Below are 40,975 nucleotides of genomic sequence, written 5' to 3'. Positions count from 1 at the left end.
TAGTTATGATGAACGAAAGGCAGCCCCTGTTCGCACACCGTAGGTTAAAATGGAAGTGGGTACCACCATTTCAGAGCTACATGCGAAAGGAGCTGTTACTATGAAGAATACCATAAAATACGTCGGTTTGGATGTGTCTAAAGAAAAAATTGCGGTGGCGATTGCAGATGAGGGCCGGGAGCCTGCACGGTATCATGGCGCAATTGCCCACACGCCAGATGCTGTAGGGCGACTGATTCGGAAACTTCAAAGCTCAGCGGTCACACTGGAAGTCTGCTACGAAGCCGGACCGACGGGGTATGACTTGTATCACTGGCTGACGAAAATGGGGGTTTCATGCACTGTAATCGCACCTTCCCGTATTCCTCAGCGTCCTGGGGATGCCATAAAAACCGATCGCCGGGATGCCGAAAGACTAGCCCAACTGCACCGCGCAGGGGAATTGACCGCCATTCATGTGCCTACCCCGGAAATAGAGGCCCTTCGCGACCTTGTCAGAGCCAGAGAGGATGCCCGGGAAGAGTTGCATCGAGCGCGGCAACGGCTGATTCATTTCTTATTACGGCACCAGATTCACGCCCCGGAAGGGATGAAAAGACGCTGGACCCAAAGATACCGGCAGTGGTTATCTACCCTGACGTTTGAGCATGCTGCCCAGGCTCGGGTATTCAGCGAGTTACTACAACATCTACGCGAAGTGGAAGAGCGAATCAAGCGGTTTGAAGCCACCCTGCGAGAAGAAGCAGGTATCTGTACGTATGCGCCTGTCATTCAGGCCCTGCAGGGCCTGCGAGGCATTGCTCTGCTAACCGCTGTGACGCTAGTGGTCGAGATTGGTAACTTTGAGCGATTCCGCTCACCGGCCCAGCTCATGAGCTACCTCGGACTGGTCCCGCGGGAATACTCATCTGGAGCCAGCACAAAACGCGGACGTTTAACCAAAACAGGAAATGCAGCCGTCCGGCGTACACTCGTAGAATCCGCATGGAGTTACCGTCACCGCCCAGCGGTTAAAGGGGACTTAGAGAAACGCCTAGAAGGGCAGTGCGCTCATGTCCAAGAAACGTCGTGGAAGGCCCAAGAACGGCTACACGGCAAGTATTTAAAGATGGTCAGACGAGGAAAACACCGAAACTTGGCCATGGCCGCAGTCGGACGTGAGTTAATCGGATTTATCTGGTCTATTGCGGTAGATGCAGAGCGAAGAATAGCGTAGTACAGAGAAAGCATGCAGAAAAGCAGGTTCCAAAAAGTGAATCTTTTGGGCATGGAGACAAAGAGAAAGGTTCGAGGAGAATCCGTGATTTCCAACTGCACAAAATCGATGGATCTGACGTGCGATATTAGTTTACGGAAGCTCCTTCGACGTAGGCATAACATGTGGTAACCAACCCACGGATAGCAGTGTGCCAGCCGACGACTCGCATTTTGTCTCTATGCCCAAGGGATTGAAAACACCTTGGTTAAAAGGGTGAAAAACAGGGAATTGACAAATTCGTTCATAGCAGTTGGAGAAACGACAGCTATTTAAACGGATCTGCCCGAATATCAGAAGTTAGTTGGCAAATTTAGAGCCCCCACGCAGCATGTAAGTGGATTCATTCCATTAAATACTTACTTACGAAAAATGAACGGCCTCTAGCAGCTTACTCCAACGCAACGGATGCTAGCTATTCAGCTGACAGTCCGCGGGCGCTCCATCCGGCCGATTCCGGGCAGATGCAGGCTGGACCACTGCGGATGATAGTGATCCAGACGGCTGACTACAATCGTCATATCATCATGAATCTCATTACCCTGGTAGCGGATTACCTTCTCCAGCAGCTCGTCGGCCATATCCTGGGGATCATCTCCTTCAAGCTCCTGGATCAGCCTCTTCATCCATATCTCTTTATTAACGGCATATCCGGGCGCATCATAAATACCGTCTGTCATCATAATGAGAATATCACCCGGGCACAGCTGCATACTGATCAGATCCACCTCGATATCCTTAATAATTCCGATAGGCAGGTTGCTTGAGGTAATCGGAATCACCTCACTGCCCCGGCGGATAAAGCTGGGTGCGGAGGCGATTTTCATAAAGGTGGTCTGTGCAGAGTACTGGTCAATCAGTGCCATATCGACCGTCGCATAGAATTCCTCGGGTGAACGGAGCAGTAAAATGGAATTTACCGATTTGACTGCCAGCTTCTCGTCCATACCTGACTGCAGCAGCTTCTCCAGCATCGACAGCGCAGCACTGCTCTCCATCCGCGCGCGCTCCCCGTTACCCATCCCGTCACTAATTGAGACTGCAAAGGTTCCGTTCCCCAGCTCCACTGTACTAAAGCTGTCTCCCGAGAGCATATCTCCGCCCTTGGCTGCGCCTGCCACACCGGTACTGACCTCATATGCTTTAGCTGAGCCGAAGGTAACCATGGACAGGCCCTCCCGCGGATGAACTGCCGTTTCATTGACGACAGCGATATTCTCCTCCAGTATGTCCGAGAGCAGCGGTGCAATCATTTTACGGCATTCGTCGAAGCCTCTGGTGTACGCATGGACAATCTCGATCTCAACCCGCCCCGGGTCCAGACTGAGAATTTCAATGCTGTGGATGGACAAGCCCAGCTTCTCCAGCGCCTCACGGATCTGCCCTTCCTGACGGTACATGGCTTGTCCCTCCCGTTTAATTTCCCGGGCCAGATCCTCCATGACCTGGGAGACGCCGGACAGCTGCTCGGCAACAAATTGGCGGCTGTCGTATATTTGCCGCTTCCAGCGCATATCATGCTGGTATAGCTCATATTGGCCTTTCATAACATCCAGCACCTCAGCCGTTTTTCCGCAGATCCGGTTCCATTCCGGAGGAAGCTGGGCTGCTGTGATATCCGGGCATTCTTCCACCGTAGTCATCATATCGGTCATATACCGGTAGGTCTGATAGAATTTCGCATCCCAGCAGTGTGTCCGCCGGATGCAGCCCGCGCAAGCGCCTTCAGTTACAGTGCTCATGAAATTCTCCATTTCCCGGTCACTCTTTCCTGCCTCTGCGGCGCGGGGAATCTGTCCAAAGCTGCTGGACAGCTGCTGAAAAATCTGAGAGAACTGCGTAACCCGTTCTGCTGTAATATCCCGGACCCTCCGCGCATATTCATGCTGGGTACGGCTGTGATCGGCAGTGCCAGGTACATACTTTGCTATAGCTGTAATCATTCCTTTCGGTGTTAGAAGAAATATCAGTACAGCAGCACAGGTTTCCCAGGTGGATGACATGACATCGCCGGGCCCCAGAAAGTACACGGATAGAATCGTTGAGCCGAGCAGCATCCCCATCGATACGGCCCCTTTGCGTCCGGCTTGCATCATACCTGCCAGCATACCGGAGAAAGCAAGCAGGCTCATTTGATAGATGGCTCCGATATCCGCAAGGCTGAGGATCAGGCCGGTGACTACTCCGACTGCAGCACCAAGCGGAGCTCCTCCCGCTAGGGCAAACAGCAAAATCAGATAGCGGGACAGGATATGCTCGAGCGATAGCCCTCCTACTGTCCAGCCTACAAGTCCTGTCATAACCGAGGCAAGCAGAATAATCAGGCAGAGAACCTCATCGCTGCGCAGTGCCCGGCTTTTCATTTTGAATGTAAACAACGGGAGAGCCTGAAGAAATACGAGTGTCAGTACAAAGCCAAGCAGGGCATCAACAGCAGCCATCATCAGCGGGTACCAGGCAATCGAGGGGCCAATCACGACCCGGAACAGGCCGACCATAAACGAAGATACAAATACCATAAGCGGAGCATAGGATAAGTCTATCCGCTGAAAGTTCTCCATACCCTTATAGATCAGGAAGAGGACGATCAGCTCTGAGGCGACTACAGCGGCTCCGGGAAACGGTGTAAACAGGCTGCCGAGAATAATAGCACCGGCCACGGGCAGCACGGAATCTTTTCTCATAAAAAGAATTACAGCAAAGTAAGCTACAGCAAAGGGTGAGAGCTCGTCTAAAATCATGGCCCGTCCCAGCAGAAAGCCCATCAGACTAAGCAGCAGGGTCCATTTCTTCACCGCTATCAGCTGGATTAGCGGCAGCTTCATGCCCCAGTTCTTTACACGCGTGCTCCAGGCCTCTTCCTTCTGTCCCTTGCCCTTGCTTCCGGCTCTGGTCCACTCCGGCAAATTCACCACATTGCTTTTATTCATTCCTTCGCACCACCCGTTAGAGAATTTATGGTTCTCATTATAAGCGCACGATTCTATGAAAGTTTGTCAGAAACAGAGAGCAGACTTGAAGAAATTTCCGACAAAAAAGCCCGGACCGGCATTTTATGGAAATTAACTCCTAACCCTTGCGGGCCACCGGATTAGCTTCGCTGGTAGCAGCATACATGACTTACGGATTATAACCTGACAGCAGATATTCGTCAGCGATTGCCCCGGAGATATGTGAAATCGGCAAGGATGCTGTCGGCAATTTATTCTGCTGCGACAAATTAATTCGCAGCAGAGCCTTCACATGGAACCTGGCTCAGATCTTTTGCGGGGAGATTCCAGGAATATAATAAAAAAACCGCAGCGGCATGATGCCCCTGCGGTTATTTATACTGTACAAGTATCGGATTACACGCGTTTGGCTCCACGGCCGCCGCGTTTTCCTTCTGTGTTCTTCTTGATCGAAGATATCCGTTCTTCGCTATCTTTCAGGAAGCGTGACATTTTATCCTCGAATGAAGGTTTACCGGCTGCAGGCTTGAATGGACGCCCACCCCGTTCACGATTAAAACTACCGCCTCCACCACCGCCGCCTCCGCTACCTCCGCCGAAACGGTCTCCGCCGCTTGGACGTTCTGGTCTTGGGGCTCTAGGGGGACGTACTTCTGATGCCGGCTTATCAACAGCCTGCTTAATGGAAAGCCCGATCTTGCCGTCCTTGTCAACATTGATCACCTTGACGGTTACTACATCAGCAATCTTCAAATGATCGTTAACATCCTTGACGTAGTTATCAGCGATTTCCGAAATGTGAACGAGACCTGTGACACCTCCTGACAGATCCACAAATGCTCCGAAATGCGTGATGCCTGTCACCTTGCCTTCTAACTTGGTGCCCACTTCAATTGCCATAGAATAAAATGATCCTCCCTTAAAAATATACAGACGAATATAAACTCCATCCAGTCTGCGGTGATTTGATTATACAGTAAAGAGCAAATCAAGGCAACACAGCTAAAGCCTGATTTGGCCAGCTTTATTGCCCTGATTGCTCTGTACGGATTGGCAGTTCGCCCGGAAGATACATATTGTACCATTTCCGCGCCAGTTGTCCGATATACTCATCATCATTAAGCCTGGAGACCTCGTATTTCAGCTGGTTAAGCGAGGCAGTGACATTCTCACTGCTTGCCTGTTTCTTGGCAAGCACCTCACTCTTGTCCGCAATCGAAGCGCTCTGGGCAAAGAAAATGTAACCGGACCAGCTGAAGAATACAGTCATTACCGCAAGCCATATGAACTTTCTTCTCTTCGCACCTGCGGCCACAGCCTTGCTTGCCGTTCCCTTATCTTCCGCAGTAAATCTGTTCATGCGTCGTACCCCCATTGTAAGGTCAGCGTTTCCGCCATGCGGTTATCCATTCAATTGATCTCTTAATCCAGGCCGATTGACCGAGCCGGGATACATACGGAGAGATCCATCTTACGGGAATTACCCAAATTGGCTTCGTTAGACGCAAGAGCAGCTTCAAAATAAATAACAGGATGCGCCCAAGCAGCAATAGCGTCCCTTTACAAAGCCGCCAAAGCCAGCGCAGCGGTACACCTATTAAGATTTCCAGTGCTCTCCATAGCAATCTGCACGTATACTGGACCGACTGAATTAACATTACCACAAAACGCCGGACCGTAACACTGAAGATCAAAAAATAGATCCATACGCCTAGAAAGAGCCCTAAAAAGACATAAAACCTCAATTGACCCTGATTTCCGGCATACAGCATGCGAAACACAAGCAGCGCAGCCCATATCCAATACAGCAGATCCAGCAGCGCATTGAGCCATTTAGGAAAGCTCAGCTTCAGCGACAGCACCCGGTAGCTGTCATAAGCCACGCCCATAGCTGAACCGGCCAGTATCATATAAATCAGGGTCATCCACTGAACTGCGGGGTTCATTTAAACAGCTTGCCCAGTATGCCTTTGTTTTTCCCCTGTGTTCCGGGATCAAGATAAATCAGGGAATGGACATTGCCTTCCAGCGACAAAATGCCGTTCTCGAGGCTGAGGTTTTTGATATGTAAATGATTCCCCCGGATGGTGAGATGGCCAAGCTCCGTACGGAGCAAAAATTCCTCGCTGTCGAAGCTCTCTACATTCTGAACACCCGTCAGCTCCAGCTGCTTGCGGCTGCGCATGTGCAGATCATGCTGCTTATTGACTTTTACTGGCTCGATCATAGCATGTACCCCTCCTTCTTGATTCTAATCTATGGTGGGGGAGCGGGTTATAGAACTGGCTGAATCTGCTGAACATATAAAAAAGCACAGCTTTACATAAAGTAAGGCTGTACTTGTGATTATTACTATTTGCTTCTACCAGTCCAGTCCGCTGCTTTTGGCAACAGGCTCCTCACGGAGCAGTGTGTACATCCCGGCTGCCTCATCCTTACGGGTGGTTTCAACCAGCTTCTCCACTTTGACCGTTACAAGCTTCTGCCCGAACTGCACTGTAATCTCGTCACCGATCTTTACTGTGCTGCTTGGCTTGGATTCCTTACCGTTAATCAGCACCCGGCCTTGCTCGGACACATCCTTGGCCACTGTGCGGCGCTTGATTAAACGGGACACCTTCAGATACTTGTCCAGACGCATTAATTAACGGCTTCTTTTAGCTTGTTGCCAGCCTTGAAGGCCGGTACAGTCGATTCAGGAATTTCAATAGGTGTGCCCGATTGCGGGTTGCGGCCGGTACGGCCGGAACGTTTGCGTGTTTCAAAAGTACCGAAGCCGATCAGCTGTACTTTATCACCCTTGGACAAAGCATCGGTAATTTCGCTAAGTACACCGTTCAATACGGCTTCTACATCTTTTTTTGCCAATCCGCTTTTTTCGGAAATGTTGTTTACCAGATCTGTCTTGTTCATAATTAGAAGTTCCTCCTAGGATACAAAAAAATAAATGAAACGCGATCAGCTGCCAAAATCTGCCTCAAATCGTCATTTCGTCTTTATGATATTCTTGATGCCGCCCGGAAATCCTGCCGCAAACCGCCGTTTTTTTGAAAAATCGTCTATTCCGGCTCCAGGCACTACTACATTATAAACCTCTTGCGGCATTTGAAACCAGAGAATGAAGCCTCATTCACAGCATTGCCGCTTCCTGCAGCAGCTATACTGCTGGAGTAACGGTTTATGCAAAAGTCTGCTGCCATTAATTCCGCTCCTGCAGCTTGGCTTCCTGCCATAGCAGCTCCATGTCATCCAGACTGCTCTCCTTCACACTGGTGCCACGGGCAAGCAGCTGCTGCTCAATGTAGGCAAAGCGGGACACAAACTTACGGTTAGTGCGGGTTAGCGCCTCCTCCGGGTCTGCTCCAATGAAACGGGCGGCATTCGTAGCCGCGAACAGCAGGTCACCAAGCTCCAGCATTTGTTCCTCAGGCGTTGCGCCGCTCTCAACAGCCTCCTGCAGCTCATCTGCCTCCTCACGGATTTTGGCCAGTACATCGGTAATGTTGTCCCAGTCAAAGCCTACTTTGGAGGCCTTCTTCTGCAGCTTGTAGGCTTTCATGAGGGCAGGCAGATCACGGGGAACTCCGCTGAGCGCCGATTCTGTCTCCGGCTTCACGCCTTTGAGCCGCTTCTCTTCGGCTTTCATGCCGTCCCAGTTCTTCAGCGCCTCATCGGCATCAGCCGCACTCATATCACCAAACACATGCGGATGGCGGAATATGAGCTTGTCATTTAGTCCCTCAATAACATCATAGACACTAAATGTGCCAAGCTCCTCTTCAATCTGCGAATGGAGCATAATCTGCAGCAGCAGATCGCCCAGCTCCTCCTTCATGTGATCGGGATCATCCTCATCGATCGTTTCCAGCACCTCATAGGTTTCTTCGATCAGATTTTTGCGCAGCGACTCGTGTGTCTGCTCACGGTCCCACGGGCAGCCTTCCGGGCTTCTCAGCGTATCAACAATTTCATGGAGACGGGCAAAGGAGCGTCTGCGTGCACTCTCTTCCCGGTTAGCCGGCACATAAATCAGAGACAGGTTGCCATATCCGTCAATCCGGTCCAGCTCATACAGCGGCACGCGGAGAATCTGCTCCTCTTGCTCCACGCCAAGCGCATGTCCGACAATCACTTCGTACTCCGGCGGGTACAGCTCCATCAGGCACAGCTTGGTCTCTGATGCTGTAAAGCTGTCATAGACCTGCCCGATTAGCGTGTGCAGCTCAGGCTGGAGCTGTGAGCTGCGGATCCCCGAGGCGTCCAGCAGCTGAAAGCCTTCGATCGGATCAAAGCCTAGCCGCACGAAGGCTTCGTCCAGGAAGCTCTCGCCGCCGAGAATCTGCAGCTCAATGCCGGCTTCCGGGCAGCGGTGCCGCAGCTGGGATACCGCTGATTCGGCCACCATCGGATGTCCGGGAACTGCGTAGACCATTTCAGTACCCTCCGGTGCGGCCAGCGCTTCTTCAATTAGTCTTGCGGTGATCGCTTCATACACCTCCGGAAACGAGTCCAGCGACTCGTACAGTCCGTCAAAGGACTGCGAATTAATCTTAAGCTCTGTCAAAGCTGCCATTGCCGGATGCTCTGCCGTCCGCACATAGACGGCCGCAGCCGCCTGCAGCTTTTTGATAATCCCCAGCGTCAGACGGTCCGGGTTGCCTGAGCCCAGGCCGACCACCGTTAATTTTGCACTCATGGCTTTCACTCCTTCTTCGCCTGCCCTTGTGGCCGGTTGATCCGGGGGCAGGCCTGTCTTGCCTGTTATTGTTATAACGCTCTAATATCAGCTATGCATAAGTGGGCGGTACAGGTTATTGACTGTACTCTTAAGGAAAGAGGCGCAGCTGCTTAAGCTTGTCCGCCAGCTTCGGGCCGAAGCCCGGCAGCTGGCGCAGCTCGCTCTCGCTGAGCAGCCGAAGCCTGACCGCGCCCAGCGCAAAGACCGCGCAGCCCGCCAGAACGCCCAGCAGCGTCTGCGCAAGGCTGGCCATCCGCCCGCCGCCAAAGCCCGCGGCGGTAAGCGTCAGAGCCGCGCCGCTGCTCACGGCGGCGGCGGCAAGCCCCAGGCCCGCGAGCAGCAGCGCGGGCCGCAGCAGGGCATCTGCGAAGCGCAGCCGCAGATAGCCCTGCCGGTACAGCAGCAGCACGTTCAGCGCTGCTGCAAGCCCGTGCGCCGCCACGCTGGCGATGGCGGCGCCGGTAATGCCCTGCTGCGGCACCAGCAGCAGGTTAAGGGCCGCCTTAAGCACAGCGGCGGCCAGAAGATGCAGCGCCGGCGCGCGCACGGCGCCAAGGCCCTGCAGCAGCGCGGCGGAGATGATGCTGACGGTACCGCCCGCGGCGGTGAAGGCCAGCCAGATCATCGTGCCGCTGCCTGCGGCATCGCCGTACAGAGCCACGTTGACCGGCTCTGCCAGAACCGCCAGGCCGACCGAAGCGGCCAGGCCCAGCAGCCAGAACCAGCGCAGCGACAGGCTGCAGCGGGTTCGGATTAAGGCGTCATCGCCGCGGTACTTCGCCTCCGCCAGGGCGGGGATGAAGACAACTGACAGCGAGGTCGCCAGCATGGTCACAATCTGCACGAGCGGCAGGCCGCGGTTATAAATACCGAACTGGGCCATGGAAGCTGCTTCACCGACGGCAGCTGACAGCAGCCTCGGGACGGTGAATACATCGACCAGCCCGATCAACGGCACAGCCAGCGCTCCCAGCATCACCGGCAGGCCGTAAGCCAGGAGCCGGCCTCGGGTCGCCGGTTTGGTTCGGCCCGCAGCTGCGGTATGTAGCTTAGGCTCTGCACCGGCAACTGCAGACACGGCAGCTCCGGCCTGACCAGACTGCCGCCTGTGCCGTCCCCAAAAGAGCAGCATAACGATCAGCCCGGCAGCTCCGCCGGCAGCCGAGCCGAGCATGGCTCCAGCAGCAATTTCTGCCGCGCCTGCTCCGCTTCCGGTCAGATACAGCAGCAGCGCAATCATGACAATGACACGCACAGACTGCTCTGTTACCTGTGATACGGCTGTGGGCAGCATATTATGCAGTCCCTGAAAATAACCGCGCAATGCAGCCATAAGCGGAACAACAGCCAGTCCGAAGGCACTGGTATGCAGAGCAGGTATGATGTGTGAATTGCCGACTATGCGGGCAATCACCGGAGCACCTGCATAGGTAAGCATACCGATCATAATCCCGCAGACCGCTGTGAGAACTGCTGACAGACGGAGAATCCGTCTTCCCTCAGCCTCATTGCCGCCGGCTGAGGCTTCAGCGACAAACTTCGAAATCGCCGACGGCAGGCCCAGCATTGCCACCGTAATCAGCATTGTATAAAGCGGGTTAACCGTGTTATAAATACCGAATACCGCGTCACCGCCCAGGTTCTGCAGCGGGATCTTTTGCAGCGTACCGATAAGCTTGGATACAATGGCTGCCGCGCTGAGAATAAATGCCCCTTGCAGCAGCTTGGAGCCTGATGTGCCTGGTTTCATAATTTACCTGCTTCTGCAGCAATAACCGCTATAATAGGATGAATTTCTATATTATACCGCAAGCAGGCAGACGACAAAACCCCGCCCCCTCTTTGATTATTCATCAAAGGGTGAGCGGGGCCAGCGGCACCAAGGCTTCTACTGCTCCATTTGCTTGCCCAGGAAAGCGGCAGCGGTCTCGGCCATCTTTATTTCCATCTGTGACATTTTTACGGAGTCATCCTTGTTCATCAGTACGACACAGCCAATCGGATCACCGCCTGAAATGATTGGGGCAGCAACATAACTGGACAGCAGTTCGGAATGCTCTTTGCTGATGTCGTAAGTTCCGCCGTTCGTCTCAAGCGAGGTCTTACGGCTCTCCATAACCTTTTCGAGCAGCACACCCACCTGCTTGTCCAAATATTCCTTCTTGGAGCCGCCGGCCAAAGCGATAAAGGTGTCTCTGTCTGCAATCATTGTAATATGTCCGGTACCCTCATACAGCGATTCCGCATATTCCTTGGCAAAGTCGCCAAGTTCCCCAATCGGGGAATACTTTTTCAGTATGACTTCACCGTCGCGATCAACGAATATCTCCAGCGGATCGCCTTCACGGATACGCAGTGTGCGTCTAATTTCTTTAGGAATAACAACACGGCCCAGATCATCAATACGGCGAACAATACCAGTAGCTTTCATTTCACATGTTGCCCCGCTTTCTTAAGAAGTATGGTCCAACTACTGTCCATTATGGGAAAGGATAATCCCAGTGATTTATCGTAATATCTGACCATAGTATTCATCTCTTCCCAGTTCCTTATACATCTCAGTCGCTTAATTAAAACACAAAAAAGCCACCCCTCGCCTGGAAGCGTCAGGATGGCTTTTCTTTTGATTATTGGGCTGCTTCTGTAGCAGCCGGTGTCGCGCTTGGTGCAGCTGTAGCCGCAGTACCGGACTCGTCTGCAGCAGCAGTGCTCTTCGGCAGATTAATTTCAATTTCTAGCGAGTCCAGCTCCTCATCAAGGAACTTCTCAAGGTTCTTTGAAGCAAGCGTACTCTTCACCGTTTCCTTCTGCTCATCAGTCAGCTTATCAAAAGCCGTCTCTGTCCGGGACTCCACTTCGATGATGTGATACCCGAAGCTGGTCTTCACCGGTTCACTGATGGTATTCAGCGCCAGCGTCTGTGCAGCCTGCTTGAACTCTTCTACGTAAGAGCCCAGTGCCTTGTCCTTATATTCACCGCCGCTTTCTACAGACCCGGTATCATCGGAATACTCCTTGGCAACTGCAGCGAAATCTCCGCCGGCGTCAAGCTTGGCTTTAGCCTCGTTAGCCCGCTTCAGCGCATCCTCATCGGTCCGTTCCTTACCGTCAGCATCAGTGAGGCCGACCAGTACATGACGCAGTGTAGCCACTGTGTAATCGCCTTTGGTCGCTTCATATTCAGCCTTCAGATCCTCATCGGTAATTTTCAGCAGCATATCCTGGTACACAGTAAGCACGCGTACCATATACGAGCGAATTTCGGCTTCGGTCAAATTCTGCTCCTTCAGCGTACTTTCATAGGTATCGCCGAGTGCCTCTTTCATTGAGCTTACCTGTACATCCGCTTCTTTCTCAGCCTGCTTCTTGGCATCGTCCGAAGCTTGTCCGGCCAGATACTCAAAAGCAACCTCCTGCTTCAGAATGGATTCCTTAAAGGCATCAATCTCCAGATATGCCGCCTGTTGCGGGGACAGGAATTTCATGACCCGGGTATCCAGATCAAATTCCTTTTCTGTAATTGTACCGTCCTTGTAGGTTGCTACAGCCTGGCTGGTGTCCTCAGCCGTATTGGCGGCATTGTTATTGCTGCTGCATGCAGACAGCATAGTGAAGGAAACCGCTGCGGCTAATGAAACCAGCAGCACTTTCCAGGATTTTGTTTTATTTACTGACATTGTGTAGTTCTCCCTTCAATTTTAACGACTCTTTCGCTGCAGCCAGAAATTGCTCCAGAGAATCAAGCAGTTCCTTGTCACTGAGATCCTTGACTTTAATGCGGATGCCGGCTTTGGCCTCCCTATCAAATTGTACACGTCTTTCGAATTGATTACCAACTTTAGCGAGCTTTGCGGTATCAAAGGCAGCTGCGCCGCCTTCATGGAAATTAAGGGATACCTCATCACCGCGCCGGATTATCGATTCCATGCCGTACAGCTTGCCGTACACCTTCAGCCGGGCAACTGACAGCAGGTTAATTACGGCCTCCGGCAATTCGCCGAACCGGTCAAGCAGCTCATCCTCCAGCTCGTTAGCGTCCTCAAAAGCAGACACTGCGGCAACCTTTTTGTAAATTTCAATTTTCTGGATGCTGTCGTAAATATACTCGGACGGAAGATAAGCGTCAATCGACAAATCAATGACTGTATTCCCCTGCTTCAGGGATGTATCCTCTTCTCCGAGCACTGTAACCTTCCGCTTCCGTATTTCCTCGGCAAGCATCTGCGAATACAGGTCAAATCCGACCGAGGCAATGAAGCCGTGCTGTTCTGCACCAAGCAGATTCCCCGCTCCGCGGATGGAAAGATCGCGCATCGCTATTTTGAAGCCGGAACCAAGCTCTGTGAATTCCTTGATCGATTGCAATCGCTTCTCGGCAACCTCTGTCAGCACTTTATCCCGCTGGTAAGTGAAGTAGGCATAGGCAATCCGGTTGGAACGTCCGACGCGTCCGCGCAGCTGGTAGAGCTGGGACAGGCCCATCTTATCGGCATCATGCACAATGAGCGTGTTGACATTCGGGATATCAACGCCAGTCTCAATAATACTGGTGCTTACGAGTACATCGTACTCCCCGTCCAGGAAGTCCAGTATCGTCTTTTCCAGCTCCGATTCCGACATTTGCCCGTGTCCCACACCCACCCGTGCTTCAGGCACCAGCATAGAAATCTGTGCTGCCATCTCATGAATACCCTGCACCCGGTTATACAGATAGTACACCTGGCCTCCGCGGGCAAGCTCACGCTCTACAGCCTCGCGGGTAAGCGTCTGGCTATGCTCAACCACATACGTCTGTACGGGAAAGCGGTTCTCCGGTGGCGTCTCAATGACTGACAAATCCCGTACACCCAGCATGGACATATGCAGCGTACGCGGTATCGGCGTTGCGGTCAGCGTCAGGACGTCGACATTTGTTTTCAGCTTTTTGAGCTTCTCCTTATGGGTTACCCCGAATCTCTGCTCTTCATCGACAATCAGCAGGCCCAGATCTTTGAACACCATGTCCTGGGATAGCAGCCGGTGTGTCCCGATTACGACATCGACGGTTCCCTGCTTCACGCCTTTTAAGGTTTCATTCTGCTCCTTGCGGCTGCGGAACCGGCTGAGTACCTGTATATTAATCGGATAATTGCCGAAGCGCTCACGGAATGTCTCGTAATGCTGCTGGGCCAAAATAGTCGTCGGCACAAGCACCGCTACCTGCTTGCCCTCAATGGCTGATTTGAACGCGGCACGAATCGCCACTTCAGTCTTTCCGTAGCCTACGTCGCCGCACAGCAGCCGGTCCATCGGACGGTTCTGCTCCATATCCTTCTTGATTTCTTCTATTGCCCGGAGCTGGTCACGCGTCTCCTCATAAGGGAACATTTCCTCGAATTCATGCTGCTCCTGCGTGTCCTTCTCGAATCCGTAGCCGAGCGCGCTCTGACGTTCTGCATACAGCTTGATCAGATCATCGGCAATATCCTGAACGGAGGAACGCACCTTGCTGGTGACTCTCGTCCACTCGTTGCCGCCCAGCTTGTAGACCTTTGGCTCCTTGTCTTCCGAACCGACATATTTCTGGATTAGATCGATCTGGTCAATCGGCACGGACAGCTTGTCACCGCCGGCATACATGATGTGCATATAATCCCGGTGAATCCCGCTGACCTCGAGCGTACCGATTCCCATATATTTGCCGATACCGTGATTCTGGTGGACGACATAATCCCCGATTTTAAGCTCGGTATAGCTCTTGATCCGTTCAGCGTTATCGATTCCCTTGTTCAGCTTGCGTGCTTTACGCTGCTTCTGCGAGAACATTTCGCCTTCGGTAATAACCGCCAGATGAATGGACGGCAGCTCAAAGCCTGAGCCCAGATTGCCCTGCAGCAGCGTCGGCTCCTCAATTCCGTAATCGTCGAGCACACGGCGGATGCGTTCCATCCGCTCTTCGCTGCTTGCCAGCATTACAACCTTAACGCCGGATTTTTGCCAGCGCTCCATTTCTGATTTTAATACGTTCATCTGCCCGTGGAAATCCTGCATTCCGCGGCTGATGAAGCCCAGAATATTCTGCGGCTGGATATGCGGAACCTGGCGCAGAAAAATGGACATGAACAGGCTCTGGAACGGCCGCCGGTACATAATGGCATCATTATCTACCGAAAGATGCAGATCCGGCAGATTTTTGCCGTTCTGAAGCAGATGCAGATTCCATTCCGACTCGTCACGTTCCAGCTGCTTTGCCGTTTCCAGCAGTCTGGCCGGCTCATCCAGCACCAGCAGAGTGTCCTCCGCCATGTAATCATACAGATGTGTCCGCTCCGGATATAAGAGACTGATATATTTATAGATTTCAGGGAAATAGGTGCCTTCCCGCAGCATTTCAAGCTCCCGGCCCATTTCTTCGCGCAGGCGAAGCTTGGCCTGACGGTCAGTCATCTTCTCAAGCTGACGCTCCAGCAGCCCGGCAGCTGCTGAAGCAGCCGCTTCAAGCCGGGACTGATCGGCAATGATCTCTTTGGCAGGAGTGACTGTAACACTCCGCACCTTATCAATGGACCGCTGATCGGCAGGATCAAAAGTCCGGATTGAATCGACCTCATCATCAAACAGCTCCACCCGGTAAGCAAACGGAGAGATCATAGGATAGAAGTCGATGATGCCTCCGCGTACACTCAGTTCACCGCGGTTCTCTACGCGTTCTACCCGCTCATAACCCATCTCAATCATCGACATCAGGAATTCATCAAGGGAGAGCGTCCCGTCTTGTGATACAGTCAGTTGTGCCGCTGCCATTACATGCGGCGCCGGCAGCAGCCGGCGTACGCCTGAATACGGAACAACAATAACCCCGCGGAAGCCCCGCGCACACCGGGTAAGCACATCAATCCGCTGCGCAAGCGTCTCCGGGCTGGATACAGCCGCTTCAGCAGCAACCAGTTCGTTGGCAGGATACAACAGCACGCGTTCTGTGGAAAGCGCTTCCTGTAAATCCTCAGCCATCTTCTGGGCAGAGAACATATTATGGGTCACTACAAGCAGCGGGCGTTCGAGCTCTTCATGGAGCGCTGCCAGCATGATTTGTCTGGCTGAGCCTGACAGGCCCGAGATCAGCTGCTCCTTCATACCGGCAGCTACGCCGCGGGTAACCGATTGAAAATCAGGATCTTTGGAAAAAGCCTCTATAAGACCATGTAACAACTAAAGACACCTCTCTTACTGAACAGGCCGGGCAGCGACTGCTAGATCACTGCCGCCCGTTATGATGGGAATTGAAAACAAGCCTTAGCATTAAGGCCAAGGCTTACGGTTGACGACAGAGACAGCCGCTTTACCTTACTGAAGCGGACTGGCCAGCAGGCTGAGTTCGGGATTGTTATCCAAGGCCTCCTTGCAATAATTGCAAGTAACCTTCACCGTGATTTCGCCGTCTGAATCATACGCTATGATCTCTCTGCGTTCCGCAGGGGTCAAGGAATGCAAGCCCAGTTGAATTTCTGTGGCCGTACTTCTATCAATGCTCCCCAGAAAAGTGCGGCAGTGCCTGCACACGTAGTGTATTGCCATCTATATGCCTCCTGAAGGTAGTATATACCCTTCAGTATGCCCCGCCCCCCGTGTATTTAGCCCGGAGCCGGTGCGGGGCCGCTGTTTCAATCAGCCGTTGAATTTGGCCATTGTCTGTTCAAAGGTGTGCTGGAGACTGAACTCCAGTGCATCACAGGTATCCAGAATCATCGTCTTCAGCTTATCCGCATCTTTCTTTGGAAAGCCGGACAGCACATAATCCACGATGGCATAACCCGGCTCCGGACGGGAAATACCCATCCTTACCCGGTTGAAGCTCTGGGTGCCGCTATGCTGGATAATGGATTTGATTCCATTGTGGCCGCCGGCGCTGCCCTGATAGCGCAGCCTGATTTTTCCGATTTCGGTGTCCAGGTCATCATACACTACGATCAGGTCCTCAAGCGCTACCTTATAATATTCCATATAGGCACGGACCGCTTCTCCGGACAGGTTCATAAAAGTCATGGGCTTAATCAAAACGGTTTTTACTCCGCCGATAACCCCTTCACCTATTACCGATTTGCACTTGTTCTGGTTAAAGGTTATTCCGTTTCTGGCTGCAAGCTCGTCCAGCGCCATAAATCCGACATTGTGCCTGGTCTTCGCATACTGTGTTCCCGGATTTCCGAGTCCAACAATCCATTTCATGATTCCGGCCTATCCTTTCTATCCTCTTGTAAGCAGAAGAGTTCCGTTTTTGGTACAATAAGCTTTATACACTCCAGAGACAGGTGATGAACGATGCCACATCAGGGCGAAATCTTAACGCTTCAGCGCCATTTCCAGTATCACATTCAATACGCTGTCCCCGTAGAGATCTACAGGGATGGTATATTCGTGGCAATGGGTGTAGTGACGGCCGTTGACGAGGGCTTTGCAGAGCTCGAAGGCACTCTTTACAACCGCGGCATCTTCACCTTTATTTCCCGTCCGGGGTACTAGGGGCGTGTATACGCCGATAAGGGTTACATCTTCCGTCATCGGAGGTGTAACCCTTTTTTTAATTATTTATCGCCGTTCCGGCTTGTCCTACTCGATCTCAAACAACTTACTGATCGACAATTCCTCATGAACGCGGATAATGGCTTCGCCCATCAATGGAGCGACGGACAGTACCTTCAGCTTGGAAGTTGGATTAGCGCTGCGGATCGGAATAGTATCGGTCACGATGATTTCTTTAATCGGTGAATTCTCCAGCCGCTCATGGGCCGGACCAGACAATACTGGATGGGTACAGCAAGCATAGACTTCCTTCACGCCGCCTTCCATCAGGGCATTTGCCCCCAGTACAATCGTTCCGGCTGTATCGATGATATCATCGATCAGAATCGCTGTCTTTCCTTCAATGTTTCCGATAATGTTCATAACCTCGCTGACATTCGGCTCCGGACGGCGCTTGTCAATAATTGCCAGAGGTGCATTAAGGAAGTCAGCAAGCTTTCTGGCCCGTACTACACCGCCATGGTCAGGAGATACAACAACCGGATTCTCGATTTGTTTGGAGCGGAAGTACTGGGCCAGAATCGGAACGCCCAGCAGGTGATCTACCGGAATATCGAAGAAGCCTTGAATCTGCATGGCATGAAGGTCCATAGTAATGACACGGTGCGCGCCGGCCTTCTCGATCAGATTCGCTACGAGCTTGGCCGTAATCGGATCACGGGAACGTGCTTTGCGGTCCTGGCGCGCATAGCCGTAGTAAGGTATAACCACGTTGATGCTCTTGGCTGAGGCGCGTTTGAGCGCATCCACCATAACGAGCAGCTCCATCAGGTTATCATTGACCGGGCCGCAGGTGGACTGGACAATGTAGACATGGCAGCCCCGGACACTTTCCGAAAGCTTAACCTGGATTTCTCCGTCACTGAAGCTTGTAGTGTGTGACTCCCCCATCGGAATGCCGATGTAGTCGGCAATCTGGCTGGCCAGCTTAGGATTGGAGTTACAAGTAAAGATCTTTAATTTGGAATCGCAATAAGTCATAAAATATAAACCCTCCGTGACGGAATTTAACTTCCAAGCTGCGCCGGGACGAGCCTATAAGCTTCGTCCCGCGCTTTGGCTTTGGCCTTTATGATGGACTGGACTGGTCTTTCTTGGCTTTGGCACGGGCGCGGATTTTGTCTGCATATCCCGGCTTGTTCTCCTGCCTTGCTCTGGCTACAGCCAGATCACTATCCGAAACAGAGCGCGTAATTGTCGACCCTGCTACAACAAACGCTCCTTTGCCTACTGTAACAGGAGCAATCAGATTGACGTTGCTGCCGATAAAGGCATCATCCTCAATCGTTGTCTTTGCTTTATTATATCCGTCGTAGTTGACGGTAATGGCACCGCAGCCGATATTGACGTTCTTGCCGACCGAAGCATCACCTACATAGCTTAAATGGGATACCTTGGAGCCGTCGCCGATTGTAGCATTCTTGACCTCAACAAAATCGCCGATTTTTACTTCTTCGCCGAGTACAGTACCCGGACGCAGATAAGCGAAAGGTCCGACAGAAGTCCGGGCTCCTACAATGGCCTGGCTCAGCACTGACTGCTTTACCGAAGCGCCTTCCCCGATTTCCGAATCCTCAATATCACTGGACGGTCCGATCACACAGTTTTCGCCGATTACAGTCTTGCCCTTGAGCAGCGTTCCGGGATACAGAATGGTATCTGCACCAATGGCTACCTCTGCTCCGATATAAGTCGAAGCCGGATCAATGATTGTAACGCCGTTCAGCATATGCTCCTTGTTAATCCGCTGGCGCATATGTCCTTCTACCTCAGACAGGGCAAGCCGGTCATTAACGCCAATAGACTCCGCAGCATCATGAGCCTGATATCCCAAAACGATATCCCCCTGTGCCCGGAGTATGCCGATACAATCGGTTAGATAGTATTCCTGTTGATTATTGTTGTTCGTCACCTGCTCCAGCGCAGCGAACAGCTTAGCATTATCAAAACAGTAGGTGCCTGTATTAATCTCCTTAACAGCCGCCTCTTCCGCGTTGCAGTCCTTCTGTTCAACAATCTTCAGGACACCGCCGTCTTCCCCGCGGATAATTCGTCCATAGCCGGCAGGCTGATCCATTACAGCAGTCAAAATCGTTGCTGCCGCCTGCTGTCCTTCATGCAGCGCCATTAATCCTTCCAGCGTTTCAGATGTGATAAGCGGCGTATCCCCGCAAATAACAATCGTCGTGCCCTCTTCACCGCCCAGCAGCTCCTTAGCCTGCTTTACAGCATGCCCGGTTCCCAGCTGGGTTTCCTGCAGCACATATTCCGCATCCTGACCCAGATAAGCTTTTACTGTTTCTGCGCCATGTCCGACTACTACAATATTACGTTCGCATCCGGTCGCCTTTACCGTATCAAGCACATGCCCTACCATCGGTTTACCGCAGACAGGGTGCAAGACTTTATATAATTTAGATTTCATGCGCTTGCCTTGACCTGCAGCAAGTACAACAGCCATTCTTTTCAAGAATGCCAACCTCCTACTTCTTGAGCTCACTACTGAATATATCTCATTCCGGGCAAAAAGAAAAGAGAACCATGCTGCCATGGTTCCCTTTTCTTCGAACCCCAATTGAAAACGGCTTGACCTTACGCCATCCCTTACGGGCAGGCGTTCTTCAGAGACAGCGCTTTACGCTTAAGCTCCCTCTTCGATAACTTCCTCTTCTTCCGTAGCGGCGCGATCGTACTCAGCCAATACCGCGGATTGAATCTTCTCGCGTGTTCCCGAAGAAATCGGGTGTGCGATGTCGCGGAATTCACCGTCTGGTGTACGCTTGCTGGGCATCGCAACGAACATCCCGTTGTTACCGTCGATGACGCGTATGTCATGAACAACAAACTCGTTATCGATGGTAATGGATGCGATTGCTTTCATTCTCCCCTCAGAGTTGACGCGGCGGAGTCTGACATCCGTAATTTGCATGTGTGTGTTCACCACCTTTTTCCATCAGAGACTTGGTGTATAATTCCACACAGCAAGGCAAATTCCTTCTTTTTGATTCCAAAAAATGACTGCTAAAGAAGATTATTTTTCGGATACCATTGTTTTCGACATGTTTCGTGCTGTTTTCTAATGGTTCCTCATGCTTTCGACACTATACTGCAAAATGCTAAATGGAGCCTTGACCCTGTTCTAAGTGGAGAAATAGTTGCCGGGATGCGCAGAAATTCTCCGCCCCTTGGAATCCACCTCGGTCAGCTTCACAAGCGATACGTAGTCATGCAGCAGCCGTTCTTCGGTCTCCACTGCGCCTGACTCAACCAGCACACCCACTCCGGCAACCTCTGCGTTGAATTCGCCGAGCAGATCCACCATACCGCGTACGGTGCCGCCGGCCTTCATAAAGTCGTCCACTATCAGTACCCTTGACTTCTCACGCAGCGCACGTCTCGACAGGGACATAGTGTGAATGCTCTTATGCGAACCGGACACATAGTTAATGCTCACTGCCGAGCCTTCCGTCACCTGATGGTCACGGCGTACCAGTACTACGGGCAGGCCAAGCTGGGCTGCTGTAGCATAAGCAAGCGGAATCCCTTTTGTTTCGACTGTCATTACGACGTCGATCTCTACACCGTAGAAGGCTGTTGCAATAATTTTGCCGGCCTGCTCCATCACTGAAGGCAGACCCAGCAGGTCGGACATATACAGATAACCGCCGGGCAGAATCCGGTCGCTCTGCTCCAGCTCCCCGCACAGGCGGTTCACAAATTCCAGGGCCAGATTCGCCGGTATACGCGGAATATAACGCACCCCTCCGGCTGCACCGGCCAGTGTCTGCAGCTCACCTATGCCTTCACCTTCAAATACCTCTTTTATAATAGCCAGGTCTTCGCTGATGGATGACTTCGCCGCGCCATACAAGTCCGAAAAGGTGGACAATGGCAGCAGATCATGCGGTTTCTCAAGTAAAAATTGGGTCATGTCAACCAAACGCTGGCTTCTTTTAAGTTTTTTCACAGAATACTCCTCGCCAAAACCGAATATTATTAAAAATAATATCATTTTTGTACGGAATTACACAAGAAGAAACGGTTAAGCCGTCCTTTGGAGGAGGATAACCGTTTCGTCATGCACTAAGTCAGGGAGCGTACAGCGTACACTTCCTTGCAGAAGCCGCGCAGCCCGTTGTAAATTCTCGCTACCTTAGACTGCTTCGACACAAGGCCGAACACAGTCGGTCCGCTTCCGGACATCAGCACTCCATCTGCCCCCAGCCTCACCATAGCTTCCTTGAGCTGCTGGACCTCCGGATGCAGCTTCAGGGTCACATCCTCCAGTACATTGCCAAGGCCGGCGCAGACTGCCCCGAAGTCGCCTGCCTCAATCGCCTGCTGCATACGTGAAGCAGAAGGGTGCACCGCTATCTGATTGGCCCGCACGCGGCCGTATACCTCCGCTGTGGAGACATTGATCGGAGGCTTGGCCAGAATGACCCAGCACTGCGGGGGGTTCGCGATTGGCGTCAGCTTCTCTCCCCGGCCTGTAGCCAGAGCTGTGCCTCCGGTAACGCAGAACGGAACATCAGAGCCAAGCTCGGCCCCCAGCTCCTGCAGCTCCTGCGACGGAATACCAAGGCGCCAGAGCCGGTTCAGGCCGCGCAGCGTAGCCGCAGCATCACTGCTGCCGCCGGCAAGCCCGGCAGCAACCGGAATTCTTTTGTCCAGATGAATATGTACTCCGCTCTTCACATTGTAGCGGTCCTTAATCAGTCTTGCTGCCTGAAAGGCCAGGTTCTTCTCGTCTAGCGGAATATATCCGGCCTGGCTTGAGATGATAATGGAATCGCGCTTCAGCTCAGACAGCTCCAGACGGTCCGCCAGATCGACCATTGTCATTATCATTTCTACTTCATGAAACCCGTCAGCGCGCTTGTGAAGCACATCCAGCATCAAATTGATTTTGGCCGGCGCTTTTTCATACATTTTCAAGGCGTTCACCCACCCTCAGCTTTTCCCGTAAAAACAACTTAACATATTATATGAGAAACTTGTAATGAAGTCCATGATCAAAAGTCCCCCACAATCAGAAAGAAGGCTCTGCCGCCAGGGCAGGCCCCCGTTTCTAACGCCTTTAACAGCTGCGGGCTACAGCTCTGACTTACGAGCAGCCTGCTCGGCAAGCTGGATTGCACGCTTGACCATATTACCGGCATCCTTAGCCCGGATCCCGCCCCAGCCGTCCTTTTCCACCGTGTCATAGAAGCCGAGCTCCTTGGCCAGCTCTGTCTTCAGCTCCTCTGACATTATCCCCCGTTTTCTGCGGCTCATTGGCTAATGCCCTCCTTTTCGGTATTGGATAATAAGCTTATTGCCCCTATAGTATGCTGCCGCAGCGCCTTGCCCATTCCCGGCGCCCCTAGTTCCATGAAATTATGAGTTCAAAACAAAAACAGCCCCGCAGAGGGGCTGTCCTGTAAAACATTAAGCTTTAATATACAAAACCTGCATCTGCCCGTCATCTTCACAGACTGTGATTTCCACAGATTCGGTAAGGATATCGGCGTAGCTATAGGAGACTCGCTTAAAGGTCTGCTGCTCCTGATCCAGTTTGACAATAAAAACAGAAGGGTACGTTTCTTCCAGGACACCGGTGCGTTCAACGGTCTTACGGCGGCCACCGTTAGCCCGCAACGTAATCTTATGACCGACATGAGCTTCGAGACTGCGTTTAATTTCCAACAGCGCGTTATTAGCCATTGCCTGACGACCACCTCTTTCCTTGTCCCATTATACATCTTTTCACAAACTTTGTCAAATTAAATAATTAATTATAGAGTATGTAAAAATACTTGTCAACGGGATTTTTTTGAGAGAGTAGATTACCGATTAATTGTTATTGTTATGTGCAACAAAATAATTACCTTCTTCGGACGAGACTAGCCATTAAAAGTATAAAAAAAGGAAGGACAGCATTAAGCTTATCCTTCCCCTCGTATGCTTCTGTCATTCCCCATACTGCTGAAAAAAGCTAAATGGCCGAAGGCGTTACCTTCAGCGTAGACAGGTTCTGCAGCCGGGGCATGCCGATCCTGAAGCTTCCGCGCGTTTCGATGCCGCCCATCCCTTTGCTTCCGCTGATGGTATGATTCAGCACATCCCCCAGGTTCACTGTCTCACGCACAGAAGTAAACGCAGCCTTGGCTGCGACGTACACCGGGTCCAGCGCATGGATCAGTATTCTTCCCGGTGAGCTGGCGAAATTGGCTCCTGTGCCGAGCAATGCTTCGAAATGGGACTGGCACGCTCCGGCTACTATCGTCAAAGCATCGAAATTACGCTCATACTCCCGTGCAGCCTGAATTGCTGCCACAAAATGCTGTGAATTTTTGTAGCTGCCCAAGCTGTAAAGATCATAAGTATTAGACTGCTTAAGTACACCGTCATGGCCCGTAATAACAACGATGTCCGGACGGACACGCGGAAGCAGACGGTACAGTGTATCGGCCATCTTGGATTCATGCACATGATGCCCTTCTGCCGGTATCCGCAGCTGCTCGTAGAGACTCAGGCTTTTCCGAAGATAGAGCTGATCTCCGTCCAGATGCAGCACCTTGCCCGGCACTTCGAAATAAGCTGCTTCCTTAGGGGCTTGCGCCCAGCCCCCCGCAGCACTCTCACCGCTGCGCTGGCTCTGCTCCTGGCGGTCCCTGCGAAGCTTTGTCAGCGACTCTGTAGCTTTAATCTGAGCCTGCTGTCCCCGTTCTGTAATCCGGGTAGGCGGCACCTGTAACAGATCATCCAGAGGGGAATCCGCAAGCAGGCGGAATTCAGTCCCCTTGATTACAGCTGCATTCTGCATTATATTTTCTACCCGGAAGGTCACATCTCCGCCGTATGATTTACGAACGACCAAATCTCCTAAATTCATTACAACACCACCTCTACCCCCATCGTATGGGCAAAGGCCTCGGTTGGTTCATAAACAGCCGCTATTTAACGCCGGCAGCCAGCAATACCGCACTCAGCCGCGCATACTCGGCTATACTCAGCGTCTCGCCGCGGCGCACCGGCTCAATCCCTGCTTCAGCCAGCAGCGCCTCCAGGCGCTCGCGCCCTTCTCCCGGGAAGAAACGGGCCTTAAGGTTGTTGGCAATAGTCTTACGGCGCTGCGTAAAGGCGGCCTGCACCACATCGAAGAAATGCTTCTCGTCAGCCACCTCCACAGGAGGCCGCTCGCGCACCTTCAGGCGGATAACGGCAGATTCAACATTGGGCTGCGGGATAAACACAGTGCGGGGCACGATACAGACCAGCTCCGGCTCACTGTAGTATTGGACCGCTATGCTCAGGCTGCCGTACTCTTTGCCTCCGGGAGAAGCAGCCATGCGCTCGGCTACCTCCTTCTGAATCATCACGACAATATTATCGAGCGGCAGCTTTTCCTCCAGCAGCTTCATGAGGATCGGCGTAGTTACATAATAAGGCAGATTGGCAACCACACTTACCTTATCGACCGCAGCAAAGTCCTCAGCGAACAGCTCCTTGAGATTCACCTTTAATACGTCGTCGTTGCGGACTTTGACATGGGGATAAGCCGCAAGCACATCGCGCAAAATCGGAATCAGCCTGCGGTCGATCTCTACCGCCGTAACTGCGCCTGCCTCCAGGGCAAGCCGTTCTGTCAGCGCCCCGATACCAGGCCCGATTTCAAGGGCGCCTGACGATGGGCTAAGTCCGGCTGCGCCGACTATTTTGTCCAGAATGTTCTGGTCAATCAAAAAATTCTGGCCCAGGCTTTTTTTAAATGAAAATCCGTAACGCTGAATAATTTCCTTCGTCCGTGTCGGGGACGAGATTTGGTCAAATCCGCTCATGTAATGTTGCCTCCCTGATCAATTTGCGTGAGAGCCGCTTGAAACTCCTCCGGGGTAATTCCAAACATGGCCAGCCGCTTAAACAGCTGCTTGCCGTTGCAGTAGCCTATGCCCAGCGCATTGCCGAGTGCCATTCTCCGCTCTGCCGCTCTGGGGTGCACCAGCATGCCTGCAGCCATAAGCTCGTCCAGCCCGATTAGGGCAGGCGCCCCCTCGAAGGAGGTGTGAACATTGGCAAGCGCATGGCGTATCGCCTCGGGTGAGGCATTTTCAACTCCAATATCCCCCTTGCGGGTAGCATCCTTCTCCGGGATAAAAGCGTGCTTGCAGCCCGGCACCTTGGATGAAACAATCTTGCGTATGCGCTCGCCGGCATGGTCGGGATCGGTCAGAATAATTACCCCTCTGCGCTCCATGGCCAGTGCAACTTTGGCAATGACCCTGCGGTCTACCGCTGAGCCGCCCGTTTCTATCGTATCGGCCTCCACCGCCCGTTTGACGGCAGCCGTATCGCTTTTGCCCTCGACTACAATTAGTTCTTTAATCATTGTTAAGCTCCTTCCCTTACAGCAGAAACACAAAAAGAAGAGGATTCGCTCCCCTTCTTTTTGGCTAAAGAATGTATAAGTGATGAGCTAGCCCGTTCATAAAGTGCTACCCTCACTATATCGTATAAACCGTTAATTTGCAAAAGACGGCCGCCTTAATTCAGTTCGGGCTTCACGGGTCCAATCACATAGACTGTCCGGGATTTACGTCCGAAATTGCGGGCGTGGCTCAGTGAATCGTAGTAAACATCGATTTTATTGCCTTTAATGGCGCCGCCTGTATCCTCTGCACGGCGGAATCCCAATCCCTCAATATACACCCACCAGCCGATAGGTATTACACTTGGATCAACTGCAATAGTCCGGCCTTCAGTTACGCGTGTTCCCGAAGCCGTTTTTGTTCCGATGCCGGGCTCTTCCGAAGAATAAGCGGTCATCGACACATTTTTAATCATTCTTTTGTACTCAAAGTCTACGCCTGCCTTGTGCGCGACGTTGGTTGTTGCCGCTACTTTTTTTGCTGAACTGGAGGTAGTTGTTTTGGTCTGGGTAGTGGTTGCTGCAGCAACAACAGGTGTCGGAAGCTTCTTGGTACCAACGGCAATAATCTTGTCTTTGGTAACGGTCTGCACTTCCTTGCCGATCATGGTCTTAGAGACCAGCTCACCATCCTGATAGATCTTTTGGATATGCTGGATGATAGCGCCCGGCTTGCCTGCCTGTGCAACTCTTACGTCTCCCTTATACAGGGAAGGATCTGCGGTTTTGATGACTTTGAAGGGCAAGCTTACTGTCTGCTGTACCGTTTGCTTGGTAATACGGACAATCTTGACTTCCATGTCAGGTGTAACTGCGGTATCAAGCGAAGGGAATATCTTGTCGTCGCCGTCCAGGCTGTAGCCCAGCTTGGTAATGGCATCTCCGAGCGAATCCTCGGTAGTATAAAGCGTCTTGGTCGCACCGTCTGCAGTAAGCGTAAGCTTCTGGGCACGGGTAATGGTAACACGGTCGCCGTCCTGTATTTCATCGGTAAGGCCTATGGATACTACGTCATGCGGCGTCAGGGTAATCTGCTCCTTGGCCAGCACATCGCTGAGCAGCGCTTCACGCGTTTCAAGCGTAAGCACTTCTCCGTCTATCACTAAGTTAATAACTTTATTGCCTTGACCGTGTACGTAGAGCAGAATTAACAGCGCGATAACAATAGATACCGCACCTGCAAGCGAAAGTACGCGAGGATTCACTTGCTTCAACCGTAATGCGAAAGACCTGCTGGATGATTGCGAATCATGGGATACCTCTGGTTGGAATACGCCCATTCTCTCCATCCTCCTTACATAGCCCCGTCGTCCAAATAGTATATCAAAAGTTGACTGAATCATATCTGACGAAACTAAGTTTGAGATTGCCACAGGATACGCCCGCATAACTTCAGCGTTTCCTGCTCATGGATCGCCTGCCCGGCATAAAGAATCCCAGAACCTGTTATATAACAGTATGCTGGGTACATCCGCATTATTCAAAACAAAAAAAGCCCAAAAGAGTTCTGTAGAGGACTCTTTCGTGGCTTCTCCGGGTGTTAAAATACGCGGGAATGTGTATGCACGAGGTTTCCTCTCTTACTTGCGCTTACGGGGTTAGCTGTCGGGTTCGGGCATAAGAGAGACGCCCTATCTCAGGTCACCCGCTCACGGCGGTTGCCCTCAAATTCACCCCAAAGACCACGTGAAGAAATCAAATAAAGTCTGCGGCATTTCCTGGTTGTACTCTATGTACGCTCATGCGGCAGTGCATTATTGGTTCCCCCGTTCTCCATACGGAGACTCAGCGAGACGATCCATGAATCAGTGACTGTCACAGTAACAACAGCTCACTGCACTGAAAAGATGATATCCTGTTTTGATGCATGTTGTAAAGGACGGTTCAACCACGTTTACGCAAAAAAATGATTAAAATATTGTAATATTCGGCCGTTTTAAGATTAAAAAGATTTAATATATCGCTTATACTTCTTTTTTCACCTGTTTTTCTCCCGATTTCAGACAATCCCAAATCGTTCCAGTGCGTTCGCATACGTAATTTCAGCTAATTCCTGTAAATCAATCCCTTTTATTTCCGCCGCTGCTTCTGCCACCAATTTTACATAACTGCTTTCATTACGCTTGCCGCGGAAGGGGTGAGGAGTCAGATATGGCGAGTCCGTTTCAATCAGCAGAAGGTCTAGCGGGGTCTTCGCCAGCACCTCTTTTGGTACTCTGGCATTCTTGAAGGTAACCGGTCCGCCAAAGCCCAGATGGAAGCCCAGATCAAGACACATTTTTGCCGTTTCCCAGCTGCCGGAGAAGGAGTGCATGACACCGCCAACCTCATTCGCTTTCTCTTCCCGCAGAATCCGCACCATATCCTCGTGGGCATCACGGTTATGAATACAGATTGGCATGTTCAGTTCACGGGCCAGCCCGATCTGCTTACGCAGCACCTCATGCTGTACCTCTTTGGGCGAAGTATCCCAGTAATAATCCAGCCCGATTTCTCCGATAGCCACCACTTTGGGATGGCTGCACAGGGAAGCGATCCACTCCAGATCCCCGTCCCTCATATCGACCGCATCAACCGGGTGCCAGCCCACCGCTGCATAAATATAATCATAGGATTCGGCCAGCTTTATGGTTGTCGGGATGGTTTCCCGGTTAAAACCAATGTTAATCATCTTCGTTACTCCGGCTTCCCTGGCCCGGGAGATCACTTCCTCGCGGTCCTCGTCGAATTGTGGAGCATCCAAATGGGTGTGTGTGTCAAATAAGCGCATTAAGCAGCTTCCTTCCTGTCCTAATTTCTATGATGAATACCAACTTTTTTTGTATTATTTTGCAAAAATCTCAGCAATGGAGGACGGCAGCTGTGAAAGTGCTTTCTGCAGCTTGTCCTGCGGGAAATAAAGATGATACCGGCCGCGGTGAATTCCGCTGATAGAGCGGACAATATCGGAGACCTCTGAGATTTCCTTCAGCCTGTCATGGCGGTCAAGCAGCAGGATCTGTTTGCTGTCAAAAGCGTCACCCGGGCGGAATACATCATAGGGAAGATCTGTCGGAAAATCAATTTCCAGGTCATATTCGGCATTTAGTCCGGCTGCAGCGAAGCTGCGGCGAATTTCGTCAATTGTCTCAGTATCCAGGTTATCCGTCTGTACATATTTATACAGTTTACGATGTATAAAACGGCTGCACAAGTCACTCAGCAGCTCATCCTGCTCCAGAGTCCACTGCATAAAGGCTGTCTGCATCATCGCTTCATCCAGCAGCAGGTACTGCTGTACGGTTACTTCGCTTCTGAACAAGTCGCCCAGCGGCTCAATCATGAAGCCGAAGGTATAGCCGCTCTGAAAGAGCTCTTTGGCCCTGCGCAGGATCTGCCGCAAAATAATCTCCGAGCTGCGGGTCACCGGATGAAAATAGACCTGCCAGTACATTTGGTAACGGGACATCAGGTAATCCTCTATAGCATGCATGCCTGATTCCTTAACTACAACCCTGCCATCATAGGGACGCAGCATTCTTAGAATCCGGTCAATATCAATCGTTCCGTAGTTAACTCCGGTGTAATAGGCATCCCGCAGCAGATAATCCATCCGGTCAGCATCAAGCGGACCTGAAACCAGATTAACGACAATTTCATGTTCATAGGTTTTGGAGATTACCGAAGCCACCTTCTGCGGGAAATCCTCGGCTACCTCCTTTAGAATCGCTGTGATCTCCGTGTCCTCCAGAATAATGCGGCAGGTCCAGTCCTCGTGGTTCATTTCAAAGGCTTCTTCTATAGAATGGGAAAACGGGCCATGCCCCAGATCATGCAGCAGAGCTGCGCACAGGGTCAGCAGGCTTTCTTCCGGCATCCAGTCCTTATACCCGCTCCGTTCAAACTGTGAAATAATCCGCCGTGTAATTTCATACACTCCAAGGGAGTGCGAGAACCGGCTATGCTCTGCACCGTGAAAGGTAAGATAGGAGGTGCCGAGCTGGCGGATCCGCCGCAGGCGCTGGAATTCCTTGGTATTAATTAGACGCCAGATAATTGTTTCCTGAACATGGACATAATTGTGAACCGGATCTTTAAAAACCTTTTCCTCTGACAGCAGCTGTTTCATGGGATCAACTCCTTTTTCCATAATTTAATTAGTAATTGATTGGAATTAAGTCTATAATAATGAATTATGTCATAGTTTGTCGAATAATGACATTTTAGATATTCATAAATCGACACCCCATTTTGATGCGCTTTTCCGGGGAATCGGGATAACTGCAGGGATTATAAATGTTTTCTTTCAAAAATTCCTTAAAATTAGTCTCAAAAAAGGTTGACTGTTTTGGGAATGGTTGGTATTATAAGTATCATAAAACGGTGAACAATGTCGAATAATGACGCTTTTGAAATTTGAGAGGAGCAAGATTGTAATGATGAAATCAACAGGAATTGTAAGAAAAGTAGACGAGCTTGGACGGGTTGTTATTCCGATCGAATTGCGCCGTACGCTGGGCATTGGAGAAAAAGATGCGCTCGAAATTTACGTGGACGGTGAGCGGATCATGCTTAAAAAGTACGAGCCTGCCTGCATTTTCTGCGGAAACGCCGAGAACGTTACTTACTTCAAAGGAAAAATTGTTTGTCACGAATGTATTTCTGCTATTCCTACCCCTGTGACAAATTAAATCAAATCGGTTATAATAAGAACTAATCCAATTGTTAATTCTAACCTTTTTATATCTCCTTGGCCTCCCGTACATGCGGGAGGTATTTTTTTGCGTTTATGAGGTGGGCTTCCTGGCGGGGGCTTCCCCCGTTATCCCCCTTTATTTTGAATTCATCTAAAACTAACTTTAAGCCAAAATGATTAAACCAGAATAAAAAGATACATTTTCTTTCTTACCCTCCCAAACCCTCCCTGATAGGGAGGGCCCCAAAGGGCCCCGGCCCTCTGGACACCCGGAATCTTGTCTGATTTGGCAGCATCGCGGACAAAAGCATTGTTCGGCGGAAGACCGGCCCTCTTTCGGGCGCGCCCTCAGGGCCTTGCCATGCGAGAGACTCCCTCATAGGCGGTTTACCTATGAGGGCTGCGCGATTTACAGGCCGCTCCGGCATTACTGCCGAGCGGGGCGCTGTCCCTTCGGGAATCGCTAACTGCGAGTGACTTGAGCGTGAGTGGATTTTCTGCTTCGTGCCCGCTCTCCCTGCGGGAATCGCTTACTGCCGCGCTTACCTGCAGCTTAATCTTGAGCGACTTTTCTGCACGGAGGCGCTCTCCCTATGGGAATCGCTCACGGCGGCGCCAGGAAACAATTAGCTGCAGTTTATTCAGTTAAATTAATCCATATTGTATAGAAAATAATTATAAATATATTTAATACAATTAAAACCATATAAAACTTCAATATTATCTATTTTCCATATATATAAATACATAAACTAGTTCTATATCCAATATAGGGTATTATTTTGTCTAAATAGTTATACAAAGTGCAATTATTCCTTATACATTAATTCAGACCGCTACCTTTCACTCCCGCTCCAGCAGAGCATTATAAATATCGCGCTTTGCCAGACCACGGTCGGAGGCTGCTTTTTTCATGGCATCCTTACGCGTCAGACCGGATGTTTCGTGGTGAGCAACATGCTGCTCGATACTGAGCTCGCGCCACCAGGAGGACTCAGCCAGCTCAGCATCCTCCTTGCTTTCCCCCTCAACCACGATTACATATTCGCCAAGCGGCGGATGCTCAGACAGCCAGGAGATACACTCCTCGATTGTGCCCCGCAGAAATTCTTCGTAGCGCTTAGTTAATTCACGGGCCAGGACCACACGGCGGTTACCGAATGCCTCCTGCATATGTACCAGCGTCTTAGCTACTCTGTGCGGTGATTCATAGAAGAGCAAAGTGCTCTGTACAGCACGCAGGCCGGATAGTACGTTACGGATATCCTTGCGCTCACGCGGAAGGAAGCCGATGAAGGTAAAGCCTGCGGTCGGCAAGCCGGAAGCAATTAAAGCTGACAGGGCGGCGTTAGCTCCTGGTATTGGAATGACTGGAATACCGTGGCTGACAGCCAGCGCAACCAGATCTGCGCCGGGGTCGGAAATGGCCGGCAGACCGGCATCGCTGACCAGTGCGAGATTTTTACCTTCTATTATATAGCGTATTAATTCGGGTCCGCTGGCCGCCTTATTATGCTCATGATAACTGAACAGCATTGAAGGTGTTATCTCAAAATGGCTTAGCAGCTTGCGCGTCTGTCTTGTATCCTCAGCGGCAATAATGTCACACTCCTGCAACGTACGCACCGCGCGGTAGGTCATGTCCTCCAGATTACCGATTGGCGTAGCCACCAGATACAGGCAGCCGCTTCCTTCCGGTGCACCCGAGCCGGCTTCTGTATTCTTTTGAAAACTGCTTTGGCATGTTATTGTCATTGGCTGTTATCCTCTTTATTACCATAATAGATGTCCATAATTTCCGGACAGTATTGATTGTCATCATTATATACGATCAGCGGCGGTTGTAAACGTACCTCGGGCTTGCCGTCACGCGCTGCTTCTATTAAGACCATATTGGCTTCCAGATGGGCCCGTGGATGAATAAAACGGATGAGCTTAGGCTCCAGCCTGTATTGTCTCATTAAACTAAGGATGTCCACCAGCCGCTGGGGCTTGTGCACCATGCTTACTTTGCCTCCCGTACGGACAAGCCGCACGCAGGCCTGAATAACCTCCTCCAGGGTACACCCGATTTCATGCCGCGCCATAGCCTGATGCGAATTCAGCTTAAGGTCGCTTCCGTTAAGCGGCATATACGGCGGATTCACCGTTATTGCATCGTAAACACCGTATCCGGCTGTAGTATGCAGCTCACGCAAGTCTCCTTCATGGATCTGTACCCGTTCTTTAAGACCGTTCAGGGCAACACTGCGGCGGGCCATATCCGCAAGACGCGGCTGAATTTCAATTCCCTCGATAGAAGCCTTGGTGCGCGTGGTCAGCAGCATAGGAATTACGCCGTTACCGGTACATAGATCCAGCACCCTGCCCCGTGGCGGGACACCAGCGAACCGGGCCAGCAGTACAGCATCCATAGAGAAGCTGAATACCTCATCACTCTGAATAATACGCAAATCATGAGTCAGCAGATCATCAATCCGCTCTGAAGGCTGCAAAGGAACTGGTACTTCATTAAAAGAATTCATCATTATAATCTCCTAAAGTGTATAAAATTCAAAAAAAACCGTAGGCGTAAATCTCCTACGGCTGGATATCCTCATTTATTAAGAAAAGAAAGACAGAACAGGCAGTCACCCTCTGTGCGTAAATGTCCGAAATAGACATTACAGATGTGAAAGCCTTCATGGTACAAGCGGGCCAGGTTATCATAACCTTCTCCGACGACCTCCTCTGTTCCTTCAGCGGCAGCCAGCAGTGCTTCTGCTTCAGCTGTATCCACGGCCGGGTCCAAAGGTGCTTCCCTTTTCAGTATTTTGCGGAGCTGTTCATTTTCCAGACTGAGCCTTTGATTGGCTTCCATCAGTTCCTTAACCGTCTGTTTCCAATCTCCGAGAGTGGCGCGCATCGTCTCCATCTGCGCTTCCATCTCCTGCATGTGTGCAAATATATTTTTCTTCTCCAAGTTTCCACCCCGAAAGTAACCTTATGGTTTACTTGACGACAACATCATCCATTGGAAGTTCCTTAACTTTGCCCACTTCAAACAGCTGTACATGAACCGTACGGCTTCCGGCATTAATTCCAACCACCTTGCCTTCTCCCAGTGAGGTTACGACAAGCTTGCCTACCGCCGGCATTTCTTCCTTTGTGCTCTCATAATTATCATGCTCAAACTTCAGGCAGCACATTAGTCTTCCGCATAAGCCTGAGATCTTAGTCGGATTCAGTGAAAGGTTCTGGTCCTTGGCCATCTTGATGGATACCGGCTCGAAATCGCCAAGCCAGGAGGAGCAGCATAACACCCGTCCGCAAGGCCCCAGACCGCCCAGCATCTTCGCTTCGTCACGCACACCGATCTGCCGCAGCTCGATCCGGGTCCGGAAAATACTTGCCAGATCCTTGACCAGCTCACGGAAATCAACCCGTCCCTCAGCTGTAAAATAAAAAATAATCTTGTTACGGTCAAAAGTGAATTCTACATCCACCAGCTTCATTTTGAGGCCGTGATCGCGGATTTTATTTAAACAGGTGTTGAAAGCGTCCTTTGCTGCACCCTTGTTCTCCTCCACCACACGTGCGTCGGTTTCCCCGGCGATCCGCATGACTTTCTTGAGAGGCAATACAACATCGGCTTCCTGCACCTCTTTTTTGCCAACGACAACTTTACCGTATTCAACCCCACGTGCTGTTTCCACTATAACGCACTGATCACGTTCAATCGGGAAATCAAGCGGATCGAAATAATATATTTTACCCGCCTTTTTAAAGCGGACGCCTACTACGCTGTACAAAAATTAACCCCCTTGTTTGCCGGTAAAAGGAACCCTTAAGCAAATCCGCTCCCTGGTGATCTATGCTTGTCCTTCCTCATCCGTTAAACCTTTAGTTCCAGGCTGAAGCGCTGATCCGGAGGATTATATTATATCTAAGCCTTTACCCTTCCAATCGGATTAAAAACTGCTCCAGACAGAGTACCGCATTGGCGTTGGAACGGAGCTTGCGCTTGCTCTCCGTTGCGGATTCCATATAGGAGACCCATTGTTCCGTGCTCCGCTCGCGGGCATGTCTGGAAATAAAGTCTAACTGATCTATGAAAACGATGCTTTCGTGTCTGCGGTACAGGAAGTAGAGCATATCTTTGAACCAAAGGTGGAACATGCTGAACAGAGTATCCATATGTTCACCGAGTCCGGCCTTAGTCAGCTTCTGCCCGGCGGTTGCCACTGCAGTGCTGCCCTTGCCCATAGACTCCTTTGCTAATTGTAACACTAGATTTCTCATTTCTGCAAACCAATTCTGTGCCAAAAGTTCCCTGCAGCCGTCAAGTCCCGAAGTAAGCGAAACAGCGCACCGGGCCAGCGGCACCGGAACCCCATCAGCGGCTAAAGCCTGGAGCATAAGATCCGGATGCAGCGGACTGAACGGAATACGCTGGGTCCTCGACTGAATTGTGGGCAGCAAGGAACTGCTGTTATCGGAGATTAGAATGCCTACTGCCGGAGCAGGCGGCTCCTCCAGAAACTTAAGCAGACTGTTGGCGGCCTGGACCGTCATTTTGTCTGCTCCCTCTATAATATAAACCTTCGGGTTAACCCCTTCTGACCGGTAGGAAAACACACGCTGCAGCTCGCGGATCTGATCAATCTTAATACTTGCCCCGTCGGGCTTCAGCAGCGTCAGATCGGGATGGTTGCCATGCTCCACCTTTCGGCACTCAAGACACTCTCCGCAGGCATCATCTTTACGCCCGGTACAGAAAATCGCCTGGGCAAACATCAGCGCTGTCTTCATCTGTCCGCTGCCGGCAAGGCCGGTGAACAAGTAGGCATGACTGACGGCATCCTTACGGAGCGCGTTCTGCAGCAGACGCTTTGCATCCTCCTGGCCTAATATATCATGAAAAGGCATAAATTCCTCCAACTTCTTTTAAAAAGAAAGATTAATCAGCATCCCGCGGATCTCACCGACCCGGCCCAGCAGATCGATCCGTCCCTGCTCACTCTCCAGCAGATCATCTGCCAGATTCAGCAGGGCGGCATCAATCTCCTCCAGCAGCTTGTAGCGCTTGCCGCGGCCGCGGCGGTCCCAGCCTTTGGTTTCTTTTAGGACGACACCGCGCCGGGCTGTTTCTTCCAAAAAGCGTTTGACCATATTCCGGTATATAGCAAGCTCACGCACCGTCATTGATTTGGCCAGCCGGTCACCCTGCTGCTGAATATCTTTGATCTGACGGTTTAGCTCATCCAGTGTTTTTTGCTCCCCCTGCTGCTGAAATACGTCATTAAAGCTCTTTTGCTGAACGGGTCTGCGCTCGGCATCAGCGTTAGGAAGTTCACTTTTTAAGGGCCTGTAGCCCGGATTGATTTTCAAAAGTATCTACCGCCCTTATTATGCTCAATAATGCTCAAAACGATCGACAGGAAGAACAAATACTGTAGCTCCGCCTACCTGAACTTCTACCGGAAGCGGCAGATAGGAATCTGTTGTACCGCTCATTGGGGTTACCGGAGTAACGAGCTGTTCGCGCACCTTGCAGCTGTTGCGGATTACTCCAAGTACCGCATCCACCTGGGAGTCATCTACACCAATCAGAAATGTCGTATTACCTGCCCGCAGAAATCCGCCTGTACTTGCCAGCTTGGTGGCACGGAAATTGGCCTTGACGAGTTCGCTGGACAACCGGTTACTGTCTTTATCCTGGATAATTGCAATGATTAGATTCATCTTCGCATTCCTCCTAATAGTTTTGGTAAGAACCTCATTTTATAGCAGTGTGCTTAGAGTAATATTTGACATGATAACTTAAAAATCCTTTAATATACGCTCTTTCAGCGTCCGGACGATATCCTGCTCTACCATATGAATCGGGCGGTTGGCATCCAGCACAACTACACGTTCCGGGTCAGACTGTACCACCAGCTGATAGCCCTCACGCACCTTCTGATGAAAATCAAGCTTCTCCAGATCAAGGCGGTTAACCTCCCTGTCCTGGTTAGCAGCAATCCGCGATAAGCCGATCTCCGGATCTACATCAAGATAAAAGGTAAGATCCGGCTTGCGCCCACCGGTGGCGAACTCGTTAATATTCCGTACCTGCTCAATGCCAAGCCCTCTGGCATGGCCCTGGTAAACAAGACTGCTGTCGACAAAGCGGTCACAAAGTACAGTAAGGCCTTGCTGCAGTGCAGGCTCAACCACTTCAGCCAGATGCTGGCTTCGTGCCGCCGCATACAGCAGCGCTTCCGTCCGTGCATCCATTGCCGTATGGGCAGGATCAAGAATGATGGAGCGGATCTTCTCGGCAATCTCAATGCCTCCGGGTTCCCGTGTAATGATATAAGGCATGGAATGATTCTGCAGATAAGCTGCTACTCTGCCCAATACGGTTGTTTTTCCTGCTCCATCGCCTCCCTCCAAAGTAATAAAAAAGCCTTCACGTCCCACTTATACTTCTCCGCCCTTCTGTATGTTGTAGACCCTGATTCTCTGCAGCAAAGGGTCAGCGCAGGCCTGAAACCTGGCTCCCCCCCGGCTCAGCGCCTCCAGCCTGCTGCAGGCTGCATCGGTTATAACCTCTCCCGGGTATAGTAGCGGAATTCCAGGCGGATAAGGGATCACCATCTCCGCACTTGTTCTTCCTATACTGTATTCGAGAGGTATACTTTCGGTTTCAGCTTGAGATACCGGCTTCATGGTGAACCTTACCGGCTGTGAAAAAAGCTGTCCGCTCAAAATGTTCCACGTGGAAATATTGGCTGGCCGGAAAGCTCCAGGCTCCCGGATAGCTTCAGCTACAGTATCCGGCGAATCAGAGTGAACTGATTCCCTAACAAGAGCAGAGGCCCGCGGGCTTCTAAGCGGAGTTAATTCCTTAACGGCTGCGCCGTTCCGGCAGTGCGCCGATTCTTCAGCACTGCTCAGGCCCGGCCGGCCTGCCGCCGGCGCTTCAGCATCTATGCCGCGCAGCGCGCCCAGCAGCGCAGCAGCCTCTTCAGCCTTCGAGCCGAGGCTGAAGGCCAGCACTACGTGCCGGTCGTCGCTCATCTCCGGCACGATGCCCTTCTCTTCGAGCCTGCGCTGCAGCTCGAAGCCCACCAGGACCCCGGCGGCGTCATAGATGACCGCCTTGAAGGGGTCCTGGGTCGTGTACGCCGCCCCGCTGGCTGGCGGCGCGGGTTCTCCGGCGGCTGTGCCAGCGCCGCCGGGGGTCTGCTGCTGCGCCGCAGGCTGCAGCAGCCCAAAGCGCGGCAGCTCCGCCAGGCCGCGCTTCAGCACGTCCACGGCGGCGAGCCCCGCCGTGAAGGCTCCGGCGCGCCCGGTGTGCACCAGCCGCCGGGCCAGATCGAGCGAAGCCATCAGCGGATACGATGGGCTGGAGCTCTGCACCATAGCCAGCCGCTGCCGCAGCAGCGCGCGGTCAAGGCGCGGCCCCTGCACATGCAGCATGGCGCCCATCGTCAGCGCCGGCAGCATCTTGTGCGTGGACTGCACCACGCCGTCCGCGCCGCAGGCAAGCGCCCCGGCCGGAAGCGCCGGGTGCTGCCCGTAATGCGCCCCGTGCGCCTCGTCAACCAGCAGCGGAACGCTGCTGGCGTGGCAGATGCGCGCGAGGGGCGCAAGATCCGTTCCCATGCCGTAGTAATTCGGCATGGTCACCAGTACCGCGGCGGCCTCCGGGTAGGCTGCGAGAGCAGCCTGTACCGCTTCAGCCGCCGGAGCGACCGCCAGGCCGCTGTCCGTATCCAGCTGCGGCTCCATAAAGACAGCATTCACACCGGCCAGCATCAGCCCGTGTATTACTGATTTATGGACATTACGCTGCAGAATCAGCGTCATCCCCGGCTCGGGACATACAGTCAGAATAAGGGCAAGATTGCCGGCAGTACTTCCGCCAACCAGCAGAAAGCTCTCCTCCGCCCCAAAGCAGTCCGCAGCCAGCTCCTGTGCCTCCTGAATAACTCCCTCCGGATGATGGAGATCATCTGTGCCGGTTATCTCGGTCACATCGTATCTCATAATCTCACCGAGAAAGCCTGCCCCTCCGCCGGTGCTGTAGGCATTGCCGTTCTTGTGGCCGGGCACGTGATAAGATATATTACCCTTAAGTCTATATTGTTCCAGCATTTCATATATTGGCGCCCTGCCAGGCTCTAACTTGTCCATATCTATATCCTTCCCTGGGGTTACCTCTATTTTAACGCAAATACGGCCAAACGCCTATAATACCGTGCAAAAGCCTAAGCCGCACAACAAAACGGCTTCACCGCACCAATAGAGAACGGGAAAGCCGTTATACGTATTGCCTGTTGTACAGCCATTGCGACACAACTTCACCGCCCGCTCTTTTTACACCGTAATTAGTACTCTTGACCGGTTAGGCGTTCTTTTGCAATCCGATCTTCTTCATCCGTCCGATAAAAAAGCGGTACTTGATGTCTTCAGCATCCGTACGCACCATCTCACTCTCGCAATCCTCACAAATGAAATGCGAGACAATCACAATTCCTTCTTGCTTTATCTGCCCGCATATAATGCAGGGCTGCTCGGTTTGCTGTTCCATTACCATCCCACCTTGACTCTTTTAAGAACAGTATGTTACACCTTCTATCATTTTAAACCTTTTCATAGTTTTTTCCTATCCTGCCCTGCCCATAATATATATATTCTGTGATCTCCGGCTGGTGATTGAGTTAACGAAGTTTAATAAAATGCCCCATACATCCGATATTATTAACATGAGCATTCATGAGGAGGTTATATTTTAGCAATGGAATCTAACACCAAAGGCGCAGCAACATTCTACCAATACAAGCTTATCAAAAAAATAAACCTGACGAATACGAAGCTGCGTGCCTATTACCTGCTCCCTCTAATATTTTTGGTACTGGAGACTGTATTCCTATCCTGGTGGAGCTTCCTGTATATGCTTATTGCCGCTCCCGTTGTATTGTGGGTCCAATATGTCATTTCACGTTCAGTACTGCTTATCACCGGGCACCCTATCGCCAAGCGCTGGAAAATCACCCTTCGCCTGCCCTGGTTAGGCTATATGCCTGAGCAGTATATCAGCTACAGCATCTTCCGCAAGGTACAGCTGCATAACTTCTGGATCGGCCTGTGCATTGCTGCCCTATTTATTGTCTGGGTACCTGCTGCATTTACAGCCTCACTGGCAGTCTGCCACTTGTGGCTTCTTTTGCCCCGGTTGTATGCACTTCTGATGCTCCGGCATAATGACAATAGCGGAATGCTTAAATTCAGTCCTGCCGATGTCTCCTATTATGCACAGTAATGTTAAGCGTCTTATACATACTATAAATGCAGCCTGACCAGAAACCATTGGCTCATTAAAAAATAAATAATCGCCGTCCGCAATGGACGGCGATTATTTATTTACTCTTTAGTCCCTTAATAGCTACCTTCTTTTCCTTAGGAATCATAACTATAAAATAACCATCATGAACGGTTAAATGTATAATCAGGCTGTCTTTTTGAAAAACACGGGAATTCCCCGCATCCTCTGCCCCTTTTTGTTCCTTCCAGCCCCACGCTTCAATGGCTTCCAGATAAGGATCCGGCAGGCCTTCTTTTTCCTTAAGACCGGATAACGAATACCGTACATAGTCCATAGCAACATTTGTAGTTGTCCTGTCAGGTGAGCTTGCCTCCTCAGGGACCGGGAAGCTCTTCTCATTCAATGCTCCCTCAAAGTTATCCCATTTGGGCTCCTTCACCCCACAGCCAATCAATGACACGCTCAATATACAAACAATTAATAGTATCCACAAGGGCCGGTTTTGCTTCATACCTTAAATCCTCCTTACCACTACCATGCATCAAAAGACACAAGAAAATTCAATTTTAGAATTTAACAGTAGTTCGATCGTATTAAGGGCAATGCCTGATATTTGCACATTTCTATTATACTTGGATAACCCATAACGTCGGTAACAAAAATGTCACTCAAATGAAAGCGTTTTATTACAATATTTTTTCTTCTCTCCCTTTAAAAAACAACAAAAAAGCCATTGCCGATTGCTCAACAATGACTTCATGTGCTTGGCAGCGTCCTACTCTCCCAGGACCCTTCGGTCCAAGTACCATTGGCGCTGGAGGACTTAACGGTCGTGTTCGGGATGGGTACGCGTGGAACCCCTCCGCTATCGCCACCAAACATGCGTCTGTGAAACAGACGCTGCCGCTAGACATTTTCAACACCAGAAGTGCGAATAAATGTTGTTGCGTTACAGGCTTGATCACCTGAAAACTGAATCCGAAACGAAGATGCGTTTGCCCTTGTTATGGGGCCCCCGGAAAGTAATCGGAATCGGCTTCGTCAGCCTCTTCTTCACTTTTTGGGGTAGTTTATTGGATAAGCCCTCGACCG

The 40,975-nt window shown here is 51.4% G+C and carries 42 protein-coding genes, 1 rRNA gene and 1 riboswitch; of the genes, 4 read left to right on the top strand and 39 right to left on the bottom strand.

The genetic code is table 11. The annotated features are described in order from the left end of the window. Nucleotides 1–100: 100 nt before the first annotated feature. The gene (locus tag BN3772_RS18230; protein ID WP_042201204.1) at nt 101–1,216 is read left to right on the top strand and encodes an IS110 family RNA-guided transposase; all 1,116 of its coding nucleotides are present in this window, start codon (nt 101–103) and stop codon (nt 1,214–1,216) included. A gap of 458 nt (nt 1,217–1,674) precedes the next feature. Here the strand turns inward: BN3772_RS18230 and spoIIE are convergent, their stop codons facing one another. The 14 genes from spoIIE to pth form a co-directional block, all read right to left on the bottom strand. After that, on the bottom strand, nt 1,675–4,185 hold the full coding sequence (gene spoIIE, locus BN3772_RS18225) for a stage II sporulation protein E (protein ID WP_042201203.1): 2,511 nt from the start codon (nt 4,183–4,185) through the stop codon (nt 1,675–1,677). 417 nt (nt 4,186–4,602) lie between these two features. Further along, nucleotides 4,603–5,106 (bottom strand): S1 domain-containing RNA-binding protein, encoded by a 504-nt coding sequence (locus BN3772_RS18220; protein WP_042201202.1) that lies wholly within the window; start codon nt 5,104–5,106, stop codon nt 4,603–4,605. Nucleotides 5,107–5,230: 124 nt separating this feature from the next. Then, the gene (locus BN3772_RS18215; protein ID WP_042171865.1) at nt 5,231–5,566 is read right to left on the bottom strand and encodes an FtsB family cell division protein; all 336 of its coding nucleotides are present in this window, start codon (nt 5,564–5,566) and stop codon (nt 5,231–5,233) included. Between the two features lie 22 nt (nt 5,567–5,588). Continuing rightward, nucleotides 5,589–6,152, bottom strand: a complete 564-nt coding sequence (gene yabQ / locus BN3772_RS18210) for a spore cortex biosynthesis protein YabQ (RefSeq protein ID WP_042201200.1) — start codon at nt 6,150–6,152, stop codon at nt 5,589–5,591. Further along, the gene (yabP, locus tag BN3772_RS18205; RefSeq protein ID WP_039868889.1) at nt 6,149–6,433 is read right to left on the bottom strand and encodes a sporulation protein YabP; all 285 of its coding nucleotides are present in this window, start codon (nt 6,431–6,433) and stop codon (nt 6,149–6,151) included. The genes yabQ and yabP overlap by 4 nt, the downstream gene beginning before the upstream one ends. 135 nt (nt 6,434–6,568) lie before the next feature. Next, nucleotides 6,569–6,847, bottom strand: a complete 279-nt coding sequence (locus tag BN3772_RS18200; protein ID WP_042171862.1) for an RNA-binding S4 domain-containing protein — start codon at nt 6,845–6,847, stop codon at nt 6,569–6,571. After that, nucleotides 6,847–7,119: an HU family DNA-binding protein gene (locus tag BN3772_RS18195; protein ID WP_039868883.1), complete on the bottom strand. Its 273-nt coding sequence runs from the start codon at nt 7,117–7,119 to the stop codon at nt 6,847–6,849. Before BN3772_RS18195 ends, BN3772_RS18200 begins: the two co-directional genes overlap by 1 nt. A gap of 286 nt (nt 7,120–7,405) precedes the next feature. After that, nucleotides 7,406–8,902, bottom strand: a complete 1,497-nt coding sequence (yabN, locus tag BN3772_RS18190) for a bifunctional methyltransferase/pyrophosphohydrolase YabN (RefSeq protein WP_042201199.1) — start codon at nt 8,900–8,902, stop codon at nt 7,406–7,408. Nucleotides 8,903–9,032: 130 nt separating this feature from the next. After that, nucleotides 9,033–10,694 carry a putative polysaccharide biosynthesis protein gene (locus BN3772_RS18185; RefSeq protein WP_042201198.1) on the bottom strand — a complete coding sequence of 554 codons (1,662 nt, stop codon included), beginning with the start codon at nt 10,692–10,694 and terminating at the stop codon, nt 9,033–9,035. A gap of 138 nt (nt 10,695–10,832) precedes the next feature. Further along, complete coding sequence (spoVT, locus tag BN3772_RS18180) at nt 10,833–11,375, bottom strand: stage V sporulation protein T (RefSeq protein ID WP_042201196.1); 543 nt, start codon at nt 11,373–11,375, stop codon at nt 10,833–10,835. 196 nt (nt 11,376–11,571) lie between these two features. Then, complete coding sequence (locus BN3772_RS18175; RefSeq protein WP_042201194.1) at nt 11,572–12,621, bottom strand: peptidylprolyl isomerase; 1,050 nt, start codon at nt 12,619–12,621, stop codon at nt 11,572–11,574. Beyond that, a complete protein-coding gene (gene mfd / locus BN3772_RS18170) occupies nt 12,608–16,132 on the bottom strand; it encodes a transcription-repair coupling factor (protein ID WP_042201193.1) in 3,525 nt (1,174 codons plus the stop codon). The genes BN3772_RS18175 and mfd overlap by 14 nt, the downstream gene beginning before the upstream one ends. A 135-nt stretch (nt 16,133–16,267) precedes the next feature. Then, nucleotides 16,268–16,498: an anti-sigma-F factor Fin gene (fin, locus tag BN3772_RS18165; RefSeq protein WP_042201192.1), complete on the bottom strand. Its 231-nt coding sequence runs from the start codon at nt 16,496–16,498 to the stop codon at nt 16,268–16,270. A gap of 90 nt (nt 16,499–16,588) precedes the next feature. Continuing rightward, nucleotides 16,589–17,149 (bottom strand): aminoacyl-tRNA hydrolase, encoded by a 561-nt coding sequence (gene pth / locus BN3772_RS18160; protein ID WP_042171847.1) that lies wholly within the window; start codon nt 17,147–17,149, stop codon nt 16,589–16,591. Nucleotides 17,150–17,242: 93 nt separating this feature from the next. Here pth and BN3772_RS18155 point away from each other — a divergent pair, with 93 nt between their 5' ends. Next, nucleotides 17,243–17,443, top strand: a complete 201-nt coding sequence (locus BN3772_RS18155; RefSeq protein ID WP_042171844.1) for a hypothetical protein — start codon at nt 17,243–17,245, stop codon at nt 17,441–17,443. Between the two features lie 87 nt (nt 17,444–17,530). Here BN3772_RS18155 and BN3772_RS18150 read toward each other — a convergent pair whose 3' ends face one another. From BN3772_RS18150 to BN3772_RS18090, 13 genes are all read right to left on the bottom strand, one after another. Continuing rightward, a complete protein-coding gene (locus BN3772_RS18150) occupies nt 17,531–18,484 on the bottom strand; it encodes a ribose-phosphate diphosphokinase (RefSeq protein ID WP_036678796.1) in 954 nt (317 codons plus the stop codon). 88 nt (nt 18,485–18,572) lie between these two features. Next, nucleotides 18,573–19,973: a bifunctional UDP-N-acetylglucosamine diphosphorylase/glucosamine-1-phosphate N-acetyltransferase GlmU gene (gene glmU / locus BN3772_RS18145; protein WP_042201190.1), complete on the bottom strand. Its 1,401-nt coding sequence runs from the start codon at nt 19,971–19,973 to the stop codon at nt 18,573–18,575. Between the two features lie 171 nt (nt 19,974–20,144). After that, on the bottom strand, nt 20,145–20,432 hold the full coding sequence (gene spoVG / locus BN3772_RS18140; protein ID WP_020425826.1) for a septation regulator SpoVG: 288 nt from the start codon (nt 20,430–20,432) through the stop codon (nt 20,145–20,147). A 210-nt stretch (nt 20,433–20,642) separates the two neighbouring features. Then, on the bottom strand, nt 20,643–21,470 hold the full coding sequence (gene purR, locus BN3772_RS18135; RefSeq protein WP_042201188.1) for a pur operon repressor: 828 nt from the start codon (nt 21,468–21,470) through the stop codon (nt 20,643–20,645). A 116-nt stretch (nt 21,471–21,586) separates the two neighbouring features. Further along, entirely contained in the window at nt 21,587–22,441 is an 855-nt protein-coding gene (gene ispE, locus BN3772_RS18130) for a 4-(cytidine 5'-diphospho)-2-C-methyl-D-erythritol kinase (protein WP_042201187.1), read from the bottom strand. 156 nt (nt 22,442–22,597) lie between these two features. Continuing rightward, nucleotides 22,598–22,780, bottom strand: a complete 183-nt coding sequence (locus tag BN3772_RS18125) for a small, acid-soluble spore protein, alpha/beta type (protein WP_042171833.1) — start codon at nt 22,778–22,780, stop codon at nt 22,598–22,600. A gap of 153 nt (nt 22,781–22,933) precedes the next feature. Next, entirely contained in the window at nt 22,934–23,209 is a 276-nt protein-coding gene (gene veg, locus BN3772_RS18120) for a biofilm formation stimulator Veg (RefSeq protein WP_042171831.1), read from the bottom strand. A gap of 271 nt (nt 23,210–23,480) precedes the next feature. Continuing rightward, entirely contained in the window at nt 23,481–24,380 is a 900-nt protein-coding gene (gene yabG / locus BN3772_RS18115; protein WP_042201185.1) for a sporulation peptidase YabG, read from the bottom strand. 61 nt (nt 24,381–24,441) lie between these two features. Continuing rightward, nucleotides 24,442–25,326 carry a 16S rRNA (adenine(1518)-N(6)/adenine(1519)-N(6))-dimethyltransferase RsmA gene (rsmA, locus tag BN3772_RS18110; RefSeq protein WP_042201184.1) on the bottom strand — a complete coding sequence of 295 codons (885 nt, stop codon included), beginning with the start codon at nt 25,324–25,326 and terminating at the stop codon, nt 24,442–24,444. Further along, a complete protein-coding gene (gene rnmV, locus BN3772_RS18105; RefSeq protein WP_042201182.1) occupies nt 25,323–25,874 on the bottom strand; it encodes a ribonuclease M5 in 552 nt (183 codons plus the stop codon). The genes rsmA and rnmV overlap by 4 nt, the downstream gene beginning before the upstream one ends. 155 nt (nt 25,875–26,029) lie before the next feature. Then, nucleotides 26,030–27,193 (bottom strand): 3D domain-containing protein, encoded by a 1,164-nt coding sequence (locus BN3772_RS18100; protein ID WP_042201180.1) that lies wholly within the window; start codon nt 27,191–27,193, stop codon nt 26,030–26,032. A 292-nt stretch (nt 27,194–27,485) separates the two neighbouring features. Continuing rightward, a riboswitch (cyclic di-AMP (ydaO/yuaA leader) is annotated at nt 27,486–27,714 on the bottom strand. 198 nt (nt 27,715–27,912) lie between these two features. Then, the gene (locus BN3772_RS18095) at nt 27,913–28,683 is read right to left on the bottom strand and encodes a TatD family hydrolase (RefSeq protein WP_042201178.1); all 771 of its coding nucleotides are present in this window, start codon (nt 28,681–28,683) and stop codon (nt 27,913–27,915) included. A gap of 54 nt (nt 28,684–28,737) precedes the next feature. Then, nucleotides 28,738–30,021 (bottom strand): HD domain-containing protein, encoded by a 1,284-nt coding sequence (locus BN3772_RS18090; protein WP_042201177.1) that lies wholly within the window; start codon nt 30,019–30,021, stop codon nt 28,738–28,740. A gap of 307 nt (nt 30,022–30,328) precedes the next feature. Here BN3772_RS18090 and BN3772_RS18085 point away from each other — a divergent pair, with 307 nt between their 5' ends. Further along, a complete protein-coding gene (locus BN3772_RS18085) occupies nt 30,329–30,583 on the top strand; it encodes an AbrB/MazE/SpoVT family DNA-binding domain-containing protein (protein WP_019914502.1) in 255 nt (84 codons plus the stop codon). An 848-nt stretch (nt 30,584–31,431) separates the two neighbouring features. Here BN3772_RS18085 and rsmI read toward each other — a convergent pair. The 10 genes from rsmI to BN3772_RS18035 all read right to left on the bottom strand — a co-directional run bounded on the left by rsmI (nt 31,432) and on the right by BN3772_RS18035 (nt 39,148). Beyond that, nucleotides 31,432–32,343 carry a 16S rRNA (cytidine(1402)-2'-O)-methyltransferase gene (gene rsmI, locus BN3772_RS18080; RefSeq protein WP_209443667.1) on the bottom strand — a complete coding sequence of 304 codons (912 nt, stop codon included), beginning with the start codon at nt 32,341–32,343 and terminating at the stop codon, nt 31,432–31,434. Then, a complete protein-coding gene (locus BN3772_RS18075) occupies nt 32,340–33,116 on the bottom strand; it encodes a tRNA1(Val) (adenine(37)-N6)-methyltransferase (protein ID WP_042201176.1) in 777 nt (258 codons plus the stop codon). Before BN3772_RS18075 ends, rsmI begins: the two co-directional genes overlap by 4 nt. A 68-nt stretch (nt 33,117–33,184) precedes the next feature. Next, nucleotides 33,185–33,550, bottom strand: coding sequence for a DNA replication initiation control protein YabA (yabA, locus tag BN3772_RS18070; RefSeq protein WP_039868839.1), 366 nt, complete (start codon nt 33,548–33,550; stop codon nt 33,185–33,187). Between the two features lie 28 nt (nt 33,551–33,578). Next, nucleotides 33,579–34,379 (bottom strand): PSP1 domain-containing protein, encoded by an 801-nt coding sequence (locus BN3772_RS18065; RefSeq protein ID WP_039868836.1) that lies wholly within the window; start codon nt 34,377–34,379, stop codon nt 33,579–33,581. A 142-nt stretch (nt 34,380–34,521) separates the two neighbouring features. Then, a complete protein-coding gene (gene holB, locus BN3772_RS18060; RefSeq protein ID WP_042201175.1) occupies nt 34,522–35,496 on the bottom strand; it encodes a DNA polymerase III subunit delta' in 975 nt (324 codons plus the stop codon). 18 nt (nt 35,497–35,514) lie between these two features. Beyond that, nucleotides 35,515–35,958 carry a YaaR family protein gene (locus tag BN3772_RS18055; RefSeq protein WP_042171811.1) on the bottom strand — a complete coding sequence of 148 codons (444 nt, stop codon included), beginning with the start codon at nt 35,956–35,958 and terminating at the stop codon, nt 35,515–35,517. Nucleotides 35,959–35,982: 24 nt separating this feature from the next. Further along, a complete protein-coding gene (locus BN3772_RS18050) occupies nt 35,983–36,312 on the bottom strand; it encodes a cyclic-di-AMP receptor (protein WP_042171809.1) in 330 nt (109 codons plus the stop codon). A gap of 78 nt (nt 36,313–36,390) precedes the next feature. Beyond that, nucleotides 36,391–37,032, bottom strand: coding sequence for a dTMP kinase (tmk, locus tag BN3772_RS18045; RefSeq protein ID WP_042201173.1), 642 nt, complete (start codon nt 37,030–37,032; stop codon nt 36,391–36,393). After that, a complete protein-coding gene (locus BN3772_RS18040; RefSeq protein WP_042201172.1) occupies nt 37,033–38,751 on the bottom strand; it encodes an aminotransferase class I/II-fold pyridoxal phosphate-dependent enzyme in 1,719 nt (572 codons plus the stop codon). Between the two features lie 211 nt (nt 38,752–38,962). Continuing rightward, nucleotides 38,963–39,148 (bottom strand): sigma factor G inhibitor Gin, encoded by a 186-nt coding sequence (locus BN3772_RS18035; protein WP_042201171.1) that lies wholly within the window; start codon nt 39,146–39,148, stop codon nt 38,963–38,965. A 207-nt stretch (nt 39,149–39,355) separates the two neighbouring features. On the opposite strand from BN3772_RS18035, the gene BN3772_RS18030 reads away from it, so the two are divergent. Beyond that, nucleotides 39,356–39,880: a hypothetical protein gene (locus BN3772_RS18030; RefSeq protein ID WP_042171800.1), complete on the top strand. Its 525-nt coding sequence runs from the start codon at nt 39,356–39,358 to the stop codon at nt 39,878–39,880. A 97-nt stretch (nt 39,881–39,977) separates the two neighbouring features. On the opposite strand, the gene BN3772_RS18025 is transcribed toward BN3772_RS18030, so the two are convergent. Then, nucleotides 39,978–40,394: a hypothetical protein gene (locus BN3772_RS18025; protein WP_042201170.1), complete on the bottom strand. Its 417-nt coding sequence runs from the start codon at nt 40,392–40,394 to the stop codon at nt 39,978–39,980. Between the two features lie 251 nt (nt 40,395–40,645). Next, nucleotides 40,646–40,762: ribosomal RNA gene (gene rrf / locus BN3772_RS18020) — 5S ribosomal RNA — on the bottom strand. Nucleotides 40,763–40,975: the final 213 nt, after the last annotated feature.

Source organism: Paenibacillus camerounensis, assembly GCF_000723885.1.
In the GTDB taxonomy this organism is placed as follows: Bacteria; Bacillota; Bacilli; order Paenibacillales; family Paenibacillaceae; genus Paenibacillus_AQ; species Paenibacillus_AQ camerounensis.
Note: the sequence above shows the minus strand (reverse complement) of the source record. Positions and strands in the feature narration are given on the sequence as shown.

Coding starts and splice junctions, on each gene's coding strand:
- BN3772_RS18230 (WP_042201204.1), top strand. CDS start 101: ATGAAGAATACCATAAAATACGTCGGTTTGGATGTGTCTAAAGAAAAA.
- spoIIE (WP_042201203.1), bottom strand. CDS start 4,185: ATGAATAAAAGCAATGTGGTGAATTTGCCGGAGTGGACCAGAGCCGGA.
- BN3772_RS18220 (WP_042201202.1), bottom strand. CDS start 5,106: ATGGCAATTGAAGTGGGCACCAAGTTAGAAGGCAAGGTGACAGGCATC.
- BN3772_RS18215 (WP_042171865.1), bottom strand. CDS start 5,566: ATGAACAGATTTACTGCGGAAGATAAGGGAACGGCAAGCAAGGCTGTG.
- yabQ (WP_042201200.1), bottom strand. CDS start 6,152: ATGAACCCCGCAGTTCAGTGGATGACCCTGATTTATATGATACTGGCC.
- yabP (WP_039868889.1), bottom strand. CDS start 6,433: ATGATCGAGCCAGTAAAAGTCAATAAGCAGCATGATCTGCACATGCGC.
- BN3772_RS18200 (WP_042171862.1), bottom strand. CDS start 6,847: ATGCGTCTGGACAAGTATCTGAAGGTGTCCCGTTTAATCAAGCGCCGC.
- BN3772_RS18195 (WP_039868883.1), bottom strand. CDS start 7,119: ATGAACAAGACAGATCTGGTAAACAACATTTCCGAAAAAAGCGGATTG.
- yabN (WP_042201199.1), bottom strand. CDS start 8,902: ATGAGTGCAAAATTAACGGTGGTCGGCCTGGGCTCAGGCAACCCGGAC.
- BN3772_RS18185 (WP_042201198.1), bottom strand. CDS start 10,694: ATGAAACCAGGCACATCAGGCTCCAAGCTGCTGCAAGGGGCATTTATT.
- spoVT (WP_042201196.1), bottom strand. CDS start 11,375: ATGAAAGCTACTGGTATTGTTCGCCGTATTGATGATCTGGGCCGTGTT.
- BN3772_RS18175 (WP_042201194.1), bottom strand. CDS start 12,621: ATGTCAGTAAATAAAACAAAATCCTGGAAAGTGCTGCTGGTTTCATTA.
- fin (WP_042201192.1), bottom strand. CDS start 16,498: ATGGCAATACACTACGTGTGCAGGCACTGCCGCACTTTTCTGGGGAGC.
- pth (WP_042171847.1), bottom strand. CDS start 17,149: ATGAAATGGATTGTTGGACTCGGAAATCCGGGAACACAGTATGCGAAG.
- BN3772_RS18155 (WP_042171844.1), top strand. CDS start 17,243: ATGCCACATCAGGGCGAAATCTTAACGCTTCAGCGCCATTTCCAGTAT.
- BN3772_RS18150 (WP_036678796.1), bottom strand. CDS start 18,484: ATGACTTATTGCGATTCCAAATTAAAGATCTTTACTTGTAACTCCAAT.
- spoVG (WP_020425826.1), bottom strand. CDS start 20,432: ATGCAAATTACGGATGTCAGACTCCGCCGCGTCAACTCTGAGGGGAGA.
- BN3772_RS18125 (WP_042171833.1), bottom strand. CDS start 22,780: ATGAGCCGCAGAAAACGGGGGATAATGTCAGAGGAGCTGAAGACAGAG.
- veg (WP_042171831.1), bottom strand. CDS start 23,209: ATGGCTAATAACGCGCTGTTGGAAATTAAACGCAGTCTCGAAGCTCAT.
- yabG (WP_042201185.1), bottom strand. CDS start 24,380: ATGAATTTAGGAGATTTGGTCGTTCGTAAATCATACGGCGGAGATGTG.
- rsmA (WP_042201184.1), bottom strand. CDS start 25,326: ATGAGCGGATTTGACCAAATCTCGTCCCCGACACGGACGAAGGAAATT.
- rnmV (WP_042201182.1), bottom strand. CDS start 25,874: ATGATTAAAGAACTAATTGTAGTCGAGGGCAAAAGCGATACGGCTGCC.
- BN3772_RS18100 (WP_042201180.1), bottom strand. CDS start 27,193: ATGGGCGTATTCCAACCAGAGGTATCCCATGATTCGCAATCATCCAGC.
- BN3772_RS18095 (WP_042201178.1), bottom strand. CDS start 28,683: ATGCGCTTATTTGACACACACACCCATTTGGATGCTCCACAATTCGAC.
- BN3772_RS18090 (WP_042201177.1), bottom strand. CDS start 30,021: ATGAAACAGCTGCTGTCAGAGGAAAAGGTTTTTAAAGATCCGGTTCAC.
- BN3772_RS18085 (WP_019914502.1), top strand. CDS start 30,329: ATGATGAAATCAACAGGAATTGTAAGAAAAGTAGACGAGCTTGGACGG.
- rsmI (WP_209443667.1), bottom strand. CDS start 32,343: ATGACAATAACATGCCAAAGCAGTTTTCAAAAGAATACAGAAGCCGGC.
- BN3772_RS18075 (WP_042201176.1), bottom strand. CDS start 33,116: ATGATGAATTCTTTTAATGAAGTACCAGTTCCTTTGCAGCCTTCAGAG.
- holB (WP_042201175.1), bottom strand. CDS start 35,496: ATGCCTTTTCATGATATATTAGGCCAGGAGGATGCAAAGCGTCTGCTG.
- BN3772_RS18050 (WP_042171809.1), bottom strand. CDS start 36,312: ATGAATCTAATCATTGCAATTATCCAGGATAAAGACAGTAACCGGTTG.
- BN3772_RS18040 (WP_042201172.1), bottom strand. CDS start 38,751: ATGGACAAGTTAGAGCCTGGCAGGGCGCCAATATATGAAATGCTGGAA.
- BN3772_RS18035 (WP_042201171.1), bottom strand. CDS start 39,148: ATGGAACAGCAAACCGAGCAGCCCTGCATTATATGCGGGCAGATAAAG.
- BN3772_RS18030 (WP_042171800.1), top strand. CDS start 39,356: ATGGAATCTAACACCAAAGGCGCAGCAACATTCTACCAATACAAGCTT.
- BN3772_RS18025 (WP_042201170.1), bottom strand. CDS start 40,394: ATGAAGCAAAACCGGCCCTTGTGGATACTATTAATTGTTTGTATATTG.